The following is a 57,454-nucleotide window of genomic DNA, read 5'->3' as shown; positions in this document are numbered from 1 at the left end:
AACAGCGTGCGGGAGGTTACAGGCGCTCCCTGCGGCACTGAAGTGACACCGTAACTGTAAAAGGTGGTCTGCCCTTTATTCAGCACGGCGATCGCCATGCCGGGGATCGCAAAGCGCGCCATCAGCGGTTCGATAATGTCATCCGGCGCCCGGGCAGCAGCGGAGCTGGCGATAAGCAGCAAAAGTAGAGCCATAACGCGGCGTCGCATGAATAATCCTTATTCCTCAGAACCAAAAGCGGTGCGCATAGTATATCTGCCTCCGGCCCACCCCACATCTCCATTGGTGGTGTAAGTGAACAGAGTCACATCCTGAGTAAGCGGGTTTGCCGTTTTGGCTGCACACTCCTATACCTTTGACGGATAAGCCTTCATCGTCAGGGAGCGTGCCATGGCTACTGTATTAACCCGTAATGAGCGTCTCGACAGGCTGCGCCAGCGGCAGATTACACCGGTCCTGATTGCCGGAGGCGGCATTAACGGCATCAGTACGTTTCGCGAACTGGCCCTGCAGGGGATCCCGGCGATTATCGTAGAGCGCGATGACTGGTGTCAGGCGGCAAGTGGTGCGCTGTCGCGTATGATCCATGGCGGCCTGCGCTATCTTGAAACCGGTGAGTTTGGTCTGGTGAAAGAGTCGGTGATCGAACGCGATCGGCTGCTGAAGAACGCGTCGCACTATGTCTTTCCTCTGCGGACCACGGTGCCCGTGGATAATTTCAGCGGTGGCATGATCAACGCCACCCGACGGTTTCTGCGTCTCAGTGATAAACCTGCCCGGCGCGGTGCGCTGCTGATCAAAACCGGCCTCAGCCTGTATGACCTCTATACGCGTCAGTATGGTTCCATGCCTAAACATCAGGTGCGCAGTGAGGCAGCGACCCGCGATCGCTGGCCAGGCTTTGCGCCATGGGTGAAATACAGCGCCAGCTACTATGATGCGTGGATCAGCGCCCCGGAACGGCTGGGGCTTGAGCTGTTGGAGGATGCAGAGCGCGCCTGCAGCGACGCGCTGGCCCTGAATTATATGCAGCTTATCAGCAGCGACGGAGAGACCGTTACGCTGAAAGATACGCTGAGCGGCGAGCAGTTTCGCCTGCAGCCGCATGTGCTGGTGAATGCCGGCGGCGCATGGATTGACCAGCTTAACCAGCACGTCGCGCCCAAAAGCGCCCGGCAGAAACTGATTGGCGGCACCAAAGGGTCGCATCTGATCCTCGACCATCCGGAGCTGCTGCGCATGCTGGATGGTGAAATGGTCTACTTCGAAAATCAGGAGGGACGCGTCTGCATTCTGTTTCCGTGGGCGGGTAAAGTGCTGGCTGGCTCAACGGATATCCGCGTTGACGATCCCGATAACGTCGTCTGCGAGGCTGCAGAGAAAGCGTATATTCTTGAATCGCTGCGCTTTGTCTTCCCTGAGGTCGTGGTGCCTGAATCCGCCGTGGTTTATACCTTCTGCGGCGTGCGTCCCCTGCCCGCCAGCGATGCAAAACTCAGCGGGCAGATATCGCGTAATCATTCACTGGTCATGCTGCCACCCGACCCCACCCGCGCCTGGAGCACGCTATGCCTGGTAGGCGGTAAGTGGACCACGTTCCGCCGCTTTGGTGAAGAAGCGGCCGATCGGGTTCTGCGGCTGCTGGGCGAAAAGCGCCATACCTCAACCACTGAGTTAGCTATCGGCGGCGGACGCGACTTCCCTGCTCCGGCGGCACAGCCCGCCTGGATCGCCCAGCTGGCGCAGCAGTACGCGCTGCCGGCGCCGCGCGTGACGCAGCTGGTAAAACGTTACGGCAGCCGCGCCGTGCCGCTGCTGTCGCTGCTGCGCGATGACGACCGTCCGCTGCATCACCACGCCGATTACAGCGCAACGGAGCTGCGCTATCTGACAGAGCACGAACAGGTGTGCCAGCTGGAAGATTTGCTGGTGCGGCGCACGTCACTGGCGATCGGTGGCGAGCTGACGCCGCCGCTGATCCAGGAGATCTCACTGCTGATGGCGCAGACGCTGAACTGGAGCGAGCACCAGCGGATACAGCAGCTGCAGCGCTGCTGCGCGTCGCTGGCGCGCTTTCACGGCCTGCATGGTCTCTATCCCACCGTGATGCAGCAGGAGGCCCGGCATGTCAGCGAGCAGTAAAGTCCGTATGAAGCGGTTATTCCGCCACGGCCGCTGTCTGGACGTGGCAGTCGATCACGGTATCGCTAACGAACCCGATTTTTTGCAGGGGCTTGAGGATATTGAAGCGGTAATGCAGCGCCTGATCACCGCACAGCCCGACGCGATTCAGGTCAATTATGGACAGGCGGATCTGCTGCAGTGCGCGGAGGGAGTAAAACCGGCTCTGGTGCTGCGTACCGATGTTGGCAATGCGTATAACGCGGTACGGCATCGCGAGATGTGGGCAGTCCTGCATAATCCTGATGAGCCGATTCTGGCAGCGCTGCAGCTGGATGCGGCCGCCGTGGTAGTGAATCTTTATCTGATCCCGGATGAGCCCGCTATTTTTCGCATGTGCATCGAAAATATCGGCCGGCTGCGTCAGGCGTGTGACCGCTACGGCATGCCGCTGATGATTGAGCCGCTGGTAATGGCACCGGCCGGTCAGGGAGCCGCTTACGGTTCACTGGGCGATGCAGAGCAGATCGTGCCGCTGGTGCGACTGGCGCGTGAACTGGGCGCTGATATCATCAAAGCAGACCCGACTGATAATCCGGCTGATTTTCACCGTGTGGTAGAGGCAGCGCGCTGTCCGACGCTGGTGCGCGGCGGCGGCAAAGGTGAGATCGGCGCGGTACTGCACAAGAGTGCGCTGCTGATGGCGCAGGGTGCCAGCGGCATGGTCTATGGCCGCAATGTTTATCAGCATGCCCATCCTGCCCGGGTCGTCGCCGCGCTGATGGCCATTATTCATCAGGGTGCCAGCGGCGCAGATGCGCTGGCCCTTTATCAGCAGACTGACGCCTGACCCGTCGCGCGTTCTGTGCGCGATCTCCTCTGCGGTTTTACGGAGCCGGATATGAAAATCCTGGGTATTGATGCCGGTAACACGATGATCAAGGCGGTGCTGTTTGATCTCAGCGGGACGATACTGGCCGTGGCTGAGCATACCGGCGAGACGCTGCAGCCGCAGGAGGGCTACGCCGAGCGATCGATAGCCGCCATCCGGCACGGTACTGAACAGGCAATCCGTCACTGTCTGCTGCAGGCGGGCACGACCGCACAGGATATCATTGCGGTAGGTGCCGCCGGACACGGCAATGGCCTCTATACGCTGGACCGGGCGCTGCAGCCGCAGCTCGGCATTCAGTCCATCGATCGGCGGGCAGGCGACATCGTCGATGCGCTGGAGCAGGCGGAAAAACAGCACGCCATCTATGCCCTCTCCCGGCAGACGCCGTGGCCAGCCTCCACGCCGGTGCTGCTGAGCTGGGTAAAACAGCATCAGCCGCTGATATGGCAGCAGATCGGTGCGGTACTGAGTGCCAAAGATGTGATCGTGCATTTCCTCAGCGATGCGCTCAGCAGCGACTATTCAGACGCGGCAGGCGCCGGGCTGATTGACTATCGCGTTCGCGATTACAGCGCTGAGCTGCTGGCGCTTTATGATATCGAAGACGCAGCAGCATGGCTGCCGCCGCTGCGGGAATCGAGCGCTGTCAGCGGTTATGTCACCGCGCTGGCAGCGGCGCGTACCGGGTTGCCGGCAGGTATACCGGTCGTGGCTGGCCTGTTTGACGTGGTGGCCAGTGCAGCCGGGTCAGGGGTGGTCAGCTGCGGTGACGCCTCAATCGTAGCCGGTACGTGGAGCATTAATCAGGTTGTTGTGGACAAACCTGACTATCTTCGCCCGGTCTCTATGAGTTCAATGATAGAACGGGATCGCTTTATGGCGATTGAAGCCAGCGCGACTTCTGCGGCCAACCTCAACTGGTTTCTGCGTGAGTTTGACGACCGGCGCGGCGGAAAAGGTGCGGCGCAGAGCAGTGAGTGTGTGGCGCAAATCCGCCAGGATCCGAACCTGCCGTTTTATCATCCCTATCTGTATTCCGGCCGCAAACCGGAACCGGCCCGGGCCGGATTTTACGGTCTGGGCGGCTGGCATACACGCGCAGATATGCTGTTTGCCCTGTTCGAAGGCGTGACCTTTGCTCACCGGGCGCATATTGACCGGCTGCACGCTGCCGGCCTTCCCTTTACCCGCGCAACGCTCTCAGGCGGTGCCGCGCGCAGCATAGTCTGGCCGCAGATGTTTGCCGACGTACTGAACATTCCGGTGCGGGTTGCAGCGTGCACGGAAACCGGCGCGCTGGGCGCCGCGCTGTGTGCCGGCGTTGGCGTAGGCGTATGGCGGGATTTAGCGGACGCGGTGCAGCATGCGGTCCGGCTGCAGCCGGACGCGCGGCAGCCGCGTCCGGAGTGGGTCAGCTTTCATGACGCGCGCTATCGCCAGTTTAAAAAACTGGAGCTGGCGATGCGCGATATCTGGCGTGAAACGCCCTGATACTCAGCGACACTGGCTGGCGCAGTTCTGTACGCAGATTTGTGCCAGCGAGCCACATCCGCCGCCGCTGTCATTTTTACACTGCGATTGCTGTACGTAGCAGTTTTGCTGACAGGCCGACACATCACATTTTGACGCAACCGGCGTAAACACCACAGACGGCGATTTAGGCTGTGGCTGCCAGTGACTCTGCGCCATCACGTTTACGCTGCACGCCATCATTAACGCAATTATCCACTTCATCATTACCCCTCCACGCTGAAGCCTTAAGTATGCGCAAAATCTGGTCAGAATACCGCATGAAACAAAAGATTCATGATCAATTAATTGCACCACTTCAGTGCAAATGCACTGCAACAATCGTTTCATAACCCTGTGCAATCTATTAAATATCAGGTTATTCAATAGATTGCCGATCGTCGCGCATCTGGTACAGAAGTTGCAGTGCTATCTGTCTGAGCACAGGAGACTATGATGAAAATAATTATTATTGGCGCCGGTATCGGCGGGATGAGTGCCGCCATCGCCCTGGAACGGGCAGGCTTTGAAACGGAAGTCTATGAGGCCGTTGCGGAGATGAAACCGGTTGGCGCAGCCATTTCCGTCTGGCCAAACGGGGTAAAGTGTCTTAATTCGCTCGGCCTGAAACAGCCGCTGCGCGCACTCAGCGGTAATATGGCCTGGATGGCTTATCACGATGCGCGCAGCGGTGCGCCGCTGACGCGTTTCAGCCTCGCCCCGCTGGTGCAGCAAACCGGTGAATATCCTGCGCCGGTTTCCCGCGCCGGGCTGCAGGCGATGCTGCTTGATAATTATGGCCGGACGCGCGTTCGCTTTGGCAGACGGGTTACGCATGCTGAACAGACGTCACAGGGCGTTACCGCGTTTTTTGCCGACGGCAGCGAAGCCGCAGGCGACCTGCTGGTTGCGGCAGACGGCACGCACTCGGTGCTGCGCGAGGCGGTTCTGGGTGAGCGCGTGACGCGCCGCTATGCGGGCTATGTAAACTGGAACGGGCTTATTACCGCAGATGAGGCGATTGCTCCCGCCGATCAGTGGACCACCTTTGTCGGCGACGGCAAACGCGTGTCACTAATGCCTATCGCCGGAAATCGCTTCTACTTTTTCTTCGATGTGCCGTTACCTGCCGGTCTTGCTCAGGATCGCACCACGCTGCGCGCCGATCTCAGCGGCTATTTCGCTGGCTGGGCTGAACCGGTGCAGCGGCTGATTGCGCAGCTCGACCCGCTGACCACCAACCGGGTCGAAATCCACGATACCGATCCCTTTACCCGCTTTGTACGCGGACGCATGGCGCTGCTGGGTGATGCAGCCCATAGCACCACGCCCGACATTGGCCAGGGCGGCTGCGCGGCAATGGAAGATGCCGTCGTGCTGGCCCAGACGCTGGCAACACACTCACTGGGCGTGGAAGATGCGCTGCTGCGCTATGAGGCGCGCCGGCTGGATCGTACCCGCGACCTGGTGCTGAAAGCACGCAAGCGCTGCGATATAACGCACGGCAAGGAGCCCGCGCTGACGGCAGCCTGGTATGAGGCGTTAAAAACTGAAAGCGGCGAACGGGTGCTGGCTGGGATGTGCGACACGATTAGCGGTGGCCCGATGGGGTAACGGGCCACCGCCTCTGCCCTACTCTGTACTCAGCCCGCGATGACGCAGCATCGGCTCAATCTCTGGCGCTTTACCGCGCCAGCTCAGCCAGACATGCTGCAGATCGCTGCTGTTTCCGCGTGACAACAACTGCTCGCGGAAGCGCTGCCCGTTTTCCCGCGTCAGGCCGCCATGTTCAGTAAACGCCTGATAGCCATCGTCAGCCAGCATCTGCGTCCAGATATAGGCGTAGTAACCCGCCGCATACCCTCCTCCCCAGATGTGACGAAAATAGCTGGAGCGATAGCGCGGCGGCACCCCTGCGAGCGCGATATTTTCTGCCTGCAGCGCCTGACGTTCAAAATGTTCCACATCCTGCGGCTTATCGTGCGTGGAAAGTGAATGCCACTGCAGATCCAGCAGCGCCGCCGCCAGCAGTTCGGTCATGTCATAACCTTTATTAAAGGTGGCGGCCTGCACCATTTTTTCGCGCAGTTCAGCGGGCATTGGCTCCCCGGTTTCCCAGTGACGCGCATAGCTGGCAAATACCGCCTCGTGACTGGCCCAGTGTTCATTGATCTGCGACGGAAACTCCACGAAGTCGCGGGGCGTGGCCGTACCGGAGAGGCTGGCGTAGCGCTGGTTTGCAAACAGACCATGCAGCGCATGACCAAATTCGTGGAACAGCGTGATAACCTCATCCCAGCTCAGCAGCGCCGGCTGACCAGGCTGCGGTTTAGTATAGTTGCAGACGTTGTAGATCACCGGTTTCTGATCCAGCAGCGCAGACTGGTCCACAAAGTTACCCATCCAGGCCCCGCCGCTTTTGTTATCGCGGGCAAAAAAGTCGGTGTAAAACAGCGCCAGCGGCGTCTCATCGGCATCGAAAATCTCATAGACGCACACATCCGGATGATAAACCGGCAGATCGTGGCGCTGACTGAACCGTAAACCGTAAAGCTGCGTGGCGGCCCAGAATACGCCGCGCTCCAGTACGTTATCCAGCGCGAACCAGGGACGAATGGTATCTTCATCCAGGTCATACTTCGCCTGACGCACCTGCTCTGCGTAGAAATTCCAGTCCCAGGCGCGCAGGTCAAATGATTGCTGCTGCTCTGCCATCAGCTGTGAGATATCGTCGGCCTCGCGCCCGGCGCGCTGGCGGGCGGCCGGCACAATATTGCGCATAAAGCTCAGCGCAGCATCCGGCGTTTTCGCCATCTGATCCTGCAGGTTCCACGCCGCATAGCTGCTATAGCCCAGCAGCGCTGCCTGCTCCGCGCGCAGCTGCGCCATGCGTGAAACCAGCTGCCGCGTATCATTCTCATCGTTGCGTTCACAGCGGCTCAGCGCCTGCTCAAACAGCGCTTCCCGCGTGGCGCGGATGGTTAACCGGGTCAGCGCCGGCTGCTGCGTCGTGTTTTGCAGCGGGATCAGCCACTGGTTATCAAGACCGCGCGCGGCCGCCGCGGCGCGTGCCTGTTCAAGCGCTGCGTCGCTGAGTCCCGCCAGCGCCTCTGCGCTGCTGACGGTATAGGCCGCCGACTGCGTCGCTGCCAGGAGCCGGTTACCAAAGCGGGTGCTGAGACCCGCCAGCTCCTGATTAATGGCGCGCAGCCACTGTTTGTCGTCATCGCTCAGGCCGGCACCGGCCAGCTGAAATGCCTGTCGCGTGACTTCCGTGAGCCGCACGGCCTCCGCGTCCGGGCAGGCGGTGCCTCGCTGCTGCCAGACAGCATCCAGCCGGGCAAAGAGCGCGCTGTTCAGGTAGATCTCATCGTGCAGCGCCGCCAGTGCCGGCGTAATCATCTCTTCCACCTCCTGCAGCCGCGGCGACGTATTCGCTGCCGTCATGGCTGAAAAGACCTGCCACACCCGGCTCAGTAAGAGGCCGCTGCGCTCCAGCGCTTCAAACGTATTGGCAAAGTCCGGCGGTGCCGGGTTTGCGACAATCGCGGCAACTTCGCGGCGTTTCTCTTCGATGCCCGCTTCCAGCGCGGGCAGAAAATCGTCTTCGCTTATCTGATCAAACGGCGGTGCCTGATACGGCAGCGTGCTGGCGGTAAAAAAGGGATTGGCGGATCGGTTCATTATCGCTCCTGATAATCAGCAACGCCGCAAAAGCCTGCGGCAGAGAGCCTTTATCCTGGCACGCTGGTTTGCGGGCAACAACTCTGCACGCTGTCAGTCATCTCTTTTTGCCACACCGGCCGGCCGTTTACCCAGGTCTGCGCAATGTTGCGATCGTCGCCAAGCGTCATCAGGACAAACAGCTGCTCGAAGATATCTTTACTGTTGCCATGACGCAGCTGCTGCAGCGGTGATACTGCCGGATCCAGCACGACAAAATCGGCCTCTTTACCGGGAGTAAAGTTGCCGATTTTCTCATCGAGATCCAGCGCCTGCGCTCCGCCAAGCGTGGCGCGATACAGCGCTTCACAGGCGGTCAGCTTATAGTGCTGCAGCTGCCCCACTTTATACGCTTCGCCCAGCGTCTGCAGCAGGTTGAACGTGGTGCCTGCGCCGACGTCGGTACCGATCCCCATGCGCACGTTCTCCTGCCAGCAGCGTTTGAGATCAAACAGCCCGCTGCCAAGAAACAGATTTGAAGTAGGACAAAACGCGATGGCTGAACCGGTGTCGTGCAGGCACTGCCACTCATGATCCTGCAGATGCAGGCAGTGGGCAAATACGCTGCGTGCGCCCGTGAGCTGGTAGTGGTGATAGACATCGAGATAGCCGTTGCGCTCGGGAAAAAGCTCTCTGACCCACGCCACCTCCTGCGGATTTTCACTCAGGTGCGTATGCAGCCAGGTATCGGGAAACTCAGTTCGCAGCTGGCGCACCCGTTCCAGCAGCTGTGGCGAAGAGGTCGGCGCAAAGCGTGGCGTCAGCGCATAGCCAAGACGGCCGCGCCGGTGCCAGCGCGCTATCAGCGCCCGCGTCTGCTGATAACTCGTTTCGGGCGTTTCGGTAAGGTAGTCGGGCGCGTTGCGATCCATCATCACTTTACCGGCAATGAGCCGCATGCTGAGCCGCTCTGCCGCGCTGAACAGCGCCTCAACCGACTGCGGATGCACCGTGCCGAACACCAGCGCGGTAGTGGTACCGTTAGCCAGCAGCTGCTGCAGGAAAAAAGCGGACATCTTTGCCGCATGGGTTGCACAGTGATACTGCTGCTCGACCGGAAAGGTATAGGTATTCAGCCAGGTCAGCAGCTGTTCACCGAACGCCCCCATCATTTCCGTCTGCGGATAGTGAATATGCGTATCGATAAACCCCGGCACAATCAGCTTACCGCGCAGATCCGTTACCTGCCTGTGGTCAACCTGATGCGCCGCGCTGCTCCAGCTTTGCAGGCTGACAATTTTTCCTGCACGCAGTGTCAGCACGCCATCAGCAAGATAGCGTGCGGCGTCACTCAGCGCCTCCGGCTGGTACACCGTGCGGGTAAAATCAAAAAAACTGGCGCGCAGCAGCGTCTCATTGTCAGCGTTCATAGCTCATCCTCTCAGTAAGATAAACCGATAGTGCAAAGGCTGTGCCACCTCTGAATTATTCATCCAAATCATGAGGTTAGATAAACATTAAAAGCAAACGAATGCGCAACCGATTACGCCGCTTTGCACCAGGTTCAGATGCCGGGCGCAACGACTTACTCTGTCCCGTTACGCCTCATCACGGTGCAGCCCTGCACCCGGTTAATGCACACCGGCGGCAGACTGCTTTTTTTCAGCAGGCAGGAAGTGATGGTGATATGGTTAACGCGGACTACCTGAAAACAGTTAAGGAACAGTGAGATGATTATTTTTGTTACCGGTGCTACTGCGGGTTTTGGTGAAAGTATCACCCGCCGCTTCATTGCCACAGGCCATAAAGTGATCGCCAGCGGACGGCGCGCTGAACGACTGCAGGCGCTGAAGGATGAGCTGGGTGAAAACCTCTATACCGTTCAGCTTGATGTTCGCGATCGTGCCGCGATCGATGACATTGTGGCTGCGCTTCCGGCTGAATGGCGCGCTATTGATGTACTGGTCAACAACGCGGGCCTGGCGCTGGGCACTGAGCCGGCTCACAAAGCCAGTGTCGATGACTGGGATAATATGATCGATACCAATACAAAAGGCCTGGTATACATGACCCGGGCGCTGCTGCCCGCCATGGTAGAGCGCAACGTCGGACATATCGTGAACATCGGTTCAATTGCCGGCAGCTGGCCCTATGCGGGCGGCAACGTTTATGGCGCAACCAAAGCATTTGTGCGTCAGTTCAGCCTGAATCTGCGGACCGATCTGCACGGCACCGCGCTGCGTGTGACCGATATTGAGCCAGGCCTGGTTGGCGGAACGGAGTTTTCTAACGTGCGCTTCAAAGGCGATGACGATCGCGCCGGCGCCGTGTATGAAGGCACGACAGCACTGACCGCGGAAGATGTTACCGAAGCGGTTTACTGGGTTACTACGCTGCCAGCGCATGTGAACATCAATACGCTGGAGATCATGCCGGTCAGCCAGACCACTGCCGGCCTGAAAGTGCATAAAGCGCACTGATTTTATGTGACAGCGTCACTTATCCCTGCCGGGTGACGCTGTCAGGCTTTTCCCCAGCCTGTCACCATAATCAGCATGCCGCACAGCGCTATCAGCGCGCCAGTCCAGTCCCATGCGCTCAGGCGTACCCCGTCTACCACGCGTAGCCAGATCAGAGCCGTAAACACATAGACGCCTCCGTATGCCGCATATACCCGTCCGCTTGCTGCCGGATGCAGCGTGAGCAGCCAGACAAACAGCGCCAGACTGGCGGCGGCAGGCAGCAGCAGCCATGCGCTCATCCCTTTACGCAGCCAGAGCCAGGGCAGGAAACAGCCAGTGATCTCTGCAACCGCCGTAATGAAAAACAATAGTGTGGTCTGGATCAGCATAACCCTGCTCTCTGTTACCTCAACAAACTGCACACCGCTGGTGAGCAGTAAAAGCGCGATGATATACTAGGGGCTGTTACAGAAACAGCCTCCTATGGCTGACCGGGTCTGACTGAAGGACAACACCATGAAAAATTATGCTTCTGTTCTGTTTACGGCGTTACTGTCGGCCAGTGTGCTGTTGACCGCTCCCCTTGCCACCGCGCGCACCGATCGCCTGATTGTGGAAGATGGCAACAGTGCGGCCAGCAACGAAGCCGCGCGCCAGAGTAAAGAGCAGTGGAACGATACCCGCAATCTGCGCAGCAAAATTAATACCCGGACAGAGAAAGAGTTTGATAAAGCAGACCGCGCGTTTGATACCCGCGACGCCTGCGACAAGAGCTATAACGTTAACGCTTACTGGGAAGAGAATACCCTGCGCTGCCTTGATCGCCGGACCGGTCGCCCGGTCGCGCCGTAACGCAGCTGTGCTGCTATAGTGTTCAGAGAGACAGTCAACAAGGAGTTAGCGATGAAAAAGGGTTCTCTGGTACTGCTGCTGGGTGCTATGACGCTGCCGCTGATGGCTCAGGCCTCCTGCGACAGCGTTCGTGCCGATATCAGCAAAAAAATTGTCAGCAACGGCGTGGCGGAGTCAGATTTTACGCTGGACATCGTGCCAAACGATCAGGCCGATCAGGCGGGTGGTCAGGTGGTCGGCCACTGTGAAAACGATACGCAAAAAATTGTTTATAAAAAGAATATGCGGGATGCAGACGGCAGCGCGCCCGACAGCGCCGGCAGCTCGCAGGATATGTCAGCGCAGTAACCGCAACCGGGGCAGCGTCTGCCCCGGTTTTTCACCTGTTATTCCGTCTCCGGCCGCTGACGCGGCATCAGCCAGGCGATCCACACCGTCAGCAGCGCAATCAGCAAGGCCACGATAAATACCCAGTGCAGCGAGGCTGCAATCTCAGTTGTCCAGAGCTGCAGTTCTGCCACCGGCAGCGCCTCACGACTCTCCGGCGACATGATTTTTTGCATGGGATCGTTCGCCTGCGGCAGCCGCTGCGCCAGGTTGATATTTAAAACCGCCCCCATCAGTGCGGTTCCCAGCGCCGAACCCAGCATCCGGCTGAACATAATGGAAGCAGTGCAGATACCGCGGATCTCATATTGCGCATGGTTTTGTACGGAGACCAGAAAGGTGGTGCTGGTCATGCCCATGCCGGTGCCGATAACAAAGGCCGTGAAGCCCGCCTGCAGTACGGAGCTGTCTGCATGGAGCAACAGCAGCAACGCGCTGCCGGCAATCAGTAACAGTGCGCCGAGCTGAGCGGTAAAGCGGTAAGAGGTTACGAGCATCAGGCGACCGCTCAGCGTACTGGCAATCGGCCAGCCGATTGACATCATCGCCAGCGCACTACCCGCCTGCAGCGGCGTGCCGCCGGTGATCCCCTGGATCCAGGTTGGCAGAAACGCGCTGATACCCATCATGGTCGCGCCAATAATCAGGTTACCGGCATTGCCCGCCACAATCAGGCGGCTGCGCCACAGCGCGAGCGGGAAGAGCGGCGCCGCCGTCTGCTGCTCGTGCCGTTTAAGACGCCAGCCAGCCACGCCTGCCAGCAGCAGGAAGAGCAGCAGCCAGTAGCCGAGCGCTTCCGCCTGCAGCAGCGCCACCAGCAGCGCGGTGACGCTGATCATCAGCCAGCAGCTGCCGGTGATATTCAGCGCACCTGACACAGAGGCCTGGCGTGTGGGAAGGAAGCGCGCCAGCAGCAGCATTGAGATCAGGCCTACCGGTACATTGACCCAGAATATCACCGCCCAGCTGAAATGCTGCACCAGCCACGCGCCGCTAAGCGGCCCGATAATCGCCGCCACGCCCCAGACGCTGGAGAGCCAGCCCTGCACGGTGGCGCGTTCACGCGGGGAATAGATATCCGCCACAATAGTGGTGGTCAGCGGCATGATTGCGCCTGCCCCCAGCCCCTGAAACGCGCGAAACAGAATGAGCCATGTCATGGTATGGGCAAAGCCGCACAGCACTGAGCCGAACAAAAACAGCGACACTCCGACAAAAAAGAGCCGCTTACGTCCCCATATATCGGCTAAACGCCCATAAAGCGGCACGCTGACCGCCTGCGTCAGCAGATAAATAGAAAACACCCAGCCAAACTGCGCAAAGCCGCCAAGATCGGCAATTATCGTGGGCATGGCCGTGGCGACAATAGTGACCTCAATCGCGGCCATAAACATCGCCAGCATACAGGCAAACAGGATCCATGGACGATGGCTGCGCAAAACTTCAGCGTGCTCTGACATAACGCTCCTTATACCGGTTAATCTTTTGGTTCAGCCACACAATGCGCCAGCCAGCGTTTATGTGACAGGGTAACCTTTTTCGATGAATTTTTTTTATTGTCATAGCATCCCATATCCCGCGCGGGCTGCATGCCGTTTTGCCCGCACCCTGCCCGCTGTTTTTTGCGCTAAATGCTGGCTTTGCCGATCAGAGATTGCTATAGATTTTTAGCCGTACGGTTAATTACATGTGAATTTACGCAGCTTTAGCGCGGTCAATCTGCCTTTTAACCATAAAATTTTGCTATCGAACGCGGCCCCTTATCCTGCCGCTCAGCAGAGCAATCATAGCTGATTGTTATATTTATTCAGGGAGAAAACGGTTATGCCTCACGCATCGCTGATCCGGCGCACCGGATTGGCTCTTCTCACACTTTTAGTACTCGTCGCGCTGCTGGTCTGGGGACTCGGTCCGGATACGCTGCGCGCCCGCCAGACCGATCTGATTTATCTCGGTCAGCAGCATCTCTGGCTGGTTTTCTGGTCCATGCTCTGCGCGCTGCTGGTGGGGATCCCTTCCGGGATTGTGCTGAGCCGTCCTTTTGCACGACGCCGGGCTGAATATGTTATGCAGATATTCAACGTCGGTAATACCCTCCCGCCTCTGGCCGTGCTGGCGCTGGCCATGGTGGTTGTGGGCATCGGTGAACAGCCGGCGCTGATTGCCCTGTTCCTCGCCTCGCTGCTGCCCATTGTGCGCAATACCTATGCCGGCCTGTGCGCGGTCCCCCCTGCGCTGATTGAAGCGGCAAAAGGCATTGGCATGACCCGCCTGCAGCGGCTGCGCCAGGTTGAGCTGCCGGACGCGCTGCCGGTGATATTAGCCGGGGTGCGCATCGCCACAGCGATTAACGTCGGCACCGCGCCGCTGGCCTTTTTGATAGGCGCGAGCAGCTACGGCGAACTGATTTTCCCCGGAATTTATCTGAACGATTTCCCGACGCTGATTCTGGGCGCGGCCGCCACCGCGCTGATAGCCCTGATCCTGGATATGCTGCTGGCCGCGCTGGGCCGCATTCTTTCGCCACACGCTGCAACTTAACCCATGGAGCACGTTTTGATGATCCTCACCAGGCCGCTTTCCCGCTGGCTGCGCGATGCTGTGCTGGCGCTGAGCACTGCGCTGCTGCTGACTCAGTCAGCAATGGCTGCTGCGCCCGTTACGCTCTCCACCAAAAGCTTTACTGAACAACATATTTTGTCTGCCCTGACCGTTTTATGGCTGCAGAAAAACGGATTTAAGATCATCCCAAAGACCAATATTGCCACCACCATCAGCCGTAATGCCATGATCAATAAACAGATTGATATGACATGGGAATATACCGGCACCTCGCTCATTATTTTTAACCACATCAGTAAGCCCATGTCCCCTGAGCAGGCGTGGGCGACAGTGAAAAAGCTCGATGCAAAACAGGGGCTGGTCTGGCTTAAACCGGCACCCATGAACAATACCTACGCTTTCGCCATGCAGCGACGTCGCGCAGAGCAGGAGGGTATTACCACCCTGTCGCAGCTGGTCAGCAAAATGGAACAGGTGCGCAGGAACGATCCGGAGCATAACTGGCGGCTGGGGCTGGATCTGGAATTTGCGGGCCGCTCCGATGGCCTGAAGCCGCTGCAAAAAGTTTATCAACTGCCGCTCGATCGCCCGCAAATCCGCCAGATGGATCCCGGACTGGTCTATAACGCGGTGCGTGACGGGTTTGTGGACGCCGGCCTGATCTATACCACCGATGGCCGCGTCAAAGGCTTTGACCTGCTGGTATTAAAAGATGATAAGCACTTCTTCCCCAGTTACAACGTCACGCCAGTGGTGCGTAAAGAGGTGCTCGCTGCACATCCTGGCCTGGAGAAAGCGCTGAATCAGCTGTCAGCATTGATTACTGATGACGCTATTTCAGAAATGAACAAGCGGGTGGATATCGATCATCAGTCACCCGCTCAGGTTGCCCGCGATTTCCTCCAGACCCGTAACATGCTGTAAGGAGACACCATGGATACCCTCTATTACATCACTGACAACTGGCAGATGCTGCTGGGCCTGACGTGGCAGCACACCTGGCTGGTGCTTGTGGCGGTTGGCTTTGCCATCCTCGCTGGCGTGCCGCTGGGCATTTTGATTGTACGCGTTAAATGGCTGGCGACGCCGGTGCTGGGCATTGCCACTATTGTGCTGACTATCCCTACCATCGCGCTGTTCGGGCTAATGATCCCGCTTTTTTCACTGATCGGCCAGGGCATCGGCGCCCTGCCTGCGATTACGGCTGTGTTTCTCTATTCGCTGCTGCCTATTGTGCGTAACACCCATACGGCGCTGGAGAACCTGCCCTCCGGACTGCGCGAAGCGGGACGCGGCATTGGTATGACGTTCTGGCAGCGGCTGCGCTGGGTAGAGATCCCGATGGCGCTGCCGGTGATTTTTGGCGGCATCCGCACGGCGGTGGTGATGAACGTCGGCGTTATGGCGATCGCCGCCGTTATCGGTGCAGGCGGTCTCGGACTGCAGCTGCTGGATGGCATCGGCGGTAGCGATGTACGCATGCTTATTGCCGGCGCGCTGATGATCTGCCTGCTGGCTATCTTTCTTGACTGGCTGCTGCACCGGCTGCAGCTGGCACTGACCCCGAGGGGGATTCGCGAATGATTAAACTGGAAAACCTGACGAAAACTTTTACGCAGAAAAATGGCACGGCCTTTAATGCGGTAGATAACGTCAGCCTGCATGTACCGGCAGGCGAAATGTGCGTGCTGCTCGGCCCTTCCGGCTGCGGCAAAACCACCACGCTGAAGATGATTAACCGGCTGATACCGGCCAGCGGCGGCCGGATTTATATCAACGGAGAGGATACCAGCGGCCAGGATACGGTAACGCTGCGCCGCAATATCGGCTATGTGATCCAGCAGATTGGCCTGTTTCCGAACATGACGATTGAGGAGAATATTACGGTGGTGCCCCGCATGCTGGGCTGGGATAAAAAGCGCTGCCGTGAAAGAGCCACGGAGCTGATGAGCATGGTGGCGCTGGATCCGACTAAGTTTTTACATCGCTACCCGCGTGAAATGTCCGGCGGTCAGCAGCAGCGCATTGGCGTTATCCGGGCACTGGCTGCCGATCCACCGGTGCTGCTGATGGATGAGCCTTTTGGCGCCGTCGACCCGATAAACCGCGAAGCGATCCAGAATGAGTTTCTTGAGATGCAGCGCCAGCTGAAAAAAACGGTCATGCTGGTCAGCCACGATATCGATGAAGCGTTAAAGCTCGGCGATCGCATTGCGGTATTTGGTCAGGGAAAAATCGTGCAGTGCGCCAGCCCGGATGAGCTGCTGGCAAAACCCGCAAACGACTTTGTCGGATCCTTTGTCGGTCAGGATCGCACCCTTAAACGCCTGCTGCTGGTACAGGCAGGCGACGTTACCGACCAGCAGCCTGCCATTACCGTACGCCGCAGCACGCCGCTTATGGAGGCATTTACCACCATGGATGACAACGATATGCGTTCAGTCACCGTGGTCGATGAGGATGACAGGCCGCTTGGCTTTGTGAAGCGTCGCGAGGCGCGCGGTGCTGCCGGCCACTGCGGGGAGAGGCTGCACCACTTTCGCGTCACTGGCAAAGCTGAAGAGAACCTGCGCGTGGTGCTGTCAAAACTGTATGAGCACAACACCGTCTGGATGCCGATTGTCGATGAGAATGGCCGCTACAGCGGCGAAATCTCACAGGATTATATCGCAGACTATCTTAGTTCAGGCCGGACCCGCCGCCGCCTTAATCCCTGACGTGGCGTGCGCCTGAACCGGCGCACGCGCCCTGTTCCGCCCTTCTGCCCGCTGCAAATTTGCCGGCAGAAGCAGACGCAGCAGGGAGAGTCTGCAGAGCTGGATACGCATGTTGTTTTATACGGCGGCGCTGTGTGCGCTGGCTGAGTGCACCGACGGCCCGATTAACGCGCCGGGATTGATATAACGGGTCAGATCGCGCTGTTCAGCGCGCGGGAGATAAGGCAGCTCTCCCAGTAGCGGCGCATTGAGCCGGTCGCTCAGCACGCTGACAATCTCAGCATAATGGGCAAGGCCCGGATTAATACGGTTTGCGACCCAGCCTGCCAGCATCAGCCCGTCATGCACAATCGCCTCCGCCGTCAGCAGCGCATGATTGATGCACCCCGTTTTGATCCCTACGACCAGCACGACCGGCAGCTGCTGTTGCTGTACCCAGCCGGCGAGTGGCTGCCGATCGTTCATCAGGCTGCGCCAGCCGCCTGTGCCCTCAACGATCACATATCCGGCCTGCGCCTGCAGCTCTGCCAGACGCCGGTCAAGCAATGCGTAGTCGACGGGCTGCAGGGTGCCCGCGCCGGCCTCATTTTCCGTCAGTATAACCGGATTAACAGCCGGATAGCTCAGCGTCAGCCCTGACGCCTGCTGCAGCAGTTCTGCATCGCGGTTACGCAATCCTTCCGGCGTGGCGCGCGCCTCTTTTGCCACAGGTTTAAAACCTGCGGCGCAGATGTTTGCCTGCGCCAGCGATTGCAGCAGCGCGCATGCAACGACCGTTTTTCCTGCTCCGGTATCCGTAGCCGTGACAAATAACGTGTTCACCTGTTCCACTCCTTCCAGTAAGCAGCATGGGTAGCCTGCGAAGAAGGCAGTGTAGATAATTGACGCAGCAGGCAGTTTGCGTTAGCGCAAACTTAAGGTGAGCTGCAGTTATCCCTGCAGCAGTTTGATCAGCAGATGACCGTTATAAAGAGCATCTTTGATGAGCGCTGCAGCTCCCAGCGTACCGGGATCGTCCATTAACGCAGGCACCAGCTCAAGATCGCGGCTGTAAGCGGGCAGCGCCTGCTGGCGGATAGTGCTGCTTACGGCAGGAAAAAGGACATCTGCGGCCTGATTGAGTGGTGAACCGATAAGAATTTTTTGCGGGTTGAAAATATTCACCATCATCGCCAGCATGCGTCCGACGTGATGGCCGACGCCGGCAATCGCATCATGTGCCAGCCGGTCTCCCTGCTGCGCAGCACGGCAGAGGTTTTCCAGCGTCAGCGGCTGCTGATGCAGCGGGCTGTCAGACTGCAGAGCGAGTCGCTGCCGGACCAGCTGCAGCAGGCTGGCGGTGCTGGCTACCGTCTCCAGACAGCCGTGGTTGCCGCAGTAGCACTGCTGGCCCCACGGATCGATCTGCGTATGCCCTATCTCTACCAGCGCCCGACCGCTTTTGTGCAGCAGCTGACCGCCGCTGATAACGCCTGCGCCTACGGTCTCATCAATCACAATCTGAATGACATCCTGCGCGCCGCGCGACGCGCCAAACAGCGCCTCTGCCAGCGTCCACGCTGAAATGTCATGCTGCACAAACACCGGCAGGCCGGAGCGCTGCGCCAGCGTTTCACCAAGCGGCATATCCTGTACGTCATAGCCCGGCATGCGATGGACCACGCCGGAAGCCGCATTAATCAGACCAGGGGCCGTGATAGCGATAGCCGTCAGACGCTCCAGCCGCTGCTGATGACGGATAAAGAACGCATCCACCAGCGTCTGCAGCGTCTGCAGCAGCGGCACGTCAGAGACCACGGGCAGCGGCAGACGATCCTCTTCCAGCGCACGGCTGCTTAAATCGCGCAGCGTCAGCGTCACCACGCCGGGCTGAATGCGTATCGCCAGGTAGTGCCACGCCAGCGTATCCAGTACGAGGCCGATCGCCGGGCGGCCGCGACTGCCTGGCTCCTGAAACTCCGTTTCCTGTACCAGATGCGCATCCAGCATTTCACGTACAATTTTGGTGATGCTGGCGGGAGCCAGCTGCGCCCGCTTCGAGAGTTCAATACGTGATATCGGCCCATACTGGTCAATCAGACGATAGACTACGCCTGCATTAGTCTGTTTGATGTGGTCAATATGACCCGGCTGACTCTCCCGATTCACACCCTGCTCCCGGATATTTTCGCGCTTCTAAATAAACATTCGCTATGGTGAGGTACTTTGCCGGAGAGCGTTAACTATTTGGCTGAAAATGTGACTGGTCGCACAGATTGCCATAACCAGTCTGCCGGCATTGCGTCAGATTTCAGCGTTTTCCAGCATCAGCGCCTGCATATTGCGCATCTGCGCGGAGGGTTCCCGCAGCGCCGGCCAGACCAGCCAGACTTCCGAACGCGCATCATGCTCCTCCAGCGGGATCCAGACCAGATCGGCCAGACGGGCCCGGGCAAAAGCGGCGGGCAAGACAGAGATCCCCAGCCCGGTTGCGACCAGGCCCAGAATTGTCATCGCCTCACCGGCCTCCTGCGTAACAACCGGACTGACGTGATAGCGATGCAGCAGCGCCAGAATGTCACCGTAGAGCGCCGTACCGCTTTGCGCGTCAAAGAAAATAAACGGCTCCCCGGCCAGGGCGCGAACGGAGAGACTGCGGTGTTTCGCCAGCGCATGATCGCGGTGCATCACGGCATACAATGGCTCGCGCAGCAGCAGCTGGTAATGCAGATCTGCCGGCAGCGGCGTATTACGCATGACACCGAGATCGAGCTGGCCATCAAGCAGCGGCGTCAGCTGCTGGCGGGTGTTGTACTCCTGCATATGAATATGCACTTCCGGCCAGCGCTGGCGAAAACGAAACAGCGCGTCTGAAACCAGCCCGGTAAAAGGCGCGGATGAGGTAAAACCGATGCGCAGCTCGCCCTGCTGGCCCTGATGGATGCGTGCAGCCCGGTCCGCACTCTGGTTCACCTGCAGCAGAATAGCGCGCGCATCCTGCAGGAAAGCGGCACCGGCGGGCGTCAGCTGTACGCTGCGATTGGTGCGCACCAGCAGACGGGCCTGAATGCTCTGCTCCAGCTGCTGGATCTGCTGGCTGAGCGGTGGCTGAGAAATATTGAGACGTCGTGCCGCGCGGCCAAAATGCAGCTCTTCAGCAACAGCGATAAAATAACGCAGGTGACGCAGCTCAATATTCATATTTTTAACATATCAGTTGAGATGATTAATATATTGTACATCTCATTCACCGCTTCTTACAGTAAGGTATTCTCTCTGAACAAGGACACCCTGTGAGCCGCCTTACCTCGCTGTTCGTGCGTGACAATCCCGATTTCACTGCCGGCGCCGCCACCTCCCGCATCGGGCGTGAATCGCCGCAGTTCCTGCCGGTAACGCTGGCGCTGTTTTCTGCCGGCCTGGCCACCTTTGCGCTGCTCTATTGTGTTCAGCCTATTCTGCCAGTTCTGTCTCAGCAATTCGGCATCACGCCGGCACAAAGCAGTATTTCGCTGTCGCTCTCTACCGGTTTAATGGCGCTGGGTCTGCTGTTTACCGGTCCGCTATCAGACGCTATCGGCCGTAAGCCGGTAATGGTGACGGCGCTGATGCTGGGGGCGTTATGTACGCTGTTATCGGCCATGATGCACAGCTGGCACGCCATTCTGCTGATGCGTGCGCTGATCGGCCTGTCGCTCAGCGGCGTGGCCGCCGTCGGTATGACTTACCTCAGTGAAGAGATGCACCCCCGGGTGGTGGCTTTTTCTATGGGGCTCTATATCAGCGGTAACTCTATTGGCGGCATGAGCGGGCGCCTGCTCACCGGGGTCATCACCGATTTTTTTTCATGGCGTATCGCCATTGGTGTCGTGGGTTGCTGCTCGCTGGCGGCGGCACTGATGTTCTGGAAAATCCTGCCCGCTTCACGTCACTTTCGCCCCGCCTCGCTCCGTCCGCGTCATCTGATGATCAACTTCCGCCTGCACTGGCGCGACGGCGGGCTGCCGCTGCTGTTTGCAGAAGCGTTTCTGCTGATGGGCGCGTTTGTCACCCTGTTTAACTATATTGGCTACAGGCTGCTGGGAGCACCGTGGGCTCTCAGCCAGGCGGTAGTGGGATTACTGTCGCTGGTTTATCTCACCGGCTCCTGGAGTTCCCCCAAAGCAGGGGCCATGACCAGCCGCTTTGGGCGCGGGCCGGTCATGCTGAGCGCTATTGCCATTATGCTGGCCGGGCTGCTGCTGACGCTGGCACCCGCCTTATGGATAATCATTCCTGGTATGATGCTCTTTACCGCCGGTTTTTTTGCCGCACACGCCGTGGCCAGCGGCTGGGTGGGCACGCGCGCCCGGCGCGCCAGAGGCCAGGCCTCTTCGCTTTATCTGTTCAGCTACTATGCGGGATCCAGTCTGGCCGGTACGGCCGGCGGCCTGTTCTGGCACCGTTACGGCTGGCCGGGCGTCACGCTGTTTATTACGCTGCTATTACTTCTGGCGCTGCTCACCGGCTATCTGCTGTTGCGTCGCCGTCTCTGATCCGCTTTTATAGCCGGGCGAAGCGTCCCGGCTCCGTTTTTACCGCCTTTCTCCAGGTCCACCTGAAACAAAACTGCAATTCATCGTTATAATCTTTTCTATTCCAATAATAGTAAGACGTTTTTTTTTACAGCAATGAGGTGGTTAATGGCGCTTTTTTATTATGTCGATAAACATGCCGGTTATAACGACAATCATGTGGTGCACGCAAAAGGCTGCCCGTTCCTGCCAGCCGACCCTGCCCGGCGCTTTCTTGGCACCTTTTATGCCCCGAACGCCGCCATTCAGCAGGCGCGTAAATTTTACCCGGGCGCCATGGGCTGCGAGCAGTGCTGTCCGGTGGGCGTAAAAAAAAACCTGAATCACTGCAATAGCGTGGCCCTGAAACATATGGTGTGACTCTGATAATTCTGGTCTGAAGTGATGCTGCCATGAAAAGAGCGTTATGCCGTCGCTCTGGCAGCCCTGCGCCACACTCGCTTTCCCGCCTGCGGCTGATGCCGGTTATAAACAGAGGAATAAAAAAGCCTTAGCAGGTTTCCATCTGCCGGTTCATCAGCCACAATAGAGTTAATTTGTGACGCAGATCACCTTCGAGGCGTCTCTGCTCCCGTTAACCTGCTGTCTGACTAATTTGAACTTCATGCAAACTTCTACCGTTTCCCGTAAAACAGCCTGGCTACGCGTTGTCCTGCTGGCCATTGCGGCGTTTGTCTTTAACACCACTGAATTTGTCCCGGTGGGCCTGCTTTCCGATATTGCAGCAAGCTTTTCGATGAAAACGGCCGATGTGGGTATCATGCTTACCATTTATGCCTGGGTAGTGGCGCTGCTGTCCCTGCCGCTGATGCTGCTGACGCGTAACGTTGAGCGGCGTCTGCTGCTGGCGGTTCTGTTTATTCTCTTTACCGGCAGCCATGTGCTTTCTGCATTTGCATGGGACTTCCGCTCTCTGGTGGTTTCCCGTATCGGCATTGCGCTGTCGCACGCTGTGTTCTGGTCGATCACCGCCTCGCTTGCCATCCGGGTGGCCCCGGCAGGTAAGAAAACGCAGGCGCTCAGTATGCTTGCGACCGGAACCGCACTGGCAATGGTGCTGGGGGTTCCCATCGGGCGCGTGATCGGACAGTACCTCGGCTGGCGCACAACATTTGGCATGATTGGCCTCTCGGCGCTGGTGCTGATGATCCTGCTGGTGCGCGTATTACCGCGTCTGCCAAGCGAACATACCGGCTCACTCAGCAGCGTGCCAATGCTGTTCCGCCGTCCGGCGCTGGTCACGATGTATCTGCTGGTAACGCTGGTGGTCACGGCACATTACACCGCTTACAGCTATATTGAGCCCTTTATGCAGGTCGTGGCGAACGCAGATGCCAATTTTACCACCCTGCTGCTGCTGCTGTTCGGCTCTGCGGGTATTCTCGGCAGTATTCTGTTCAGTACGCTGGGTAACCGCTTCCCCTCCGCGCTGTTAATCGCTGCCATTGCGCTGATCACGCTGTGTATGGGGCTGCTGATCTTTGCTGCGGTGCGCCCGACCGCCATTATTACCCTCTGTATTATCTGGGGCATGGCGATGATGATGATCGGTCTGGCGATGCAGGTTCGCGTGTTGTCACTGGCCCCGGACGCCACTGATGTCGCGATGTCGCTCTTCTCCGGAATTTATAATATCGGTATCGGAGCCGGTGCGCTGCTCGGCAGCCAGGTCAGCCAGCATCTGCAGCTTTCGGATGTGGGCAACGTCGGAGCGCTGATAGGGCTCTTCTCGCTGTTCTGGTGCGTGGCGATTTTCCGCCGCTATCCGCAGTTACGCTCAAATGGCTAGCTGACTGACCGGCAGCAGCAGGGACGCACGCTGCCGGATCCCGCTTTTATACACATCACGCCTCGCATCCTGTCCGTTTTGCCCTTTATAATCGGGCTGACACTCTTCGCAGGGACTGTTATGAACAGTAAACGATTAACGCTGATTCTGTCGCGCGCCGTCAGCCAGGTCATGCTGGACGATATCCGGGCGATTGTGCCAGCCGCTGCGCTGAGCGTTTTTATCAATACGCTGGATGACACCCGCTATGCAACGGTTGATTGCCTTCAGAACGAAGAGAACTGTGCGCTGCTGGCATCTGCGATTGTGGTCTGGCGTCAGCTCGGGCACATTCAGCACATTGATTACTATAAAGGCGATCGCCTGCGGCAGATCGCGGGTGCCACGCAGTTTGAACTGTTCAGCATAATGAAAACGCATCGCGCGCTGTTCAGGCTCGCTTAATAAGGATTGGCTATGAAGATTGGTTTACTGTTTCCCATTGCTATTATCGTTGCCGGCGTAACGTTTCTGGCCTGGTTTATCGCCAGCGGCGCAGCCATGCCGGGATCGTAAACGACACTGCGGCGCCGCGGGCAAAGCCAGGCAAAAATGTGGCAACGGCGTTAACGTATATGCTTCTGGCTGAAGAGTAAGGCTGCCCCGCTCAGCAGCGACATCGCCATCAGATAATAGCCCGGTGCCAGGCTGGTTCCCGTCCAGCTGATCAGCAAAGTACAGATCAGGGGCGCGAAGCCGCCAAAAACCGTAACGGCAATGTTATAGCTGATCGCCATACCGCTGGCGCGCGTGCCCGCAGGAAAGAGATCGGCCATCACCGAGGGCACCACAGAGAAGTAGACCGACTTCAGCAGCGCCATCCAGCAGACCAGCAGAATCAGCGTGACCGGCGTGGTATGGTTCGCTAACAGCCGGAACGCCGGCCAGATAGTGACCATTAACAGTATCAGCGATCCCCACATCAGCGGCGCCCGGCCAATGCGCTCGGCCCATAGCCCCATCAGCGGTGTCATCAGCGTCAGGATCACCCCGCCCAGCAGCGTAGCGGTGAAGGCCACGGTGCCTGACAGATGCAGATTTTTCGTCGCCCAGGTCGGCACATAGTTCAGCATGTAGTTGACCGCAGTTGAGATCACCATCAGGCCAATGGCCAGCAGCATCAGCTGCTTCTGACGCCCGAACAGGCGTTTCAGCGGTGCGGGCTCCGGCGGGCGGTCCGCAAAGCTTGCGGGTTCATGCACATGGCGTCGGATATAAAGGCCCAGCGGGCCAATCAGCAGCCCAAAGGCAAACGGAATACGCCAGCCCCACGCCTGCATTTCACTTTCGGTCAGCAGCTGCGTCAGACCCAGACCAAACGCCGAGGCCATCAGCGTACTGGCTCCCTGGGTTGCGAACTGCCAGCTGGCGATAAAGGCTTTACGCTCAGGATAGTGCTCAACCAGAAAGGCCGTTGAGCTGCCAAATTCGCCGCCAGCTGAAAACCCCTGAATCAGCCGCGCGGCCAGGATCAGCAGCGGGGCCAGCAACCCGATGTGCGCGTAGCCCGGCATAAAAGTAATGATCGCCCCGCCCAGCATCATCAGATTAATTGAGAGCAGCAGCGCCCGCTTGCGTCCGTGACGATCGGCGTAGTTACCCAGCACGATTGCCCCCAGCGGGCGGATCAGAAAGGAGACGCCAAAACTGCCAAAGGTCAGCAGCAGCGAAACCGCCGGATCGCTGACCGGAAAAAAGGTATGGGCGATATAGCTCGCAAAAAATCCATACACCGCAATATCAAACCACTCCAGTGCATTGCCGATGCAGGTGGCAAACAGCGTTTTATGCAGCGCAGGTTTGCTCTCCGCAAGCGTTACGGCCGGGTTCAGGCTGCTCATTGCGCTTCTCCTGCTCTGGCACGATGCCGGGCGATGAGTGCGTCGCCCCGCTCGCCCAGATCCCACAGCAGCGCGGTCATGATCTGCAACCCTTCACGCGCGACCGGCGTCAGCAGATGCTCATTGACGCCATGCTGTCCGCAGGCCGGATAGGAGTGCGGCACCCAGAGCGTCGGCAAACCCAGAATATCTGCAAACACATCATTGGGCAGCGATCCGCCCAGGTTCGGCAGCAATGCCGGAGGCTGTTCACACAGCGTCGCCATCGTGTCCAGCACCCACTCCACCAGCGGATCGGTCGGATCAAACCGGGTAGCAGGCGATCCGTGCAGCACCTCAACCTCAACGTCGGTAAATCCGGCGGCGGCGAGATGGGCAGTCACGTGCTCCCCCAGCCGCTGCCAGTCGGTACCCACCACGAAGCGCAGCTGGCACACCGCAGTGGCGCTGGCGGGAATGGCATTCATCGGCCGCGCCGGGTTGCCGGTGATAAAGGTCAGCACCTCCATCGTGTTCCAGCCATAGAGGCGCTCGGCAGGCGTCAGCCCCGGTTCCCCCCAGTCGCGCGCCAGCGCCGGATCGCCCGGCATGCCGCCCACGCGGATGCTGCTCAGGATCGCACGCACTTCTGGCGTCAGCGAATCAGGCTTCAGCGCGGCGACCTGCAGTTCGCCTCTGGCGCCGATCAGCGCGGCAATCGCATGGGCCAGTCGGGTGCCAGGGTTACTCAGCAACCCGCCCCAGTTACCGGAGTGGCAGGCGTTTTCGCGTGCGTTAAGGGTGAGGCGAAAGTTCACCGCGCCGCGTGAACCGAGAAACAGCGTCGGACGGGGTGCGCTGACGCGCGGTCCGTCTGACGCGATAAACAGATCGGCTTTCAGCAGCGCAGCCTGTTCCCGGCACAGCTCCGCCAGCCCGGGTGAGCTGATCTCCTCACCCATTTCAAACAGCAGCTTGCAGTTAAAGCCGAGCCGCCCGCCGCGTGCCTGCCATACCTGCTCCAGCGCCGCCAGATTAATGCAGTGCTGGCCTTTATTATCGGCGCTGCCGCGCGCATACCAGCGTTCACCTTCAGCCGTCAGCTGCCACGGCTCCAGACCGGCACGCCAGTTTTCGTCGTCACCAAAGACCACATCACCATGGCCATAGCTCAGCAGCGTGGGCAGCGCTGCATCTTCCATACGTACGGCTACCAGGAACGGCGGCTTGTCTGCCAGCGGATTCGCGATAAAGTGCAGCTCAAAGCCCAGGGCGCTCAGCTGCGGGCCTATCTCCTCGCGCAAATAATGCGCCAGCTGCGGCGCACGATCCGGCCGCTGACTCTCCGTACGCAGCGCCACGCGTCTTGCCAGCAGCTGCTGAAACTCACCGCTGTCGAAATAGCGCAGCGCGGCGGATATCGCCCGATCTCGTGTCATGTTTGCATCTCTGTTTTGTATTATTGTGCTGACATCTTTACGAAATGACTGCTTTGCCACAATGATCAATTTATCGAGTATGCTTTGCTTTCAGAGCAACGCCTGCCTGCCCGTTTCTGAGGCATGCACTATCATGAGGCACGTTGATGTTAAGCACTGAACTCCGCTATTTTCTGATGGTTGCCCGGGAAGGATCGCTCAGCGCCGCCAGCGCGCAGCTCTATGTGGCTGTATCTGCCATCAGCCGGCAGATACAGCGGCTGGAAGCAGAAGTAGGCACGCCACTGTTTCAGCGTCACGCGCGCGGGATGGTACTGACAGAGGCAGGCGAAATTTTTGCGCATCACGTTCGCAAAACGCAGCTCGATATGGAGTATGCCCTGGCAGAAATCAACGGATTACGCGCTATACGTCGCACGCTGATCCGTGTCGCCTGTACCGATGGACTGGCGTTCAGCCTGCTGCCGGCGCTGATCGCCGCCTTTCGTGCCGAGTATCCCGCAACGCTGTTTGAGGTACAGGTGGCAGACGCCCAGGGCGTGGCAGAGCAGCTGCGTCAGGGGGCATGCGATATCGCGCTGCAGTTCAGTCTGCGTGCTGAACAGGGGGTGGAGGTTATCGGCTCCTGGCCTGCGCCGGTATTGCTGCTGATGCAGCAGCAGCACCCGCTGGCTGCAGCACCGGCTATTACGCTGGCGCAGCTCAGCCACTATCCGCTGGCGCTGCCGCAGCAAAACACCACCGTACGCCAGCTGTTTGAACTGGCGAGTCATATGAGCGGCCAGCTGATTGAACCGGTGTTAACCTGCGACAACTTCTCAGCGCTGTTTAACTTTCTGCTGCAGACGCCGCAGGCGGTGACCATCTGCAGCGCGTTTACCGTGCGCGGCCAGACCGGGCGGCATCAGCTGGCCCTGCGGAGTATCAATATCGAGCAGCTCAGCCAGCGTACGCTTCAGCTGCAGGCACAGTCAGGGCGGCCCCGCAGCGCCGCCCTGTCTCTGTTCCTGACTTTTCTTCAGCAGCAGCTGAGCGCAGACGATCCCGCGCTTACTGCTTGATATCGACCGGATAGAAGTTGTGCTTGCCAAACGGATCGACCTGATAGCCGCTGACCGACTTGCGCACCGGTTCAAAAATCGTTGAGTGAGCGATCATTACCGCCGGCATCTGGTCATGCATCATCTGCTGCGCTTCCTGATAGAGCGCCACGCGCCGGTCATGATTCTGCTCTGCCCGCGCGGCGGTAATGATCTTTTCAAACGGCTGATAGCACCACTTTGAGGAGTTGGAGCCGCCGTTTGCTGAAGTGCAGCTGTAAAGCGGGCCAAAGAAGTTGTCCGGATCGCCGGTGGCGGTGGTCCATCCCATTAGCGCCGCCTGATGCTCACCGCCCTTCACCCGTTTGAGATATTCGCCCCACTCATAGCTGACGACGGTGGCTTTAATGCCCACCTGCGCCCAGTCAGCCTGAATCATCTCGGCCATGCGCCGCGCGTTCGGATTATAGGGGCGCTGCACCGGCATCGCCCACAGCGCAATCTCAGTGCCGGGTTTGATGCCCGCCTCCTGCAGCAGCGCTTTAGCCCGTTGCGGATCGTATGCGTAATCTTTCAGCTGCTGATCGGCGCTCCAGACGCCCGGCGGCAGAATATTTTTCGCCACCGTGCCGGTGCCTTTGAAGATGGCGTCAATAATCGCCTGTTTATTAATGGCCATTGCCAGCGCCTGGCGCACTTTCACATTATCCAGCGGCGCTTTCGTCGTGTTAAACGAGAGAAAACCGGTGTTCAGGCCCGATTTCTGCTCCAGCGTCAGGTCGGGGTTGTTGCGCATCTTATCGAGATCGGCCGGATTCGGAAACGGCATGACCTGGCACTCATTCTTCTCCAGCTTCGCCAGACGTACCGAAGCGTCCGGCGTGATCGAGAACACCAGCCGATCCAGTTTCGCTTTGCCCTGCCAGTAAGCCGGGAACGCCTTATACAGAATGCGTGAATCTTTCTGATACTGCACCAGCTCAAACGGGCCGGTGCCGATCGGCTGCATATCCACCTTTTCCGGCGTGCCGGCTTTCAGCATCCTGTCAGCATACTCGGCTGAATGAATGGAGGCGAAATACCAGGCCAGATCGGCGAGAAAAGGCGCTTCCGGATGCGCCAGCGTGATACGCACGGTGTAATCATCTACGCGGTCAATGGCGGTGATCAGTTTTGCCAGCTCCAGGCTCTCAAAGTTGGCGTAATTGCCGCCAGAGACCGTGTGATAGGGATTTTTTGCATCCATCTGCCGCATAAAGGAAAATATTACGTCATCCGCGTTGAAGTCGCGTCCTGGCGTGAAGAGCTTGTTGCTGTGAAACTTCACGCCCTTGCGCAGATGGAAAGTATAAACCCGGCCATCGGGGCTGATCTCCCAGCGCTCTGCCAGCGCAGGCTGCAGATCGGTGGTGCCGGGCCGGAAATCCACCAGCCGGTCAAACAGCGGCACGGCGCTGGCATCCACGCTGGTGCCGGAGGTATACAGCTGCGGGTTAAAGTTTTCCGGCGATCCTTCTGAACAGTAAACCAGCGTCTTCGCTGACACACCGCCCGCTACAGCCACACCCAGCAGGCTCAGCGCCAGTTTGCTCATCATCATTTTCATGCTGTTTCTCGCTTTTTATTGACTTATGTTGGTCTGCATCGCTATTTATTTCATTGATAACATGTTTTCACCGTCAGGCGTATCACCTGCGGTCCGTTACTGATAAGGAATTGTGATGACAGACAAGCTTGCCCGGGAACTGACCCAACGGTTTTATCGTTATCTGGCGGTCTCCAGCCAGAGCGATGCGAAATCCGCTACCCTGCCCAGTACGCCTTCTCAGCATGAGATGGCTGCACTGCTGGCACAGGAGTTGCGCGATATGGGGCTGCAGCAGGTTGAGATTGACCCGCACGCCACCGTAACCGCCGTGAAGCCCGGCAACACGCCAGGCGCGCCACGCATCGGTTTTATTACCCATATCGATACCGTGGATGTGGGCCTCTCGCCCGATATTCACCCGCAGACGCTGACGTTTACCGGCGACGATCTCTGCCTTAATGCTGAGCAGCAAATCTGGCTGCGCGTGGCGGAACACCCGGAGATCCTGCCTTACCGCGGCCAGGAGATTATTTTCAGCGACGGCACCAGCGTGCTGGGCGCAGACAACAAAGCAGCGGTGAGCGTGGTGATGACGCTGATGGCGAATCTGCAGGGCGCGCACGGTGATGTGGTGGTGGCGTTTGTTCCGGACGAAGAGATTGGGCTGCGCGGTGCAAAAGCGCTGGATCTGGAACAGCGCTTTAACGTGGATTTTGCCTGGACCATCGACTGCTGTGAGCTGGGGGAAGTGGTCTATGAGTGCTTCAACGGGGCCAGCGCTGAACTGGTGTTCACCGGCGTGCCGGCGCATCCGATGTCAGGCAAAGGAGTGCTGGTTAATCCGCTGCTGATGGCGCATGACTTTATCAGCTGTTTTGACCGTCAGGCGACCCCGGAACACACTGAGGGACGTGAAGGCTATATCTGGTTTAATGAGATGCAGGCGAACGCCAGTCAGGCGGTACTGAAAGCCTCTATTCGTGATTTCGATCTGCAGGGGTTTGCCGCGAAGAAACAGCAGCTGGCGACGATTGCTGAACAGATCACTGCCCGCTATCCCACCGGCAAAGTTTCGCTGACTATCAGCGATATTTACAGCAATATCAGCAATGCGATTGGCGAAGATCGCCGCGCGATTGATCTGCTGTTTGCCGCGCTGGCGCAGGCTGGCGTCACGCCGAAAGTGATCCCGATGCGCGGTGGCACCGATGGCTCTGCTCTGTCAGCGAAAGGGTTGCTGACGCCTAACTTCTTTACCGGCGCGCATAATTTTCACTCGCGCTTTGAGTTTCTGCCGATCCCTTCGTTTGTAAAATCGTATCAGGTCGCGGAAGCGCTCTGCGCGCTGGCTGCTAAACCGGTCTGACGGGGCGCAGGCATTGCGCCTGCACCCTCTTCATCAGGGCTGTTTACTGGCGGTCACGTCGATGCCGGGGAAGTATTTGGCTGCCAGCCGGGTCACGGTACCGTCTGCCTGCACCGTGCTGATAGCCTCATCCAGCGCCGTTTTCAGCTGGCTGTCGCCTTTGCGCAGCCCATAACCGATGCCGGTGCCCAGGATGGCGTCATCCTCAACCGGTCCGCCGGCAAAGGCAAACCCTTTTCCCTGCGGCTTATCGAGAAAGCCGGACTGCCCGGCAGCGGACATTACCAGCGTGCCGTCCAGACGACCGGCGACCATATCGTTATAAACCTGATTCTGATCCTGATAGGAGGTGACGGTAACCCCCTGAGGTTCCCAGTGCTTTTTCGCATAGGTTTCCTGAATAGAGCCCTGCAGCACGCCGACAGATTTGCCTTTCAGCGCCTCCGCGGTGGGCTGCAGCTTTTCGCCCGCTTTCACAATCAGCATGCTGGGGATGCGGTATATCGGTTTAGTGAAATCGATGCTTTTTGCCCGCGCTTCGGTGATATTCATGGCGGAGTTGATCGCATCAAATTTTTTCGCCTGCAGCGCCGGGATCAGCGCGTCGAAGCTGCTCTCCACCCAGCTGCAGCTGAAATGGCCGGTTTTACAGATGGCGTTACCCAGCTCTATATCAAAGCCTTCCAGCTCACCGTGCGCATTGCGGCTCTCAAACGGCGGGTATTGTGACTCCACGCCATAGCGCAGACTGGTCTGAGCCAGCGTCTGTGCCGATGTGATCATGCCCAGTGCAATAAACAGCGCGTTCAGTTTTTTCATTATATGTCCTCTTTTACCCTGTAACCCGACAGAGCGCAGCCGCGCCCGCCTCAAGTGTGGCGTCATCTTTTGCAAACGAAAGACGAATTAATTGGTTATCGGTGCCATCTGAATAAAACGCTGAGAGCGGAATGGTCGCCACGCCGTAATCAACGATGAGACGTTTTACCATTTCGCTGTCGCTCTCGTCACTGAAATCGCGAAAGCTCGCCAGCATAAAAAAGGATCCGCTGGCAGGCAGCAGCCTGAACGGTGACGCCTGCAGCAGCGTGGCCAGCCGATCGCGCTTTGCCTGATAGAGCGCAGCAAGCTGCAGATAGTGTTCCGGCTGCGAGAGGTAGCGGGCAAATCCCACCTGCATGGGTGTATCTGCCGCATACATCATGAACTGATGGATCTTGACGATTTCTGCCATGATCGCGGCCGGTGCCAGCGCGTAGCCAACCCGCCAGCCGGTGACGTGAAAGGTTTTGCCGAACGACGAGACGATAACGCTGCGCTGCGCCAGCTCCGGATGCGTCGCCATACCGCAATGCTGCCGACCGTCAAACAGAACATGCTCATACACCTCATCTGACAGCACGATGATGCCGGTGTTGCGCGTCAGCTGCGCCAGCGCGCTGAGATCGGCAGGCGTCAGCACCTGACCTGTCGGATTATGCGGTGTGTTGATGATAATCATGCGGGTACGGGAGGAGAGACTGGCGCGCACCGCCTCCCAGTTAATGGCAAAATCGGGCTGCTGCAGCTTTATTCCCACCGGTGTGGCACCCTGCAACCGCACGACCGGCGCATAGCTGTCAAATGCCGGCTCGAAAAAAATCACCTCATCGCCTGCGTGCACCAGGGCTGAAATCGCCATATAGAGCCCCTGGCTGGCGCTGCCGGTGATCAGCACTTCACTGTCAGGGTCATAATGCTGGCCATAAAGCGTCTGCACTTTTTCCGCCAGCGCATTTTTCAGCGCCGGCAGGCCGGTCATCGGCGCGTATTGATTGTGGCCGTCGCGCATCGCCTGCGCCACCTGCTCCACCAGCAGCGGATCGCAGGGAAAATTGGGCGCCCCCTGCGACAGATTAATCGCCTGATGGCGGGCCGAGAGCTGACCAATCACGCTAAAAATCGTGGTGCCCACATCAGGCTGTTTTGAGTGAAGGGAAACTGGCGTGGTGATGCTCATGGCTGCGGCCTCGCTGACTGACAGAGTAAGATGAATAGATCAGATCGTTATTCAACGCACAGCGCCTTGAGGCGACAAGCGAATTGTCGTCATAATAGCCATGAGAAAATTGCATAGCTGAGGATGTTATGGCGTGTTCTGCACCCCCACTGAATGCGATCAACGCGTTTCTGGTTACGGCCCGCTGTCTTAATCTGACGCACGCGGCGCGCGAGCTGTGCCTGACGCAGAGTGCGGTAAGCCGTAAAATCGCTGCGCTGGAAAACTGGCTGGGCTTTGCGCTGTTTCAGCGCCATGCGCGGGGCCTGCGACTGACTGAGCGCGGCGCGGCGCTGCTGCCGGAACTGCAACAGAGCTATCAGCAGCTGCTGACGGTAACGGAACGGGCGCGCCAGCCGTCGCAGACGCTGCGGCTAAAAGCGCCCAGCTGCATTATGCGCTGGCTGCTCCCCCGTCTGATTGCGTTCGAACAGCGCTATCCGGCGACGCATGTTGCGCTGACCACGACCCATGAACATGTTTCTCAGCTGGAGGAGTTTGATGCGGCGATTGTTTACGGGCCGCCGCCGCCTGATGCGCTGCGGCTGTTCGATGAGCGTCTGACGCCGGTGCTGGCTGCCGGAATGACGATCCCGCAGCGACCTGAAGAGATGAGCGCGCTGACGTTTCTGCACCCGACGCCTGACCGGCGTGACTGGCAGCACTGGCTGCAGCAGCAGCGGGTTAACCTGGTGATGCAGCGTAATCAGCATTTTGCCACCATGGATCTCGCTATCAGTGCGGCAATACAGGGGTTTGGTATTACGGTAGCGGATATCACGCTTATCGAAAGCGATCTGCTGGCGCAGCGGCTGGTGACGCCGTTCCCCGGCAGCGTGGCAACCGGGGCAGCGTATAGTTTACTGCAGCGTCAGGATGCGCGCACCCCGCCGCTGCTCACTGAACTGGTGTCGTGGCTCAGCGCGTCCTAAAACGCGACCCACTCCTCACTGGCCGCGGGTTTCCCCGCCGGGGCAGCTCCAGCCAGCGCCGGACGACGCAGCGGAGCAGCGGAAACCGGCGGCGCATGATGAACCGGCGCACCCGCGGAGAGACGGAAACGCGCGACGGAGAGCTGCAGCGCTTCCGTCTGCCGTTCGAGCGCGCTCGCCGCCGCTGAGACCTGCTCAACCAGCGAGGCGTTCTGCTGCGTCACGCTGTCCATCTCCGTAACCGCGGTGCCGACCTGCGAAATCCCTTTGCTCTGCTCTTCGGAGGCCGCGGCGATCTGCTTCATAATTTCGCTGACATCCTGTACGGACGTCAGGATCTGATCCATCGTGGTGCCGGCGCTGCTCACCAGCGCAGACCCTTTGTCCACCCGCTCCACCGAGTCGGCAATCAGGCTGGCAATCTCTTTCGCTGCTCCGGCACTGCGCTGCGCCAGATTACGCACCTCGCTGGCCACCACGGCAAAACCGCGGCCCTGCTCACCGGCACGCGCCGCTTCGACGGCCGCATTAAGCGCCAGGATATTGGTCTGGAAAGCGATGCTGTTGATGACGCTGGTGATTTCAGCAATTTTTTTCGAGCTGCCGGAAATGCCCTGCATCGTGGTAACAACATCGCCCACCAGCTGCCCTCCCTGCCGGGCCGTTCCGGTTGCGGTTTCTGCCAGCGCGCTGGCCTGACGGGCATTATCAGCGTTGAATTTCACCGTAGCGGTAAGTTGCTCCATGCTGGCGGCAGTCTGTTCCAGCGCGGCCGCCTGCTCTTCGGTGCGCGAAGAGAGGTCATTGTTGCCGGCAGAGATTTCCGACGCGCCGCGATAGATATTTTCTGTACCGCTGCGGATGGCGCTGACGGCCTCACGCAGACTCTCCTGCATGGCGCGCAGCAGCGGTATCAGTTTGCCCACGCAGTTGCGGCCTGCATCCTCCATTGGCTGACTGAGATCGCCCTGCGCAATCAGCGTAAAGTGATCGCGGATGCGCTCCAGCGGTTTAACCAGCGTGCTCACCAGATACCGGTCGGTAAAGAGCAGGATCAGCAGACCTGCCACCACCGCAATAACAATAATGACTTTGGTGACGCCGGTCAGCCGGTCTACCGTAACCCGTGTTGCATCCAGTTTACTGCCGGCAGACTGATTGAAGGTTTCGGCAGTGGCACCAAATGCGCGACTCAGCGCCGGCGTCACGCCGGTCGCCTGCGCTTTATACGCCTCCGGCGTACCCTGTTTTGCCAGCGCGACCTGCGGCGCAATCCCCTCATCCAGCAGTTTCTGCCAGCTGTTAATCACATCCTCTGCCGTTGCCGGATCCATCGGACCGGGCGCCATCGCTTTGAACTGTTCCAGCTGCGCTTTCATGCTGCTCAGCGCCTGCTCAACGGGAGCAAAAGCCTCTGCGCTGATCGCCACGTCTGCTGTACGGCTCTCCATGACGCGCGACAGACGCGTTACTACCCGAAAATATTGATCGTTGCCTTTGCTCAGCACCGTCATCTGATTCACCAGCTGGCGATCGACCTCATTGCCTTTCCCCAGCGCATTCAATGCGTAAACGCTGAATAAGCCGACGCCGCACCACAACAGGCAAAACAGCCCGAGCAGCGTCAGCAATACCGCGCGAATCGTAAAATTTTTAAAAATACCCATACCTGTTCCCCTGGATTGATACGCGTTATCGCCCGATAAAATCGGGCATATCGGGGTTATCGGCAGCAGGCAGGGAAAATGTAACCGTTTTGTAAATTAAACCAGCGTCAGCATCCGGGCGAAAACAGCGCACTGACAGGCCAGTTTGAAGGGAGGATCACAAGCGTACGTGGCTGCGCATCATCAGCCGGAACAGGCGCAGACGGCGGCGCATAAAGCGTGTTTTTAACACCGTGACCGCACGGCCCTGCTCGCCAAACGCGAGCGTGACATCTTCACCCTCACGCCAGACGGGCCACTCAGTTGCATTACGACCGCGCAGGCAATAGCTGAATTCAGTAGCATCTCTGGCAAACGCCAGCCAGTACGCGCTCACCTCTGCAGCCAGGGTTTTGTCAGCGGCGGTGTAAGGACGATTGTCGGTCGGGAGCAGCGTCTCCAGCGTGTTAAACACATAGGGAATTTCGTTACCGTGCCAGGCACCGTGCGGATAGAGATCGCGCGCATTTTCAGAAACATAATCGAACCAGTAGCGCCAGACAGGCATGCCCTTACCGGACTGCGACTGCGCCACCAGCAGCGGCATAACCGTAAAGGCCATATCGCGCGCCACCGCGCGTCCCAGTAGCGCATCATCATGAATGTCGTATAACCATTTCAGCAGGCGATAGGTGAAGCGGTTCTTTTTGCGCATCTGCCGCAGCACGCCGCGCGCGTCTACGCCAAAGTAGTCGAGCACGCTGGCTTCATCGCTGTTGCTGCCAATCATCAGCGGCACACGATGCTGCCGGCCGGCGATAAAGGTGTCGAGCATCGGCATTGGCAGCACGGCATCCCCGCTGATCGCAACCGGCCCGGGCGCCAGCGGCTGCGTCAGCGACCAGAATGCATCGCCAGGCAGCGCGCGCAGCTGTTCTGCCGTTGCCTCCGGTGGCAGTCCGAAATGGGCTGCCACCTCTGTTCCCTTTTGCCTCGCCTGCTGCTGCGTCAGGTCAGGCAGGCTGTAGCTGCTCTGAACGATGCCTTTGTGAAACAGCCCTTCTGCCAGCGGTGAGCAGCAGAGAGAGAGCACGCTGCGTGCACCGGATGATTCGCCAAACAGCGTGATATTGTGGCGATTACCGCCAAAAGCAGGAATATTGCGCTGGATCCACTGCAGCGCGGCAATCTGATCAAGCAGCGCAAAGTTGTTAACCGTTGCGCCCGCGGCATACTGCGCATCCAGCGCCGGATGTGAGAAAAAGCCAAGATGGCCCAGCCGGTAGTTAAGGGTGACCACTACTACGCCCTGCGCAGCCAGCGCGCTGCCCTGATAGGGATCCAGGCTGCCAGCGCCGAGCGTAAAACCGCCTCCGTGCAGCCAGACCATCACCGGCAGCGGTGCGCCAGGCGCCGGGTCAGGGGTCCAGATATTAAGATATAAGCAATCTTCACTGAATGTACCCGGATCGCCGCCGCCAACACCCATGCAGTATTCGCGGCTCTGCCAGCTGGCGGCGCCCCATGCGGTGGCGTCGCGCACGTTTTGCCAGGGGGTTACCGGCTGAGGCGGCCGCCACCGTAGCGCGCCTGTTGGCGGTGCAGCATAAGGTATCCCTTTGAAAACATAGATATCATTATCCATCAGGCCGCGAAGTTCGCCTTCTGCTGTCTTGATCCTCAGACGCGGTTCATTTTTCATGTCGGGTTCCCTGATAAAGCATCCCTCATTATTTGCAGCGACCTGATAAATGTCTATGTTCTTAATGCATTTGCAGATTATGCCGAAACATGACCCGGATCACTGAATGAGATCATCAAATATTTTGGCTTACTCTCCGCAGGTTATCTGGTCTATTGTGACAGCTGAATCTGGCAGGTCAGATGAGTTACCTTCTGAACTGGCAGGTTTGATGGAGTACCGTGCTTACATCGGGGAAAAAGCGTAACCATTTTGAAGGGTGTCGCTAAGCAGAAGCGTGTCCGCATATGCGCCTGCAATAATGATAAAAAAAATCGCCGGCTGCTGAAATCATTGCTGATTTCGCTGACCGGCTCTCTGTCAGCCCTCATTAATTCCGCAGCGTGTCAGACTGCGCTGCTGCATCTGCGCATAGAGCGCCATCTCATCCTGCACGGCCGCACCCAGCGCCGCCTCAAACTCTGCCTGACTGGCGTGACCCGCTTCGCGCGTTGTTACCGCATTGCCAAGATTAGACTGGAAGATGCCCGCCGCGCTTACCGGCAGAAAATCTTCATATACGATAGGTTCTGCCTGCAGCCGGCCAGCCTGCAGCAGGGCTGACACGCTTTCGCCGGCACGCGGGGGCTGCTGTTCACCGCGCTCCGTCAGGCGATAGCGGAACCAGGCGAGCTGCTGCTCGCGCAGCGTTTCTTCATCATCGGGGAAATCCCGAAACAGTTCACCAAGACGCTGCTGATGCTGCACATTATCGCTGCCGGAGCCAGCAGCAGCCAGCAGCCGATCATACAGTGCCCGTCCGGCCGGAGTCAGCGCCGCGCCGCGCTGCTCAATCTCGCCAAAACGCGCCGTGTGTGTGCCAGGCGTACCGTCACTGAAATGCACCGCCTCTTCCAGCGCCCTGAAGCTGGTTTGCCGCAGCAGTATCGGCACCCGGCGCAGCGGCGGGCCTTCTATCAGGATTTTTGGCTCAATGCCGCGCGCTGGCATCAGCGCCTGAACGCGATCGATATCCAGCGTACGCGGCGTCAGATGATTAATATGGCAGCCGCGGAAGCAGACAACATCGGCGATCAGCCGGTGCTGCTGGCTCAGAGCATGATAGGTTTTGCTGTCAACCGTGGTATGCGCATGCCAGCGGAACGTTTCCAGCGCCTCGCTGACGAAGGCTGCAGCATCTCTGGCATTCAGGCCACCCTGCTCCTGATGACGCTGAATGAGCCTGCGGCAGCCGGGCGTGAAGATGTCACGCGCCCCGAGTATCGCCATCGCGCGGGCGTGCAGCGCCGGATCGTCAATCAGCTCAGGGCGCAGCAGCGAGGTGAAAACACGAAACGGATTACGCCGCAGCGCCGCCTCACTGACGGGCCGGAAAGCGGTGGAGTGAACCGGTACGCCCGCCTGCGAGAGATCGTAGTAGCCTACCGGCTCCATGCCCATTACCGCAAACATCTGCCGCAGCACGGATAACTCGGCGGCCGTTCCGACCCGGATAGCGCCATGACGCTCAACGCTCAGCCGCGCCAGCTCATCCGCTGCCGCCAGCCGATCCTTCAGCGCGGGATTCGCTTCCAGCGTGCGTTCATTGACCGCGCTGACCAGCTGCGTCAGCACGCCATACTGCGGCACTTCCTGCTGATACATGGCCGACATGGCCTGTGAAAATAGCGTACGGATCGCGTCAGAGCTGAGAAAATTTTCCATAACAGGGGTCCTGAGCCGGAACAGTGCTGTTACTCTAAATCAAGGCACGCAGCGCAGGTAAAATTTTCCCTGAAGTGTGATCGCCCTGTCACTCCGCGCCGGGTTTCGGGTCAGCAACGCGGTATTTGAGCACCAGCATCAGGGTTGTCAGCGCGGCCGGTATCGCCAGCAGCAGGAAAATCTGGCTGAATGCCCAGCCCAGCGCGAGCAACTCTGCGCCGGCAAACGCGCTGAGAATCGCACCAATGCGGCCAACGCCATGCATCCAGCTTGAGCCGGTTGCGCGGGCATGCGTGGGATAGAAGTGTGCAGAGAGCGCGTTCATTCCGGTATTGGCGCCGTTAAAGCAGAAGCCGCTACAGAACGCGATGGCGCTCATTAATCCAACCTGGGCCGGAGAGAAGCCCAGTGCAACAATCGCAATGCCACCGCAGAAGTAGATCGCCGCCAACGCCAGACTGGCGTTCATGCGGTCCATCAGCCAGCCGGCAAACAGCGAGCCCAGCGTGCCGCCAGCCTGATACATGGCGGTGACAATTGCGGCCTCAGTCAACGACATCCCCAGCGTGTTAATCAGCGACGGCAGCCAGCTGCCAATGAGGTAGACCAGAAACAGCCCCATAAAGTAGCCGCCCCAGAGCATCAGGCTGCCAAACAGATAAGAGTCTGATACTACTGTGGCTATCGCGCCACGCCGCACAGTAGCAACCTCACTGGCGTGATAGTGGCTGCCTGGCGCCACCTCTCCGGGCAGCATGCGGTCAACGATCGCGTGTATACGTGCCGCCGGCGCGCGCTGATGAATCAGAAAGCGCACCGATTCCGGCAGGCCGCACATCAGCCAGGGCAGCACCAGCAGCGGCAGAACACCGCCCATCAGTAATACCGCGTGCCAGCTATAACGCGGCAGCAGCCAGGACGCCGCGAATCCTCCCGCCGCTGCGCCAAAGGTGAAACCGCAAAATACCACAGTAATGATAAACGATCGGCGACGTTCGGGTGCATATTCCGCCACCAGCGTCCCGACGTTAGGCATGGCGGCACCAAGTCCCAGTCCGGTGAGGAAGCGGAACAGCATCATCTGCTCTGCGTTCTGCGCCAGCGCGGTGGCCAGTGTCCAGAGTCCAAAAAAGAGCACGCTTAGCAGGATCATAATGCGGCGCCCGTAGCGATCGGCCAGCGGCCCGGCCACCATCGCTCCCAGTGCCAGACCAATCAACGCAGCGCTGATCACCATGCCCAGCTGATGGTTCGTTACGCCCCAGCTGGCTTTTAGCGCTGGCGCAATGAATCCCATCAGCGCAATATCCATACCGTCCAGCGCAACAATGACAAAACAGAGCGCGATAAGCCGTTTCTGCCAGCGGCTCAGCGCATGACGGTTGATTAACTGGCGGACATCTACGGCTTCGGCGCTGGTCACGGTTCAACTCCTGCTGTTCAGCAAAAAGGTCATCAGTTTTGGTAAAAAAAATGGCGAATATGATAGCCCATCGTTAACCCTGCTTCGCACAATTTTTTTACATCTAACAAGATCCGTCCAGAGGCAGAACAATTTAACCCTCTGATAAGAAATGCTTTTGCAGAGGGCGATCTCTATTCTGAGGGTGGCAGAGCGTAAAAACAACAGCTCAGGACAGGGCACCGATGAAAAGACTTTTGTTAAATTCATTTTGCAATTAAGTTAACAGAACGCATTTTTGCTGGTTGCTCTCGCCAGCCCTTACGGATTACGTTGACCACATGGATAAAAATATGGTTTTCAGCCAGCGCATTCGTCTGCGCCATCTGCACGCTTTTGTGGCTGTCGCGCAACAGGGCACGCTGGGGCGCGCTGCAGAGACGCTCAGCCTGAGCCAGCCGGCACTCTCCAAAACGCTGAATGAGCTTGAGGAACTGGCAGGTACGCGCCTGCTGGATCGCGGACGTTCAGGTGCGCAGCTGACCACGGCGGGCGAACAGTTTCTGGTTTATGCAGTTAAAGTGCTGGATGCGCTGAACCATGCTGCACAGAGCTTTAATGCACCGGCACCGGGACGGCCGGTTATTATCCGGCTGGGCGCGCTTACCACGGCGGCAATGGGCATGCTACCGCAGATTCTGGACCGCTTTCATGAGCAGCAGCCAAACACCACTGTGCAGGTGGCTACGCTGCACAACAACGTGCTGCTGGCCGGGCTGCGCGCCGGTGAATTTGATGTCGGCATTGGCCGCATGGCAAGCAGTGAGATGATGGCGGGTTTAAGCTATGAGCTGCTGTTTCTGGAGTCGCTGAAGCTGGTGGTCAGGCCGGAGCACCCGCTGTTAAGTGACAACGTCACCCTATCCCGCGCCATGCAGTGGCCGGTGGTTATCTCGCCGGAAGGCACGGCACCACGGCGTATCGCCCAGCACATGCTGGATGAGCAGAGCTGCAGTTTACCTCCGGACTGCGTTGAAACCTCTTCGACCTCCCTTGCCCGCCAGCTGGCCCTGCGCTACGACTATGTCTGGTTTGTCCCTTCTGGTGCGGTAAAGGAAGATCTTGAACATCACGCCCTGCAGGCACTGCCGCTTGTCTCACCCGGCCCCGGTGAACCGGTGGGTATTATCACCCGCAGTGGCTATCCGCTCAGCCTCAGTGCCGAGGTGCTGATTGCCACTATCCGCAAATTTCACCATTAACGGCTGCGCTTGGCGTGCCGCTCGCGGTTGTCGAGTCGCGCCTGCTCCGTTTTGCGCAAACTGACGTAAAGTGCGCCCGCACCGCCGTGCTGCGGCTGTGCGGTACAGAAGCTCAGCACGTCGTCAAACTGCTGCAGCCAGCGCGCCAGATAGCTGCGCACAATGTTGGCATGCGACTCATCATTACGTCCTTTACCATGAATAATCAGCAGATTACGTAATCCCTGTCTGTGTGCTTCCTGCATAAAACTAAACAGTGACTGGCGGCAGGTCTCCACCGGCTGACGCAGCAGGTTCAGGCTGGCCTCCAGCGGATATTTGCCCAGGCGCACTTTATCCAGTACACCCTGCTGAATACCTTCTGCCCGGTATTCCAGCGGCGATGTGAGCGGAACGATCTCCAGAAAACCGCGCGTGAGAAAGTTATCTGCACTTTCCGGCGGCACAGCCCGTGGCGCTTTCGTTGAAGGTGCGCGCAGCCATTGCGTATTGGCACAATCTTTCAGGGGCGTGACATCACCCATGGCATCGCGGAACAGGTCTTCATCATCAAGGTTCATCATGTTTTCCCATACCCGATTAAGCATATGCGCGCGGCATACTGATTAAACTGAAGAATAGCAAAGGTTGCCGTGCAGGGTAAAAGGTCTGAACAGCAGACATCAGGTGCAATTGCGTCGCGCGGGTAAAATCAGGCAGGCGAATACCCAGTTTTTGTAAGGTTTTTGTGCCAGATCCAGCCTGCGCGCATTCACAGCAGGAAGAAAAATGGTAAAATTGATGACAGTCAATAATCATCGAGCGTACAGATATGATCCAGGATAAACGCAGCATTCGACGTATTCAGTCTGGCGGATGTGCGATCCACTGTCAGGATTGCAGCATCAGCCAGTTGTGTATTCCTTTCACACTGAATGAGCATGAGCTTGATCAGCTGGATAACATCATCGAACGTAAAAAGCCGATTCAGAAAGGCCAGATGTTATTCAAGGCGGGCGACGAGCTGAAGTCGCTGTATGCCATACGCTCCGGCACTATCAAGAGTTATACCATTACGGAACAGGGTGACGAGCAGATCACCGGCTTTCATCTGGCGGGTGACCTGGTGGGGTTTGATGCCATCGTCAGCGCCCGTCATCCGGGCTTTGCGCAGGCGCTGGAAACCGCCATGGTCTGTGAAATCCCTTTTGAGACGCTGGACGATCTGTCAGGTAAAATGCCGGCCCTGCGTCAGCAAATGATGCGCCTGATGAGCGGTGAGATCAAAGGTGACCAGGATATGATCATGCTCCTCTCCAGGAAAAATGCTGAAGAGCGTCTGGCCGCCTTTATCTGGAATCTCTCGCGGCGCTTTGGACAGCGTGGCTTTTCACAGCGCGAGTTCCGGCTGACCATGACGCGTGGTGATATTGGTAACTATCTGGGACTGACGGTTGAAACCATCAGTCGTCTGCTGGGTCGTTTTCAAAAAAGCGGCATGCTGGCCGTTAAAGGCAAATATATCACTATTGAGGATCACGCCCTGCTCTCTGAGCTGGCGGGTCAGGCCGCTCAACCCGCCTGAGGCATTGCCGGGTCAGTAATTGTTATTTTATTGATCCGGCTACACCTTTTCCACTTCTGCGCGCCCGGAACTTAGGCTATCTTTATTCCAAATGGCTTTGGTTTAAGGAGAGTGCGCTATGTCCCGTTACCAACATGTTCTGGTCGCGATCGATCCCCAGCAGGATGATCAGCCGGCGCTGCGGCGTGCGGTTTATCTGAATCAACGCATCGGCGGAAAAATCAAAGCTTTTCTGCCTATCTATGATTTCTCCTATGAAATGACCACCCTGCTTTCGCCCGATGAGCGCACAAATATGCGTAAAGGGGTAATCAGCCAGCGCACCGAATGGATCCGTGAGCAGGCTCAGGCCTATCTGGATGCGGGTGTGGATATTGAAATTAAAGTGGTCTGGCATAACCGTCCTTTTGAAGCAATTATTCAGGAAGTACTGGCGCACAATCACGATCTGGTGCTGAAAATGGCCCATCAGCATGATCGGCTGGAGTCGGTTATTTTTACCCCCACTGACTGGCATTTGCTGCGTAAATGTCCCTGCCCGGTATGGATGGTAAAAGATCAGCCGTGGCCGGAAGGCGCTAAAGCGGTAGTCGCGGTAAACCTCGCCAGCGAAGAGCCGCATCACGATGAGCTGAATCAGAAACTGATCCGCGAAACAGTGCGTCTGGCGGAGATGGTGAATCATACCGAAGTTCATCTTGTTGGTGCCTACCCGGTTACGCCAATTAATATCGCGATTGAGCTGCCCGACTTTGATCCCAGCGTCTATAACGACGCTATCCGCGGTCAGCATCTGGTGGCGATGAAGGCGCTGCGACAGAAGTTCTCCATCGGGGAAGAGTTCACTCACGTCGCTAAGGGCCTGCCGGAAGAGGTGATCCCCGATATCGCTTCACAGCTGGATGCCGGTATTGTCGTGCTCGGTACGATTGGCCGAACCGGCCTCTCGGCGGCCTTTCTTGGCAATACGGCTGAGCAGGTTATCGACCATCTGCGCTGTGATTTGCTGGCGATCAAGCCGGATGATTTCAGATCGCCGGTCGACCGCGATGATGAGGAAGATGAAGAGGATTAACAGTAACGGGCGCTGCGGCGCCCCTGCGCCCTGCTACACCAACATTCTAAACAGACCAGCGCGTAGCCTGAGCGGGACACGCGCTAAACTGCATCACAGACGCGTCCGCGATTTTCATCAAAAATATTGCCGGTAAAAGAGACATGCATCCATACGGCATTCACGCTAAATTGGCTGAGACAGGCTGATTATTACATGCAATAATCAGCGGCTAATCTGTTATACATCAAGAGTCCAGCACGTTTTCGTACTCATTTTGCGTAAGGCGAAGGATCATTTTTATGAAGCTGAAGAACACCATTCTGGCGTCTACTCTGTTATCGCTGCTGGCAGCTAACGCGTTTGCTGCCAAAGAGCTGACGCCGGAACAAGCGGCCGGCCTGAAACCATTCGAACGTATTAATATCAACGGCCGTTTCAACGCAATCGGTGACGCCACCAGCGCAGTCTCGAAAGCGGCAGATGAGAAAGGCGCTGACTCGTTTTACGTTCAGGGCATCAATGACACCAACGGTAACGGCGGCAACTGGCGCGTCACCGCTGATTTATACAAAGCTGACGCCGTTAAAGCGTCGACTGAAACGCAGTATCGCGTGATCAATGGCGTTAAAGAGCTGCCAAAAGCGGAAGCCTACCGTCTTGAACCGTTCGACACCGTTTCAGTCAGTGGTTTCTTCTCCAGCCAGCCGGCGGTCAATGATGCTATCTCCAGAGCCGCACAGAAAAAAGGCGCTGCCTCATTCTTTATTGTGCGTCAGGTCGATGCCAATAACGGCGGTAATCAGTACGTAACGGCTTATGTCTACAAAGCCGATGCCAAAGCGCGCATTGTGCAGGATACGTCAAACTCCATTCCGGCCGATTCCGAAGCCGGAAAAGCCGCGCTGGCTGCGGGTGGCGCCGCCGCGTCGCGCGTCGCGCTGCCGGGCGTTGCCTCATCTGATACGCCGAGTACGAACGTGGGTCGCTTCTTTGAAACGCAGAGCTCAACCGGCAAGCGCTATACGGTGAAGCAGTCTGACGGCCGCAGCGTGCAGGAAGTCAATGCGATTACCGCTGCGCAGATGCAGCCGTTTGATACCATCACCTTCTCCGATCACTTCGGCACGCCTGTTGAGATTTCAGAGGCCGTAGGCAAGCGCGCTATCGCGAAAGGCGCGAAGTACTACCACATTACGCGCCAGTGGCAGAACCAGAGCGGTGGCAATCTTACCGTTACCGCCGATCTGTTTAAATAATGTCGCAGCAGGGCAGCCTGGCTGCCCTGCTGTTTGCATAGTTCCTGCGCAAATCTGCATACTCTTGCATTGCCATCCCCCGCTGCTCCTCGTAAAATCGGCCGCCTGTTTTCAGGGGATTCCGTTTTAATTGGCACATAATAGTGCACTACACTTCTACGGAACGTTCACGACCCAGCATACTCTGCTGTTCAGGAATGGCATTTTGGATAAAAAATTAGGTCTTAGCGCGCTGACGGCTCTGGTGCTCAGTTCCATGCTTGGCGCAGGCGTATTCAGCCTGCCGCAGAATATGGCGGCGGTCGCGGGTCCGGCGGCGCTGCTTATTGGCTGGCTCATCACCGGTGTGGGTATTATTTTTCTCTCGCTGGCGATGCTGCTGCTGACGCGACTCAGACCGGATCTCGACGGCGGTATCTTTACCTATGCCCGCGCCGGATTTGGTGAGCTGACGGGATTCTGTTCGGCGTGGGGCTACTGGCTCTGCGCGGTGATCGCCAACGTCTCCTATCTGGTGATTGTGTTCTCCGCCCTGAGCTTTTTCACCGACACGCCGCAGCACGTGGTGTTTGGCGACGGTAACACCTGGCAGGCGATGCTGGGCGCTTCGGTGCTGCTCTGGCTGGTGCACTGGCTGGTGCTGCGCGGCGTGCAGACCGCCGCGAGCATTAATATGCTGGCGACGCTCGGCAAGCTGGTGCCGCTGCTGCTGTTTGTGGTGCTGGCGCTGCTGGCCTTTAACTATGACCGGTTCAGGTTTGATTTCAGCGGTGCTGAACTGGGTCAGCCGCTGTGGCAGCAGATTAAACAGACCATGCTTATCACGCTTTGGGTATTTATCGGCGTTGAGGGTGCCGTTGTGGTATCGGCGCGCGCGCGCAATAAACAGGATGTGGGACGCGCTACGCTGCTGGCAGTGCTGGCTGCGCTGCTGGTGTATCTGCTGGTCACGCTGCTCTCGCTGGGCGTGATCCCGCGCGCTGAACTGGCGCAGCTGCGCAACCCGTCGATGGCCGGTCTGATGACGCATCTGCTGGGAAACTGGGGGGATGCGGTGATAGCCGCCGGTCTGATCGTCTCGGTCTGCGGCGCCTATCTCAGCTGGACGATCATGGCGGCCGAAGTGCCGTTTATCGCCGCTCAGCAGGGGGCCTTCCCGCGCAGTCTTGCCCGGCAGAACCGCCACAATTCACCGGCAGCGTCGCTGTGGCTGACTAACGGCAGCGTGCAGGTTTGTCTTATCGCCATCGCATTTACCGGTGCCGATTACAACACCCTGCTGACTATCGCCTCAGAGATGATTCTGGTGCCTTATCTGCTGGTAGGACTCTACCTGATGAAGGTGGTGCGGGGTCAGCAGAAGCCGCTGGCGATGAGCATCGGGCTGGGTGCCACACTGTATGGCCTCTGGCTGCTGTATGCCTCAGGCCCGCTGCATCTGCTGCTCTCAGTGGTGCTTTACGCACCGGGGCTGCTGCTGTTTCTCTACGCCCGACGGGGCGGACGCGGTGATAAACCGCTGCTGCAGCTGGAACGCATTGCTATTGTGCTGTTGATGGCGGCATCGCTGCCCGCGCTGTGGCAGCTCACGCAGTAATTAATGCGCGAGTGCCGGAATGGAGACGCACAGCAGATCGTTCTGCTGTGTAAGATTTAACGGTTTGCTGTATTCATGGTGAATACCATCAAGCTGTTCAGCAGAGAGCGGATAAGGCAGCTGGATATCAAACCGGCTGATATGCTGCTGTTCCGCCAGCGTGATGAGTCGGGCAATGTTGATCTCATCGCTGACCTGCGTTGAAATGATTTGCAACGCTAATTCTTTCAGGTGATCGTCGCTGGCCTGTAAACTGTGCGCTGACTTACGGGTCACCATGCCAAAGATAGGCATGACACCGTAAATGGCGTCAACAAAGCTCCAGCGTTTTTTGCAGGAAGCGGAGAGAAAATCACTGTAATTGAAGCAGATGCGATCACTGTATCCGGCTGAAGCCAGCTCTTTATCAGACACCCTCACACTCCTCCTGTTTTTCAATGCGGTTCCGAACCTTGCGCCTTAACGCGCCGCTAATAATGGCACATTTCACGGTGTATATACCAGTAAGACAGGGATATTTCGTGCGGTAGCGTAGTGCTCAGGACCAGGAAAAGCTATGCTGCTGCCATTCTTTTTCAGCACACTTACCTATGAACAAAATTGTCTATGTTGAAGATGAGCCGGAAGTCGGCGAGCTGATCGCTGCCTATCTGGGTCGCCATGATATTGACGTGGTTGTCGAAACGCGTGGCGATCGCGCTGAGGCAACGATTCTTGACGTCCAGCCGGATTTGGTCCTGCTGGATATCATGCTGCCGGGTAAAGATGGCATGACGCTCTGTCGCGATCTGCGGGCGCACTGGAGCGGGCCCGTTGTCCTGCTGACCTCGCTCGACAGCGATATGAACCACATTCTCGCGCTTGAGATGGGCGCGAATGACTATATTCTCAAAACCACGCCCCCTGCCGTGCTGCTGGCGCGTCTGCGTCTGCATCTGCGGCAGGCGGTGGTCAACAAGCCGGAAAGCACGCCGGCACAGCAGCAGTCGCAGAAGGTACTGCGGTTTGGGTCGCTGACCATCGATGCGCTGAACCGTCAGGTGCTGCTGTTTGATGAGAATATTACGCTTTCAACCGCAGATTTCGATCTGCTGTGGCAGCTGGCCAGCCACGCCGGGGAGATCCTCGATCGCGACGCGCTGCTGATGACGCTGCGCGGCGTCAGCTATGACGGCATGGATCGCAGTATTGATGTGGCTATCTCACGGCTGCGTAAAAAGCTGCATGACAGCGCGACCGAGCCGTTTCGTATCAAAACCATTCGCAATAAAGGCTATCTGTTTGCGCCTCAGGCCTGGGATACCCGCAGCTGATGAGAAAGCTCTTTATCCAGTTTTACCTGCTGCTGTTTGTCTGCTTTCTGGTGATGACCCTGCTGGTAGGCCTGGTGTATAAGTTTACCGCCGAGCGGGCTGGCCGGCAGTCGATGAACGACCTGATGGCCAGCTCGCTGTTTCTGATGCGCAGCGAGCTGCGCGAGATCCCGCCGCGCGACTGGAACAAAACGATCCGCAGTCTCGATCTCGATCTCTCCTTTGATCTGAATATCGAGCCTATGAGTAAGTATCAGCTTGATGAGCGCGATATGAAGCGGCTCCGCGCCGGAGAAATTGTCGCGCTCGACGACCAATACACCTTTCTGCAGCATATTCCCCGCAGCCATTACGTGCTCTCCGTCGGGCCGATCCCTTACCTGTTTTATCTGCATCAGATGCGGCTGCTGGATATTGCGCTGGTGGCGTTTATCGGGATGTCGCTGGCGCTGCCGGTATTTATCTGGTTACGCCCGCACTGGCAGGAGATGCAGCGGCTGGAGAAAGCCGCAGAGCGCTTTGGTCGCGGCGAGCTGGATGTGCGCACGCATTTTGAAAGCACCTCCAGCCTTCACAGTCTCGGCGTCGCGTTTAACCAGATGGCAGAGAACATTAATACGCTGGTGGCCAGTAAAAAACAGCTGATTGATGGCATTGCCCACGAGCTGCGCACGCCGCTGGTACGCCTGCGCTACCGGCTGGAGATGAGCGAAAATCTGACAGACGCGGAGTCCGCTGCGCTGAATCGCGACGTGGGTCAGCTGGAAAGCCTGATCGAAGAGCTGCTGACCTATGCCCGGCTTGACCGCCCGCGGGTCGATCTGCATCTGCAGTCGTTTGACCTGGCGCAGTGGCTGCGGCTCTATATTGCTGATGTGCAGAGTATGCAACCGCACACGCAGATCGCGCTGGATATTCCGCAGCTGCAGAATACCGGCAGCGCCGACATGCGGCTGATGGAGCGGGTGCTGGATAATCTGGTCAATAATGCGTTGCGCTACGCCAGCGAGCGGCTGCGCGTCAGCCTCTGGTTCGACGGCACGACCGGCATTCTGCAGGTAGAGGATGATGGTCCCGGCATTCCGGCCGACGAGCGCCAGCGGGTGTTTGAGCCGTTTGTCCGTCTCGATCCCAGCCGCGACCGCGCCACCGGCGGCTGTGGCCTCGGACTGGCTATCGTTCACTCCATCGCCCAGGCGCTGCAGGGGCAGGTGGTGATTGAGAGCTCGCCGCTGGGCGGCGCCAGCGTTCGCTTTTGCTGGCCGGTTGATTTACCCTTGCGGGAGACACCCCCCCGCTTACCCGCTTAAGGAGATCTGGCTGTGACATCAGCTTATCAGGAACTTACCCGCACGTTTCAGCGCCTTTCCCGTTTTGGTCATCTCGGTGCGATCGCCGGGGTTGATATGCAGACCACCATGCCGCCCGGCGGCAGTCAGGCGCGCGGCGAAGCGCTGGCTGAACTCAGCGTCTTTATGCATGAGCTGCTGACCGCGCCGGCGCTGGAAGGACTTTTCTCAGCGGCTGAGCAGGAGTCACTCAACGACGTTGAGCAGGCGAACGTGGCTGAGATGCAGCGTGCATGGCGTCAGGCCACGCTGCTTCCCGCCGCGCTGGTCGAAGCAAAATCGCTGGCAGGCTCCCGCTGCGAACATGCGTGGCGATCGCAGCGTCCCGCGAATGACTGGCAGGGCTTCAGTACTAATCTTAAAGAGGTTGTCCGTCTGAGCCGGGAAGAGGCGCAGCTGCGCGCTGCAGCGGCTGGTACGTCGCGCTATGACGCGCTGCTGGATCTGTATGAACCAGGCATGACCAGCGCCCGGCTTGACGCCACGTTTGGCGCACTGAAAAGCTGGCTGCCGGATTTACTGCAGCGGGCGGTAGCGAAGCAGGCGCAGCCGCCGCTTCAGCCGCTGGGGCCGTTTGCCGTTGAGTCGCAGAAGCAGCTGGGCCTGAGTGTTATGAAGCTGCTCGGCTTCGATTTCAATCATGGCCGGCTGGATGTCAGCGCTCACCCTTTCTGCGGCGGCGTGCCTGACGACGTACGTATCACCACGCGCTACAACGAAAGCGAGTTTCTCAGCGCCATGATGGGCGTGATCCATGAAACCGGGCACGCGCGCTACGAGCAGAATCTGCCGCAGCAGTGGCGCGGTCAGCCGGTCGCCCTGGCGCGCTCCACCGCCATTCATGAGTCACAGAGTCTGTTTATGGAGATGCAGCTGGGCCGCAGCCGCGCCTTTCTGCAGCATATCCAGCCGCAGGTGATCGCCCTGATGGGAGAGCAGCCTGCGCTGGAGACGCATAACTTTATTCGCCTGGCGCAACGCGTCAAACCCGGCTTTATCCGCGTCGATGCCGATGAACTGAGCTATCCGGCGCACGTTATTCTGCGTTACGAGATTGAACGGGCACTGATTGAGGGTGAGATTGAGGTCGAGGATATTCCGGCGCTGTGGGATGAAAAAATGCAGCAGTCGCTGGGTATTGATACCCGTGGTAACTATCGCGATGGCTGTATGCAGGATATCCACTGGACAGACGGCGCGTTCGGCTATTTCCCGACTTACACGCTGGGCGCGATGTATGCGGCACAGCTTTATCAGGCAGTGAAGCGTGCAATTCCGCAGCTGGAGACGCTGATCCTGAACGGCGAACTGCAGCCGGTATTTGACTGGCTGCAACAGAATATCTGGCAGCACGGCAGTCGCTTCCCGACGGAACAGCTGCTGCGCAATGCCACCGGTGAAGCGCTGAATCCGGACTATTTCCGTCAGCACCTGGAGCAGCGTTACCTCGCCGATTAACCCGCAGGCGGCCTTACACCGGCCGCCGTTTTCCCGCACTGTACAATCCGTTACACGCCGATACCAATCCCTCACGGAAAGCGAAATCGCTTTTTCATATAGTGTTTTCACCGGCCCCGCAGTGGGCTACATATGAAAAATAGTCCGAGGATTAAGCGATGAAAAAATTATGTGCACTGGTAATCGCCGCTGCTATGGGTCTCTCTTCTGCTGCTTTTGCTGCTGAGACAACCGCTGCTCCGGCGGCAACTGCCACCACCAGCTCCGCTACCGCTGCGCCAGCTAAACATAAAATGGTGCATCACAAACATAAAGCTGCTGCGCAGAAAGCCCAGGCTGCGAAAAAGCATCATAAAAAAGCAATCAAGCCTGCTGAACAGAAAGCGCAGGCCGCTAAAAAGCACCACAAGAAATCAACTCAGCCCGCTGCACAGAAAGCGCAGGCGGCCAAAAAGCACCACGTAAAATCCGCTAAACCTGCTGCACAGAAAGCGCAGGCGGCTAAAAAGCACCACATGAAGTCAGCTAAACCTGCTGCGCAGAAAGCGCAGGCGGCTAAAAAGCATCATAAAATGAAAAAATCAGCGAAATAAGTTCGCGCCAACACCACGTTGTTTAAAACACCCGGTTATGCCGGGTGTTTATTTACTGGAGTAGCGAAAAATGGTGCGTCGCTATCGCTTCGAAATTATTCTCTTTGTGATGATTCTCTGTGGCATTGTCGCAGCCAGTTTTTTTATTTAATGGCTGTAGCGCGCTGATTACTCCAATATTTCTCCCTTTTTCACCACTCACCGACTATAGTTATCGCCTAAGCGTGATAACAAAAACTCCCTTTTATTCTCCCTGTCGAGAGAACTATGCGCCTGGCCATTCTGTTATTTATTGGTATTTTCAGCTTTACCCTTACGGCACACGCTGATGATGAAGACGGGCTGAGTCCCGAAGAGATCAAGACGCTGTTTTTTGGTAAAGACCACCGCCAGGCCATCAGCGACGTGGTCGCTGCCCCGTGGGATGCCATTGGTCAGCTGGAGACAGAAAGCGGCAACCTCTGCACCGCCACGCTGATCTCTGCCCATCTGGCGCTGACCGCCGGCCACTGCCTGCTGACACCGCCAGGCCGGTTCGACAAACCGGTTGCGCTGCGCTTTATGGCGGGTGAAAAAGGCTGGCGTTACGAGATCCACGATATTGATGCCCGGGTTGAGCCGTCGCTGGCGCGTCGCCTGCAGGCTGATGGTGAGGGCTGGATTGTTCCGTCTGCTGCCGCGCCTTACGATTATGGTCTGGTGATCCTGCACAACCCCCCTTCAGGGATTGTGCCGATCCCGCTGTTTGATGGCTCACGCAGCGATCTTACCGCTGCGCTCAAAGAGAGCGGCCGCAAAGTCACCCAGGCGGGCTATCCGGCCGATCATCTCGACTCGCTCTATTCCCACAGCGACTGTGCCGTCACCGGCTGGGCGCAGCGCGCGGTGCTGTCGCACCAGTGTGATACGCTGCCTGGCGACAGCGGCTCACCGCTGCTGCTGAAAAAAGATGACGGCTGGCAGCTGATCGCCGTGCAGAGTTCGGCGCCGGCGCCGGCCGATCGCTATCGCGCTGATAACCGGGCTATTGCCGTGACCTCATTTAAAGATAAGCTTGAAGAGCTGGCCGAGTAAGCAGGCGCGCAGCAATGCGCCCCTGCTGACCGCCTGATTAACTAGCTTAGCTGCTCCATTGCCTGCAGCACCCGCTTATCCGAAACCGGATACGGGGTACCCAGCTGCTGGGCAAAGTAGCTGATGCGCAGCTCTTCAATCATCCAGCGGATCGCCACTACATCAGCATCATCCCGGCGCTGCGGCGGCAGCTTGCTGCGCCAGACGTGCCACGCCTGTTCCACCGCCTGTACTTTCAGCATGCGGGCGCGATCGCTGTGCGGATCGGCGGGCAGCTTCTCCAGACGGCGCTCAATTCCCTGCAGGTAACGCAACGTATCACCCAGCCGATCGTAGCCATTGCCGGTAACAAATCCGCGATAGACCAGACCGCTCATCTGCTGTTTGATATCTGCGAGCGCCAGCGCCAGCGTCATATCCACGCGGCCTTTCAGAAACTTGTTAATATTGAACACGCAGGTCAGGATCTGCTCAACCTGCTGCGCAATCGTCACCACGGTGTCGTTCAGCTCTGCCCGCACTTTATCGCGCAGCTGCTCAAAATTCTGCTGCTGCCAGGCGGGACCACCCGCCTCCGCCATGAGTTTATCTACCCCGCAGGCGATACAGTCGTCTATCAGCTCCAGCACTTTGCCGTAAGGATTAAAATAGAGCCCGAGCTTGGCTTTGTTAGGCAGTTTTTCATGCAGATATTTAACCGGTGACGGAATGTTCAGCAGCAGCAGGCGACGCTGGCCGCGCCACATCATCTTCTGCTGCTCCTCTTCACTGTCAAACAGGCGGATCGCCACGCTCTCTTTTTCATCCACCAGCGCCGGCCAGGCTTTAACCTGATAACTGCCGCGCTTCTGCTCATAACTCTGCGGCAGATCGCCAAAACTCCAGATGTGCAGGCCGCTCTGCTCCAGACCATCATCAGCAACCTTCGACAGCGTCTCCTGCACTTTGCCTTTGAGCGCCTGTTTCAGCTGATGCAGATCTTTCCCTTCCTGCAGCTTGCGGTTGTGCTCATCCACAATGCGGAACGTCATTTTAAGGTGATCGGGCACCTGATCCCACTGCCAGGCATCGCGCTCTATCGTCACGCCTGACATGCGCCGGAACTCACGCTCCAGCGCGTCCAGCAGCGGCTGCGCCAGTGGCTGGACGCGACCGAGAAATGCTTCGGCGTAATTGGGCGCCGGCACAAAATTACGGCGCAGCGGTTTAGGCAGCGATTTAATCAGCGCGATGATCAGTTCACGCCGCACGCCGGGGATCTGCCACTCAAATCCCGCTTCCTCCACCTGATTCAGCAGCGGCAGCGGGATATGCACAGTCACGCCATCCGCATCGGTACCGGGCTCAAACTGATAGGTGAGCCGCAGCTTCAGGTTGCCCTGCTGCCAGACATTGGGGTAGTCGAGCTGGCTGACTTTATCTGCCCCCTCTTTGATCAGCATCTGCTTGTCAAAGTTAAGCAGGTCCGGATTCTCTTTACTGGCCTGCTTCCACCAGCTGTCAAAGTGACGGGCTGAGACCACCTCTTTGCCCAGACGGCGATCGTAAAACGCAAACAGCGTTTCGTCATCAACCAGAATGTCACGGCGCCGTGATTTATGCTCCAGGTCTTCCACTTCACTGCGCAGCTTCAGGTTGGTGCGGAAAAAGGCGTGGCGCGTCTGCCAGTCGCCCTCAACCAGCGCATGGCGAATAAACAGCTCGCGGCTCAGCTGCGGATCGATACGGCTGTAATTCACTTTACGCGCCTGAACAATCGGCAGCCCGTAGAGCGTCACCTTTTCCGTAGCCATCACCGCGCCCTGCGCTTTCTCCCAGTGCGGTTCGCTGTAGCTCCGCTTAATAAGATGCTGAGCGAGCGGCTCAATCCACTCCGGATCGATGCGTGCCGCTACCCGGCCCCACAGGCGACTGGTTTCCACCAGTTCCGCTACCACGGTCCATTTCGGCGGCTTTTTAAACAGGCCGGAGCCAGGGAAAATGGCAAAGCGGGCGTTGCGCGCGCCGGTAAACTCCTGCTTCTCTGCATCTTTCTGTCCGATATGCGACAGCAGACCGGTGAGCAGCGCACAGTGCACTTCACGATAAGGTGCCGGCTCGCTGTTAACGGGCATACCCTGTTCACGCACGACCTGACGCAGCTGAGTGTAGATATCCTGCCATTCGCGCACGCGCAGATAGTTGAGATAGTCGCTCTTACACTGACGACGGAACTGGTTGCCCGACAGCGCTTTCTGCTGCTCCTGGATGTAATTCCAGAGGTTTACAAAGGCGAGGAAGTCAGACTCTTTATCTGCAAAGCGGCGATGCTTCTCATCAGACGCCTGCTGTTTCTCAACCGGACGCTCACGCGGATCCTGAATGGAGAGCGCCGCTGCGATAATCATCACCTCGCGCACGCAGCCAAATCGCTGCGCCTCCAGCACCATCCGTGCCAGACGCGGATCTACCGGCAGCTGCGCCAGCGTGCGTCCGGAAGGCGTCAGCCTGTAGTGCTCATTTTCATCGAGGGTGATAGCGCCCAGCTCTTCCAGCAGCCGCACGCCGTCCTGAATGTTCCGCTTATCAGGCGCTTCCACAAACGGGAACGCCGCAATATCGCCCAGTCCCAGGGCGGTCATCTGCAGGATCACCGACGCGAGATTGGTGCGCAGGATCTCCGGATCGGTAAAGGCGGGCCGGCTGAGGAAATCATCCTCGGAATAGAGCCGGATACAGATCCCTTCCGACACGCGGCCGCAGCGCCCTTTACGCTGGTTTGCCGAAGCCTGCGAAACCGGCTCAATCGGCAGGCGCTGTACCTTGGTGCGATAGCTGTAGCGGCTGATTCGCGCGGTACCGGGATCGATGACATATTTAATGCCCGGCACGGTGAGCGAGGTCTCTGCTACGTTGGTCGCCAGGACAATGCGCCGTCCGCTGTGGGACTGAAACACGCGATTCTGTTCCGCATTGGAGAGACGTGCATAGAGCGGCAGGATCTCAGTATGCGGTAAATCGCGTTTCATCAGCGCATCGGCCGTGTCGCGGATCTCACGCTCACCGCTCATGAAGATCAATATATCGCCGCGGCTCTCCTGCCCCAGCTCATCCACGGCGTCAAAAATAGCCTGCAGCTGATCGCGATCGCTCTCATCTGCCTCTTCCGCGATGGGCCGATAGCGCACCTCCACCGGGTAAGTTCGCCCTGAGACTTCGATGACCGGCGCGTTGTTAAAGTGACGCGAAAAGCGCTGCGGATCGATGGTGGCAGACGTGATGATCACTTTGAGATCGGGGCGACGCGGCAGCAGCTCGCGCAGATAGCCCAGCAGAAAATCGATGTTGAGGCTGCGCTCATGCGCCTCATCAATAATGATGGTGTCGTACTGCAGCAGCAGCCGATCCTGCTGGATCTCCGCCAGCAGAATACCGTCGGTCATCAGTTTGACCTGCGTGCTGTCGCTGACCTGATCGGTAAAACGGACTTTATAGCCGATGGTGCTTCCCGGCGAGGTCTCCAGCTCTTCCGCGATGCGATTCGCCACGGTGCGCGCCGCCAGACGACGCGGCTGCGTATGCCCGATAAGGCCTTTTACGCCGCGTCCCAGCGCCAGGCAGATTTTCGGCAGCTGTGTGGTTTTGCCCGATCCGGTTTCACCGGCAACAATCACGACCTGGTGATCGCGGATAGCGTCTGAAATTGCCTGCTGCTTCTGGCTGACCGGCAGATTCTCAGGAAAGGTAATGCGCGGTGTGCCGGCCACGCGCCGGGCGATGCGCTGTTCAGCCGCGCTGAATTCGTCCGCCAGCTCAGCGGCAATGGCCTGCTGTGCGGCGCTGTTTTTCACCTTTGCCGCCCCCTGCAGACGTCGCTGCAGGCGCTGGCGATCGCGCAGCGTCAGCGCATCAAGCCGGGCCCAGAGTGGAGCTAAAGGTGATTCAATGGAAGATGACATAAAGATGGATTACCTGTTAGTGCAGCACGGCGCAAACACGCGCGGCGCCGGGAGGCTTTCCCGGCAGATTCAATCAATTACCGGACGCCATAATAGCATATTCTCAGCCTGCTGGCTGAGCCGCCCCGGCAGGCTTATTCAATTAATTCGAACATCGGCCTCGAATTATTACGCTTTTACGCTGCCGGTGAACGCCGTAGAGTATGACGCATTGAGCGGGAAGCCCGCCGCATAACCCACAGGAACCTATTATGAGCCACGTATTAATTCTGAAATCCAGTATTCTTGCCGGTTATTCACAGTCAGGCCAGCTGGCTGATTTTTACGCTGAAGAAGCGCGCGCTAACGGCGACAACGTCACTGTACGCGATCTGGCTGCCGACCCGGTACCGGTACTGGATGGTGAACTGGTGGGTGCCCTGCGTCCTTCAGATGCGCCGCTTTCTCCCCGTCAGCAGGAGGCGCTGGCGCTCTCTGATGCGCTGATCGCTGAGCTGCAGGCACATGACACCATCGTTATTGCGGCACCGATGTACAATTTCAATATCCCGACGCAGCTGAAAAATTACTTTGACCTGATTGCCCGTGCGGGCGTGACCTTCCGCTACACCGAAGCGGGTCCGGAAGGCCTGGTTAAAGGCAAACGTGCGGTGATCCTGAGCAGCCGTGGCGGTATCCACAAAGATACCCCAACCGATCTGCTGACCCCGTACGTGAAGCTGTTCCTCGGCTTTATTGGCATCACTGACGTTGAGTTTGTTTTCGCG

The 57,454-nt window shown here is 58.1% G+C and carries 52 protein-coding genes (2 of these 52 cut by a window edge); 31 read left to right on the top strand and 21 right to left on the bottom strand.

What is annotated here, in order from left to right:
* Positions 1-209, bottom strand: partial view of a class C beta-lactamase gene (gene ampC, locus SB719_RS03645; protein ID WP_412158894.1) — the 5' portion only. It extends 907 nt beyond the left edge of the window; 209 of the gene's 1,116 nt are visible here — the first part of the coding sequence; it begins with the start codon at positions 207-209; the stop codon falls past the left edge of the window.
* 181 nt (positions 210-390) lie between these two features.
* Here ampC and SB719_RS03640 point away from each other — a divergent pair, with 181 nt between their 5' ends.
* Genes SB719_RS03640 through SB719_RS03630 form a run of 3 tightly spaced genes read left to right on the top strand, consistent with a single transcriptional unit; the run spans position 391 to position 4,507 of the window.
* Positions 391-2,142 carry a glycerol-3-phosphate dehydrogenase/oxidase gene (locus tag SB719_RS03640; RefSeq protein ID WP_412158893.1) on the top strand — a complete coding sequence of 584 codons (1,752 nt, stop codon included), beginning with the start codon at positions 391-393 and terminating at the stop codon, positions 2,140-2,142.
* Positions 2,126-2,971 carry a class I fructose-bisphosphate aldolase gene (locus SB719_RS03635; RefSeq protein ID WP_292971449.1) on the top strand — a complete coding sequence of 282 codons (846 nt, stop codon included), beginning with the start codon at positions 2,126-2,128 and terminating at the stop codon, positions 2,969-2,971. Before SB719_RS03640 ends, SB719_RS03635 begins: the two co-directional genes overlap by 17 nt.
* 51 nt (positions 2,972-3,022) lie before the next feature.
* Complete coding sequence (locus SB719_RS03630) at positions 3,023-4,507, top strand: FGGY-family carbohydrate kinase (RefSeq protein ID WP_292971447.1); 1,485 nt, start codon at positions 3,023-3,025, stop codon at positions 4,505-4,507.
* A 3-nt stretch (positions 4,508-4,510) separates the two neighbouring features.
* On the opposite strand, the gene SB719_RS03625 is transcribed toward SB719_RS03630, so the two are convergent.
* Positions 4,511-4,753 carry a hypothetical protein gene (locus SB719_RS03625; protein WP_293005282.1) on the bottom strand — a complete coding sequence of 81 codons (243 nt, stop codon included), beginning with the start codon at positions 4,751-4,753 and terminating at the stop codon, positions 4,511-4,513.
* Positions 4,754-4,981: 228 nt separating this feature from the next.
* Between SB719_RS03625 and hpxO the strand changes: the two genes are divergently transcribed.
* Positions 4,982-6,139 (top strand): FAD-dependent urate hydroxylase HpxO, encoded by a 1,158-nt coding sequence (hpxO, locus tag SB719_RS03620; RefSeq protein ID WP_412158892.1) that lies wholly within the window; start codon positions 4,982-4,984, stop codon positions 6,137-6,139.
* 18 nt (positions 6,140-6,157) lie between these two features.
* Here hpxO and dcp read toward each other — a convergent pair whose 3' ends face one another.
* Together dcp and guaD are read right to left on the bottom strand one after the other, a co-directional pair.
* Complete coding sequence (gene dcp / locus SB719_RS03615) at positions 6,158-8,209, bottom strand: peptidyl-dipeptidase Dcp (protein ID WP_412158891.1); 2,052 nt, start codon at positions 8,207-8,209, stop codon at positions 6,158-6,160.
* Positions 8,210-8,259: 50 nt separating this feature from the next.
* Positions 8,260-9,618: a guanine deaminase gene (guaD, locus tag SB719_RS03610; protein WP_304231873.1), complete on the bottom strand. Its 1,359-nt coding sequence runs from the start codon at positions 9,616-9,618 to the stop codon at positions 8,260-8,262.
* A gap of 300 nt (positions 9,619-9,918) precedes the next feature.
* On the opposite strand from guaD, the gene ydfG reads away from it, so the two are divergent.
* The gene (gene ydfG, locus SB719_RS03605; protein WP_304231870.1) at positions 9,919-10,668 is read left to right on the top strand and encodes a bifunctional NADP-dependent 3-hydroxy acid dehydrogenase/3-hydroxypropionate dehydrogenase YdfG; all 750 of its coding nucleotides are present in this window, start codon (positions 9,919-9,921) and stop codon (positions 10,666-10,668) included.
* Between the two features lie 41 nt (positions 10,669-10,709).
* On the opposite strand, the gene SB719_RS03600 is transcribed toward ydfG, so the two are convergent.
* The gene (locus SB719_RS03600; RefSeq protein ID WP_293005305.1) at positions 10,710-11,036 is read right to left on the bottom strand and encodes a YnfA family protein; all 327 of its coding nucleotides are present in this window, start codon (positions 11,034-11,036) and stop codon (positions 10,710-10,712) included.
* Positions 11,037-11,166: 130 nt separating this feature from the next.
* Between SB719_RS03600 and SB719_RS03595 the strand changes: the two genes are divergently transcribed.
* Positions 11,167-11,502 carry a DUF1283 family protein gene (locus SB719_RS03595; protein ID WP_292971437.1) on the top strand — a complete coding sequence of 112 codons (336 nt, stop codon included), beginning with the start codon at positions 11,167-11,169 and terminating at the stop codon, positions 11,500-11,502.
* 51 nt (positions 11,503-11,553) lie between these two features.
* Complete coding sequence (locus SB719_RS03590; RefSeq protein ID WP_065649345.1) at positions 11,554-11,850, top strand: DUF1161 domain-containing protein; 297 nt, start codon at positions 11,554-11,556, stop codon at positions 11,848-11,850.
* Between the two features lie 38 nt (positions 11,851-11,888).
* Here the strand turns inward: SB719_RS03590 and SB719_RS03585 are convergent, their stop codons facing one another.
* Entirely contained in the window at positions 11,889-13,349 is a 1,461-nt protein-coding gene (locus SB719_RS03585) for an MDR family MFS transporter (protein WP_304231862.1), read from the bottom strand.
* 364 nt (positions 13,350-13,713) lie between these two features.
* Here SB719_RS03585 and SB719_RS03580 point away from each other — a divergent pair, with 364 nt between their 5' ends.
* Genes SB719_RS03580 through osmV form a run of 4 tightly spaced genes read left to right on the top strand, consistent with a single transcriptional unit; the run spans position 13,714 to position 17,168 of the window.
* Positions 13,714-14,430: an ABC transporter permease gene (locus SB719_RS03580; RefSeq protein WP_065649343.1), complete on the top strand. Its 717-nt coding sequence runs from the start codon at positions 13,714-13,716 to the stop codon at positions 14,428-14,430.
* Between the two features lie 18 nt (positions 14,431-14,448).
* Positions 14,449-15,375, top strand: a complete 927-nt coding sequence (locus tag SB719_RS03575) for a glycine betaine ABC transporter substrate-binding protein (protein WP_412158915.1) — start codon at positions 14,449-14,451, stop codon at positions 15,373-15,375.
* Between the two features lie 9 nt (positions 15,376-15,384).
* Entirely contained in the window at positions 15,385-16,035 is a 651-nt protein-coding gene (gene osmW / locus SB719_RS03570) for an osmoprotectant ABC transporter permease OsmW (protein WP_304231859.1), read from the top strand.
* A complete protein-coding gene (gene osmV / locus SB719_RS03565) occupies positions 16,032-17,168 on the top strand; it encodes an osmoprotectant ABC transporter ATP-binding protein OsmV (protein ID WP_065649340.1) in 1,137 nt (378 codons plus the stop codon). The genes osmW and osmV overlap by 4 nt, the downstream gene beginning before the upstream one ends.
* A 117-nt stretch (positions 17,169-17,285) precedes the next feature.
* On the opposite strand, the gene bioD is transcribed toward osmV, so the two are convergent.
* The 3 genes from bioD to SB719_RS03550 all read right to left on the bottom strand — a co-directional run bounded on the left by bioD (position 17,286) and on the right by SB719_RS03550 (position 20,348).
* Positions 17,286-17,990 (bottom strand): dethiobiotin synthase, encoded by a 705-nt coding sequence (gene bioD, locus SB719_RS03560; RefSeq protein ID WP_304231856.1) that lies wholly within the window; start codon positions 17,988-17,990, stop codon positions 17,286-17,288.
* A gap of 108 nt (positions 17,991-18,098) precedes the next feature.
* Positions 18,099-19,316 (bottom strand): ROK family transcriptional regulator, encoded by a 1,218-nt coding sequence (locus tag SB719_RS03555; protein WP_065649338.1) that lies wholly within the window; start codon positions 19,314-19,316, stop codon positions 18,099-18,101.
* A 135-nt stretch (positions 19,317-19,451) separates the two neighbouring features.
* A complete protein-coding gene (locus SB719_RS03550; RefSeq protein ID WP_065649337.1) occupies positions 19,452-20,348 on the bottom strand; it encodes a LysR family transcriptional regulator in 897 nt (298 codons plus the stop codon).
* A gap of 92 nt (positions 20,349-20,440) precedes the next feature.
* Between SB719_RS03550 and SB719_RS03545 the strand changes: the two genes are divergently transcribed.
* The 5 genes from SB719_RS03545 to SB719_RS03525 all read left to right on the top strand — a co-directional run bounded on the left by SB719_RS03545 (position 20,441) and on the right by SB719_RS03525 (position 24,065).
* Positions 20,441-21,682, top strand: a complete 1,242-nt coding sequence (locus tag SB719_RS03545) for an MFS transporter (protein WP_412158890.1) — start codon at positions 20,441-20,443, stop codon at positions 21,680-21,682.
* A 147-nt stretch (positions 21,683-21,829) separates the two neighbouring features.
* On the top strand, positions 21,830-22,081 hold the full coding sequence (locus SB719_RS03540) for a hypothetical protein (RefSeq protein ID WP_065649335.1): 252 nt from the start codon (positions 21,830-21,832) through the stop codon (positions 22,079-22,081).
* Between the two features lie 244 nt (positions 22,082-22,325).
* Positions 22,326-23,510 carry a sugar transporter gene (locus SB719_RS03535; protein ID WP_293005291.1) on the top strand — a complete coding sequence of 395 codons (1,185 nt, stop codon included), beginning with the start codon at positions 22,326-22,328 and terminating at the stop codon, positions 23,508-23,510.
* Between the two features lie 120 nt (positions 23,511-23,630).
* Positions 23,631-23,954 carry a hypothetical protein gene (locus SB719_RS03530; RefSeq protein ID WP_314688640.1) on the top strand — a complete coding sequence of 108 codons (324 nt, stop codon included), beginning with the start codon at positions 23,631-23,633 and terminating at the stop codon, positions 23,952-23,954.
* A gap of 12 nt (positions 23,955-23,966) precedes the next feature.
* Positions 23,967-24,065, top strand: a complete 99-nt coding sequence (locus SB719_RS03525; protein WP_139074195.1) for a YoaK family small membrane protein — start codon at positions 23,967-23,969, stop codon at positions 24,063-24,065.
* Positions 24,066-24,115: 50 nt separating this feature from the next.
* Here SB719_RS03525 and SB719_RS03520 read toward each other — a convergent pair whose 3' ends face one another.
* Positions 24,116-25,390, bottom strand: a complete 1,275-nt coding sequence (locus SB719_RS03520; RefSeq protein WP_065649333.1) for an MFS transporter — start codon at positions 25,388-25,390, stop codon at positions 24,116-24,118.
* Entirely contained in the window at positions 25,387-26,808 is a 1,422-nt protein-coding gene (locus tag SB719_RS03515) for a M20 family metallopeptidase (RefSeq protein ID WP_304231848.1), read from the bottom strand. Before SB719_RS03515 ends, SB719_RS03520 begins: the two co-directional genes overlap by 4 nt.
* A gap of 146 nt (positions 26,809-26,954) precedes the next feature.
* Between SB719_RS03515 and SB719_RS03510 the strand changes: the two genes are divergently transcribed.
* Positions 26,955-27,869: a LysR family transcriptional regulator gene (locus tag SB719_RS03510; protein WP_293005297.1), complete on the top strand. Its 915-nt coding sequence runs from the start codon at positions 26,955-26,957 to the stop codon at positions 27,867-27,869.
* Here SB719_RS03510 and SB719_RS03505 read toward each other — a convergent pair.
* Positions 27,859-29,445 carry an ABC transporter substrate-binding protein gene (locus SB719_RS03505; RefSeq protein WP_412158914.1) on the bottom strand — a complete coding sequence of 529 codons (1,587 nt, stop codon included), beginning with the start codon at positions 29,443-29,445 and terminating at the stop codon, positions 27,859-27,861. The genes SB719_RS03510 and SB719_RS03505 overlap by 11 nt on opposite strands.
* 124 nt (positions 29,446-29,569) lie before the next feature.
* Here SB719_RS03505 and pepT point away from each other — a divergent pair, with 124 nt between their 5' ends.
* Positions 29,570-30,802 carry a peptidase T gene (gene pepT, locus SB719_RS03500; RefSeq protein ID WP_412158889.1) on the top strand — a complete coding sequence of 411 codons (1,233 nt, stop codon included), beginning with the start codon at positions 29,570-29,572 and terminating at the stop codon, positions 30,800-30,802.
* A 33-nt stretch (positions 30,803-30,835) separates the two neighbouring features.
* Here the strand turns inward: pepT and SB719_RS03495 are convergent, their stop codons facing one another.
* Both SB719_RS03495 and SB719_RS03490 read right to left on the bottom strand, forming a co-directional pair.
* Entirely contained in the window at positions 30,836-31,621 is a 786-nt protein-coding gene (locus SB719_RS03495; RefSeq protein WP_412158888.1) for a transporter substrate-binding domain-containing protein, read from the bottom strand.
* 13 nt (positions 31,622-31,634) lie between these two features.
* Positions 31,635-32,801 carry a methionine aminotransferase gene (locus tag SB719_RS03490; protein WP_065649328.1) on the bottom strand — a complete coding sequence of 389 codons (1,167 nt, stop codon included), beginning with the start codon at positions 32,799-32,801 and terminating at the stop codon, positions 31,635-31,637.
* Between the two features lie 128 nt (positions 32,802-32,929).
* On the opposite strand from SB719_RS03490, the gene SB719_RS03485 reads away from it, so the two are divergent.
* Positions 32,930-33,772, top strand: coding sequence for a LysR substrate-binding domain-containing protein (locus SB719_RS03485; protein WP_304231835.1), 843 nt, complete (start codon positions 32,930-32,932; stop codon positions 33,770-33,772).
* Here the strand turns inward: SB719_RS03485 and SB719_RS03480 are convergent.
* The 4 genes from SB719_RS03480 to SB719_RS03465 form a co-directional block, all read right to left on the bottom strand.
* Positions 33,769-35,439, bottom strand: coding sequence for a methyl-accepting chemotaxis protein (locus tag SB719_RS03480; protein ID WP_412158887.1), 1,671 nt, complete (start codon positions 35,437-35,439; stop codon positions 33,769-33,771). The genes SB719_RS03485 and SB719_RS03480 overlap by 4 nt on opposite strands.
* 157 nt (positions 35,440-35,596) lie before the next feature.
* Positions 35,597-37,120 carry a carboxylesterase/lipase family protein gene (locus SB719_RS03475; protein ID WP_304231831.1) on the bottom strand — a complete coding sequence of 508 codons (1,524 nt, stop codon included), beginning with the start codon at positions 37,118-37,120 and terminating at the stop codon, positions 35,597-35,599.
* 360 nt (positions 37,121-37,480) lie between these two features.
* Positions 37,481-38,824: a VOC family protein gene (locus SB719_RS03470; RefSeq protein ID WP_304231829.1), complete on the bottom strand. Its 1,344-nt coding sequence runs from the start codon at positions 38,822-38,824 to the stop codon at positions 37,481-37,483.
* Positions 38,825-38,912: 88 nt separating this feature from the next.
* On the bottom strand, positions 38,913-40,247 hold the full coding sequence (locus SB719_RS03465; protein ID WP_304231826.1) for an MFS transporter: 1,335 nt from the start codon (positions 40,245-40,247) through the stop codon (positions 38,913-38,915).
* A 320-nt stretch (positions 40,248-40,567) separates the two neighbouring features.
* Here SB719_RS03465 and SB719_RS03460 point away from each other — a divergent pair, with 320 nt between their 5' ends.
* Positions 40,568-41,488 carry a LysR substrate-binding domain-containing protein gene (locus SB719_RS03460; RefSeq protein WP_065649322.1) on the top strand — a complete coding sequence of 307 codons (921 nt, stop codon included), beginning with the start codon at positions 40,568-40,570 and terminating at the stop codon, positions 41,486-41,488.
* On the opposite strand, the gene smrA is transcribed toward SB719_RS03460, so the two are convergent.
* Positions 41,485-42,048, bottom strand: a complete 564-nt coding sequence (gene smrA / locus SB719_RS03455) for a DNA endonuclease SmrA (protein WP_314689803.1) — start codon at positions 42,046-42,048, stop codon at positions 41,485-41,487. The two genes, SB719_RS03460 and smrA, sit on opposite strands and share 4 nt — an antisense overlap.
* Positions 42,049-42,299: 251 nt before the next feature.
* Here smrA and SB719_RS03450 point away from each other — a divergent pair, with 251 nt between their 5' ends.
* The 4 genes from SB719_RS03450 to SB719_RS03435 all read left to right on the top strand — a co-directional run bounded on the left by SB719_RS03450 (position 42,300) and on the right by SB719_RS03435 (position 46,962).
* Positions 42,300-43,052, top strand: coding sequence for an FNR family transcription factor (locus tag SB719_RS03450; protein ID WP_065649320.1), 753 nt, complete (start codon positions 42,300-42,302; stop codon positions 43,050-43,052).
* A 118-nt stretch (positions 43,053-43,170) separates the two neighbouring features.
* On the top strand, positions 43,171-44,127 hold the full coding sequence (gene uspE, locus SB719_RS03445) for a universal stress protein UspE (RefSeq protein WP_065649319.1): 957 nt from the start codon (positions 43,171-43,173) through the stop codon (positions 44,125-44,127).
* Positions 44,128-44,408: 281 nt separating this feature from the next.
* Positions 44,409-45,365 carry a DUF1471 family protein YdgH gene (gene ydgH, locus SB719_RS03440; protein ID WP_065649318.1) on the top strand — a complete coding sequence of 319 codons (957 nt, stop codon included), beginning with the start codon at positions 44,409-44,411 and terminating at the stop codon, positions 45,363-45,365.
* A gap of 205 nt (positions 45,366-45,570) precedes the next feature.
* A complete protein-coding gene (locus SB719_RS03435; RefSeq protein ID WP_065649317.1) occupies positions 45,571-46,962 on the top strand; it encodes a basic amino acid/polyamine antiporter in 1,392 nt (463 codons plus the stop codon).
* On the opposite strand, the gene SB719_RS03430 is transcribed toward SB719_RS03435, so the two are convergent.
* The gene (locus SB719_RS03430) at positions 46,963-47,376 is read right to left on the bottom strand and encodes a hypothetical protein (protein WP_065649316.1); all 414 of its coding nucleotides are present in this window, start codon (positions 47,374-47,376) and stop codon (positions 46,963-46,965) included.
* Positions 47,377-47,552: 176 nt separating this feature from the next.
* Here SB719_RS03430 and rstA point away from each other — a divergent pair, with 176 nt between their 5' ends.
* The 5 genes from rstA to SB719_RS03405 all read left to right on the top strand — a co-directional run bounded on the left by rstA (position 47,553) and on the right by SB719_RS03405 (position 52,749).
* Positions 47,553-48,275 carry a two-component system response regulator RstA gene (gene rstA, locus SB719_RS03425; RefSeq protein WP_065649315.1) on the top strand — a complete coding sequence of 241 codons (723 nt, stop codon included), beginning with the start codon at positions 47,553-47,555 and terminating at the stop codon, positions 48,273-48,275.
* A complete protein-coding gene (gene rstB / locus SB719_RS03420) occupies positions 48,275-49,585 on the top strand; it encodes a two-component system sensor histidine kinase RstB (RefSeq protein WP_065650468.1) in 1,311 nt (436 codons plus the stop codon). Before rstA ends, rstB begins: the two co-directional genes overlap by 1 nt.
* A gap of 12 nt (positions 49,586-49,597) precedes the next feature.
* On the top strand, positions 49,598-51,082 hold the full coding sequence (locus SB719_RS03415; RefSeq protein WP_304231818.1) for a carboxypeptidase M32: 1,485 nt from the start codon (positions 49,598-49,600) through the stop codon (positions 51,080-51,082).
* A gap of 158 nt (positions 51,083-51,240) precedes the next feature.
* A complete protein-coding gene (asr, locus tag SB719_RS03410; protein ID WP_304231815.1) occupies positions 51,241-51,675 on the top strand; it encodes an acid resistance repetitive basic protein Asr in 435 nt (144 codons plus the stop codon).
* Between the two features lie 267 nt (positions 51,676-51,942).
* On the top strand, positions 51,943-52,749 hold the full coding sequence (locus SB719_RS03405; protein WP_065649312.1) for a trypsin-like serine peptidase: 807 nt from the start codon (positions 51,943-51,945) through the stop codon (positions 52,747-52,749).
* Between the two features lie 41 nt (positions 52,750-52,790).
* Here SB719_RS03405 and hrpA read toward each other — a convergent pair whose 3' ends face one another.
* Positions 52,791-56,687, bottom strand: coding sequence for an ATP-dependent RNA helicase HrpA (gene hrpA, locus SB719_RS03400; RefSeq protein WP_304231810.1), 3,897 nt, complete (start codon positions 56,685-56,687; stop codon positions 52,791-52,793).
* Between hrpA and SB719_RS03395 the strand changes: the two genes are divergently transcribed.
* Entirely contained in the window at positions 56,674-56,922 is a 249-nt protein-coding gene (locus SB719_RS03395; RefSeq protein WP_292971390.1) for a hypothetical protein, read from the top strand. The two genes, hrpA and SB719_RS03395, sit on opposite strands and share 14 nt — an antisense overlap.
* 16 nt (positions 56,923-56,938) lie before the next feature.
* Positions 56,939-57,454 carry the 5' portion of an FMN-dependent NADH-azoreductase gene (gene azoR, locus SB719_RS03390; RefSeq protein ID WP_065649310.1) on the top strand. 84 nt of this gene lie beyond the right edge of the window, so the window shows 516 of its 600 coding nt (coding positions 1-516); the start codon lies at positions 56,939-56,941; its stop codon lies off the right edge, out of view.

The sequence above is a fragment of the Pantoea sp. SIMBA_079 genome, from assembly GCF_046940275.1.
Lineage (GTDB): Bacteria > Pseudomonadota > Gammaproteobacteria > Enterobacterales > Enterobacteriaceae > Pantoea > Pantoea borealis.
Note: the sequence above shows the minus strand (reverse complement) of the source record. Positions and strands in the feature narration are given on the sequence as shown.

Excerpts from the sequence above, each read along its gene's own strand:
- SB719_RS03640 (WP_412158893.1), top strand. The coding sequence starts at position 391 with ATGGCTACTGTATTAACCCGTAATGAGCGTCTCGACAGGCTGCGCCAG.
- SB719_RS03635 (WP_292971449.1), top strand. The coding sequence starts at position 2,126 with ATGTCAGCGAGCAGTAAAGTCCGTATGAAGCGGTTATTCCGCCACGGC.
- SB719_RS03630 (WP_292971447.1), top strand. The coding sequence starts at position 3,023 with ATGAAAATCCTGGGTATTGATGCCGGTAACACGATGATCAAGGCGGTG.
- SB719_RS03625 (WP_293005282.1), bottom strand. The coding sequence starts at position 4,753 with ATGATGAAGTGGATAATTGCGTTAATGATGGCGTGCAGCGTAAACGTG.
- hpxO (WP_412158892.1), top strand. The coding sequence starts at position 4,982 with ATGAAAATAATTATTATTGGCGCCGGTATCGGCGGGATGAGTGCCGCC.
- dcp (WP_412158891.1), bottom strand. The coding sequence starts at position 8,209 with ATGAACCGATCCGCCAATCCCTTTTTTACCGCCAGCACGCTGCCGTAT.
- guaD (WP_304231873.1), bottom strand. The coding sequence starts at position 9,618 with ATGAACGCTGACAATGAGACGCTGCTGCGCGCCAGTTTTTTTGATTTT.
- ydfG (WP_304231870.1), top strand. The coding sequence starts at position 9,919 with ATGATTATTTTTGTTACCGGTGCTACTGCGGGTTTTGGTGAAAGTATC.
- SB719_RS03595 (WP_292971437.1), top strand. The coding sequence starts at position 11,167 with ATGAAAAATTATGCTTCTGTTCTGTTTACGGCGTTACTGTCGGCCAGT.
- SB719_RS03590 (WP_065649345.1), top strand. The coding sequence starts at position 11,554 with ATGAAAAAGGGTTCTCTGGTACTGCTGCTGGGTGCTATGACGCTGCCG.
- SB719_RS03585 (WP_304231862.1), bottom strand. The coding sequence starts at position 13,349 with ATGTCAGAGCACGCTGAAGTTTTGCGCAGCCATCGTCCATGGATCCTG.
- SB719_RS03580 (WP_065649343.1), top strand. The coding sequence starts at position 13,714 with ATGCCTCACGCATCGCTGATCCGGCGCACCGGATTGGCTCTTCTCACA.
- SB719_RS03575 (WP_412158915.1), top strand. The coding sequence starts at position 14,449 with ATGATCCTCACCAGGCCGCTTTCCCGCTGGCTGCGCGATGCTGTGCTG.
- osmW (WP_304231859.1), top strand. The coding sequence starts at position 15,385 with ATGGATACCCTCTATTACATCACTGACAACTGGCAGATGCTGCTGGGC.
- osmV (WP_065649340.1), top strand. The coding sequence starts at position 16,032 with ATGATTAAACTGGAAAACCTGACGAAAACTTTTACGCAGAAAAATGGC.
- SB719_RS03550 (WP_065649337.1), bottom strand. The coding sequence starts at position 20,348 with ATGAATATTGAGCTGCGTCACCTGCGTTATTTTATCGCTGTTGCTGAA.
- SB719_RS03540 (WP_065649335.1), top strand. The coding sequence starts at position 21,830 with ATGGCGCTTTTTTATTATGTCGATAAACATGCCGGTTATAACGACAAT.
- SB719_RS03535 (WP_293005291.1), top strand. The coding sequence starts at position 22,326 with ATGCAAACTTCTACCGTTTCCCGTAAAACAGCCTGGCTACGCGTTGTC.
- SB719_RS03530 (WP_314688640.1), top strand. The coding sequence starts at position 23,631 with ATGAACAGTAAACGATTAACGCTGATTCTGTCGCGCGCCGTCAGCCAG.
- SB719_RS03525 (WP_139074195.1), top strand. The coding sequence starts at position 23,967 with ATGAAGATTGGTTTACTGTTTCCCATTGCTATTATCGTTGCCGGCGTA.
- SB719_RS03520 (WP_065649333.1), bottom strand. The coding sequence starts at position 25,390 with ATGAGCAGCCTGAACCCGGCCGTAACGCTTGCGGAGAGCAAACCTGCG.
- SB719_RS03515 (WP_304231848.1), bottom strand. The coding sequence starts at position 26,808 with ATGACACGAGATCGGGCGATATCCGCCGCGCTGCGCTATTTCGACAGC.
- SB719_RS03510 (WP_293005297.1), top strand. The coding sequence starts at position 26,955 with ATGTTAAGCACTGAACTCCGCTATTTTCTGATGGTTGCCCGGGAAGGA.
- SB719_RS03505 (WP_412158914.1), bottom strand. The coding sequence starts at position 29,445 with ATGATGAGCAAACTGGCGCTGAGCCTGCTGGGTGTGGCTGTAGCGGGC.
- pepT (WP_412158889.1), top strand. The coding sequence starts at position 29,570 with ATGACAGACAAGCTTGCCCGGGAACTGACCCAACGGTTTTATCGTTAT.
- SB719_RS03495 (WP_412158888.1), bottom strand. The coding sequence starts at position 31,621 with ATGAAAAAACTGAACGCGCTGTTTATTGCACTGGGCATGATCACATCG.
- SB719_RS03490 (WP_065649328.1), bottom strand. The coding sequence starts at position 32,801 with ATGAGCATCACCACGCCAGTTTCCCTTCACTCAAAACAGCCTGATGTG.
- SB719_RS03485 (WP_304231835.1), top strand. The coding sequence starts at position 32,930 with ATGGCGTGTTCTGCACCCCCACTGAATGCGATCAACGCGTTTCTGGTT.
- SB719_RS03480 (WP_412158887.1), bottom strand. The coding sequence starts at position 35,439 with ATGGGTATTTTTAAAAATTTTACGATTCGCGCGGTATTGCTGACGCTG.
- SB719_RS03475 (WP_304231831.1), bottom strand. The coding sequence starts at position 37,120 with ATGAAAAATGAACCGCGTCTGAGGATCAAGACAGCAGAAGGCGAACTT.
- SB719_RS03470 (WP_304231829.1), bottom strand. The coding sequence starts at position 38,824 with ATGGAAAATTTTCTCAGCTCTGACGCGATCCGTACGCTATTTTCACAG.
- SB719_RS03460 (WP_065649322.1), top strand. The coding sequence starts at position 40,568 with ATGGATAAAAATATGGTTTTCAGCCAGCGCATTCGTCTGCGCCATCTG.
- smrA (WP_314689803.1), bottom strand. The coding sequence starts at position 42,048 with ATGAACCTTGATGATGAAGACCTGTTCCGCGATGCCATGGGTGATGTC.
- SB719_RS03450 (WP_065649320.1), top strand. The coding sequence starts at position 42,300 with ATGATCCAGGATAAACGCAGCATTCGACGTATTCAGTCTGGCGGATGT.
- uspE (WP_065649319.1), top strand. The coding sequence starts at position 43,171 with ATGTCCCGTTACCAACATGTTCTGGTCGCGATCGATCCCCAGCAGGAT.
- ydgH (WP_065649318.1), top strand. The coding sequence starts at position 44,409 with ATGAAGCTGAAGAACACCATTCTGGCGTCTACTCTGTTATCGCTGCTG.
- rstA (WP_065649315.1), top strand. The coding sequence starts at position 47,553 with ATGAACAAAATTGTCTATGTTGAAGATGAGCCGGAAGTCGGCGAGCTG.
- rstB (WP_065650468.1), top strand. The coding sequence starts at position 48,275 with ATGAGAAAGCTCTTTATCCAGTTTTACCTGCTGCTGTTTGTCTGCTTT.
- asr (WP_304231815.1), top strand. The coding sequence starts at position 51,241 with ATGAAAAAATTATGTGCACTGGTAATCGCCGCTGCTATGGGTCTCTCT.
- SB719_RS03405 (WP_065649312.1), top strand. The coding sequence starts at position 51,943 with ATGCGCCTGGCCATTCTGTTATTTATTGGTATTTTCAGCTTTACCCTT.
- SB719_RS03395 (WP_292971390.1), top strand. The coding sequence starts at position 56,674 with ATGGAAGATGACATAAAGATGGATTACCTGTTAGTGCAGCACGGCGCA.
- hrpA (WP_304231810.1), bottom strand. The coding sequence starts at position 56,687 with ATGTCATCTTCCATTGAATCACCTTTAGCTCCACTCTGGGCCCGGCTT.